We start from the raw sequence: 56,163 nt of genomic DNA, 5'->3' as shown, positions 1-56,163 counted from the left end.
CCGGTGACGGTGAGATGCGCCACCGCGGCGCGCGCCAGCCGCAGGAAGCCCAGGAAGCCGGGCCGGCCCCCATAGATCGATGCGATTCGGCGCAGCAGCCGGACGGCAGCGAAGACCACGAACGCGACATCGACGATCGCCCGCGGCGACAGCGCCGTCACCGCCGAGACCTGCTTGGCGGTGGACGCGATGGCGTTGCGCGCCTGCCGGTCGAGACCCGCCAACAGCTCGTGCTCCGCCAGCCCGATCCGATCGTCCACGTCGAGGATCGCGTCGGCGGCCGCATCGATCCGGGCGCGCCCCGGCGCCAGGGATTCCCGGTCGGCGTAGAAGGTCGAGAGCGCCTGCACCACCGCCTGTGCGCCGGTATGGTCGCGGGTGGCGAGCGCATCGATCGCGGATTGCCGCAGCCGCTCGATCTTCCGCTCGCGCCGCAGCCCGGCGAGCTCCCGCCCGACGATCGCCAGGAGCGCCAGCCCGGCGAGGCCCAGCAGCGCGAGCGCCACCCAGCCGAGCCAGGGCGCGGCCTGGAACAGGTCGGCGATCATCCGCTCGATCGACAGCCCGATCCCCAGCGAGACCAGCCCACCGGCCGCGGTCAGGAACAGCGCCCCCCAGGGCGAGCGCCGCCGCGGCGCCACCGGCACCGCGACGCCGTCGGCCGCATCGACGATCTCGAACGGCTCTTCCACGATCCGGGCCTGCTCCGGCCGGGCCGCGAGCGGTGTCGTGGTCACCCCCGCCCCCGGCAGCGGCTCTGGATTGATCCGGAAGGCGCGGGGTTTCTGGCCTGAGGACATGCTTACGGCCTCCAGAGGGGTTTCTTCGGGTCTGCCCTCACGGCGGTGGGCTGTTGGAGCCGGTCGGTGCGGCTGCGTTGGGTGCCGTCGCCGGTACGGACTCCCAGGTTGACCCGTCGCTTCGCGCCGGCCGCGACACGCCCCCTCTCCCGTGCGGGAGAGGGGACTCGCGCCCCAACCAGCGCCGTGTGCGTTGGGCGCCATGCGTGTGGACGAACGCCGGCACGCCGCAGGGCGATCGAAGCATGCGTCGACCGGTTCACGACCGCGGCGGCATCCCGGACAGCCACCCTGTCCATCACCCGAGCCTGTCGCCGATCAGGAACTGCATCGCCCGGTCGAGGCGGATCTGCGGCAGGTGGCCGGGACGGCCGAGGCCGTCGGGGCGGATCAGCGGCGGGCGGAAGCGCGGGAAGCGCAGCGAGCCCGGGGCGACGGCACCCTCCAGCACGGCCTCCGCGCGGGCCGGCAGCTCGCCCGGGAAGACCGCGGCCTCGCTGTTGCCGTCGAACACCTCGTCGCCCACCGTCTCGCCGGCCTCGGGCGTTCCGGCGACCGCACGCAGGATCTCGGGCCCGTCATGGACCGTGGTCTCACGGGTCGCGCGCACGGAGGCGAGCGCCACGGTGCCGACCCGGGCGCCGGCGGCTTCCGTCCGGCGCATGGCCCGGGAGACCAGCAGGCGCAGCAGCGCGTCGAGCCGGTCGTGGCTGGTCTGGTGGAGGTGGTCGGCCTTGGTGGCGGCGAACAGCACGCGGTCGGCCCGGGGCGCGAACAGCTTCGACAGCACCGTGTTGCGGCCGATATTGAGGCTGAGCAGCACCGCGTCGAGGGCCTCCTCCAGCTCGGCCAGGGCCGTGGCCCCGGCATCGACCGCGGCGAGCACGTCCACCAGCACGATCTGCCGGTCGACCCGCTGGAAATGGTCGCGGAAGAACGGCGTGACGATCTTGGCCTTGTAGGCCTCGAAGCGCCGCTCCATCAGCCCGGCGAGGCTGTCGGGGGCGATGCTGCCGGTGAGATTGTCGAGCGGCGCGAAGGTCAGGGCCGGCGAGCCCGCGAGGTCGCCGGGCATCAGGAAGCGCCCCGGCGGCGTCGTGGCGACGGATTCCGGGCCGGCGCGCAGGGCCGCCAGATAGGTCTTGAACGCGTCGCTGGCGCGCTCGGCCGCGACCTCGTCGAGGGGGCCGTTGGGATCGAAGCCCTTGAGCGCCTCGAGCCACGGCGCCGCCACAGTATTCCGGCCCGGCCGGCGCGTGCCGTTGATCGTGGCCCGCGACCAGGCGGTGTAGCTGGTCTCGATCAGCGCGAGGTCGAGCAGCCACTCGCCTGGATAGTCGACCACGTCGAGCATCAGGGTCGCCGGGCCGCTGCGCCAGCCGGCGGCGCGCTCGTAGGCGATCTCCAGGCGGAACTGGCTGATCCGGTCGGTGGAGCGCGGCCAGCGCCTCGCCTCGGTGAGCGTCGCGAAGTGCTCCTCGAAGGGGAAGCGCGGCACGTCGTCGTCGGGCTGCGGCACCAGCCGGGCGCGGCGCAGGCGGCCCTCCTGCGCGGGCGCGAAGGCCGGCAGGGCGTGCGCCTCCACGAGGTGGTGGATTAGCGCCGTGGTGAACACGGTCTTGCCCGAGCGCGCGAGCCCGGTGACCCCGAGCCGCAAGGTCGGCTGGATCAGCAGGTCGTGCGAGGCTTCGGCGAAGGCTTTGACGGCCGAGCCGGCGCGTGCGGCAAGGTCGGTCAGGGGCACGGGCGGGCTCGTCGTCTCGGGAAACAGGCCGGGCACAGGTGGCGCGGTTCGGGCCGAACCGCAAGGCTTGGCCGGCTCGGGGTTTCCAAAGGGCTTTGCCCTTTGGCGGGGTTCGGGGGCGGAGCCCACGAGAGACGAGGGCTCCGCCCTGGACCCGCAAAAGGTCTCGGACCTTTTGAAACCAGGACTTTAGGGTGTCGGTGTCGTGGGCTTCAGGCGGGCGATGGCCCCCGCAACGAGCTCTGGCCCGGCCCGGAGCGTTCCAAGTTCCACCGCCGACATGGCCAGCATCACCGGCGCCAGGTTGGGCCGCGGCGTACCGTCCGGCCCGAACAGGTCGAGGTCGTCGCTGGGCTTCAGCCCGACGCTGCCGCTGATCCGCGCCGCATAGGCCTGGATCCGAACCTCGTCGCCGGTGCAGAGCGGCGCCGGCAGCCGCAGGTCGAGCAGGGGCAGCCCGGCCGCGATCGCCGGCAGCTGGGCGGATTCCGCGACCATCCGGTCCGGGCTCGGCAGCTTGCGGTCGAGAAGCGCTGCGGGATCCGCGGCGCCCCGGGGCGCGGTCACCCGCCGGGACTCGGCCGAGGCCGCGATCCCGGCGGCGATGTCGGGCGCCGGCTGGAGCGTCGCCACGTGCGGCACCCGCGATGCGGCCGGACGCGCCCCGGGCCGGCCGGCCATCCGGGCGAGCGGCGACCAGGGCTGCACCCGCAGGGTCTTGGCCCGCGCCCGGGGGACGCCGCCCGGCCGGTGGGCGGCGAGGAAGCGGGCGCGCAGGGTCCGGCCGAGCCCCCGAGGCGCCAGGGTCGCCGAGACCGCCGGCGTCGTAACCCCGGTCGCAATCCCCCTGCCCGCCCGGGCCGGCGTCGCGACGCGGCATTCGGACGGCGCCCAGCGGCGCACGATGGCGAGCGCGTTGCGCCGGCCGTAATCGCGGAAGTAGCGGCGCAACAGGCTCGCCGCTGCATCGGCCCCGTCGGCCAGGGTCGCGAAGGCGGTGTGGCCCTCCGCATCGGCACCGATCTCCCCCGGCCAGCGGGCGGACTTGATGCACCAGCCGTTGTTGAGCCGGACGCAGCGGGCGACGTAGGGCGGGTCCTCGGCCAGCCGGGCCGTCAGGGCCAGGGCTCGCGGCAGAAGGCTCTCGCCCGCCTGCACGTGCCAGTTGGAGACGGAGCGTGTCGCCGGATCGAAACGCGGCGGCGCAGCCTCCGCGGGGGCGGACGCCGCCGCCGGCGCGGCCATGAGCGTGGCCGCGCGATCTCCCACGGCGGGCATCAGGCCCGTCAGAAGGACGAGCGCGTTCAGCAGCACGCCGGCAGGCTCCCGCGTGCATGCGAAGCTCGGAACCGATGGGCCGTGAGACGGTGCGCCCTCACGGATTCAGGACCTTCAGCGCCGCCTCGTGCAAGCGCGGGTCGCCGGCTGCCACGATCCGCCCGCCGTTGGCGGCCGAGCTGCCGTCCCAGGCCGTGACCCGGCCGCCGGCGCCCTCGACGATCGGGATCAGCGCGACGATGTCGTAGGGCTTCAGGCCGGCCTCGACCACGAGGTCGATCTGGCCGGCGGCCAGCATGCAATAGGCGTAGCAATCGGCGCCGTAGCGGGACAGCCGCACCTGGCCTTCAAGGGTGCGGAACCGCTCGGCCTCGTCGCCGGAGGCGAACAGGCGCGGGTCGGTGGTGGCCAGGATCGCCTGGCCCAGGTCGGGGCAGCGGCGGGTCCGCAGGGTGCGCTCGCCCGCCGGGCCGCGCAGGCGGGCGTGGCGGCCGTCGCCGGTGAAGCGCTCGCCGAGATAGGGCTGGTGCATCAGCCCACGCACCGGCACGCCGTTGCGGGTGAGGCCGATCAGCGTGCCCCAGGTCGGCAGGCCGGCGATGAAGGCGCGGGTCCCGTCGATCGGGTCAAGCACCCAGACGCATTCGGCGTCCAGCCGTTCGGCGCCGAACTCCTCGCCCAGGATGCCGTGGCCGGGAAACGTCTGGCCGATCATCGCCCGGAGCACGACCTCGGCGGCCCGGTCGGCCTCCGTGACCGGATCGAACGGCGCGCCGCCGCGGGCCTTGTCGTCGAGGCCGAACTGCGCGCGGAAGAACGGCAGGATCGCCTTGCCGGACGCGTCCGCGAGATCGTCCATGAACCGCCCGAGTTCGACGACGCTCATCGGCCCTGTCCCCTGATCTGCCCGCGACCCGTCCGGTATCCTGGCCGGTGCGCGACGAAACCGGGGCGGCACCCCGGCCGTCAAGTCCCCTCCGCTCATGCGTCCGCCGGTTCCGGCTTGCGCGCCGCCCCGGTCTCCGGAACGGCGGCGATGTCCGCCTGGACGGCGCCCAGAACCGCCTCGATGGCCTCGCGCAGGGACGCAACCTGATCGGTCGCCGCGGTCGCGCCGTCCTTGGCGCGCGCGACCTTGTCCGACTGGCCGTTCTGGGCCAGCCACAGGCCGAGCAGGACCGGCACGCCGGGCATCCGATCCTGCAGGCGCTGGACCAGTCGGCGCAGGTGGGTCGGCTCGCCGTTCAGCGCCAGCGAGACGACACAGGCCATCCGGGCGGGGCCCGGCTCGAACCGTCCGATCCGCGCCGTCGAGGCGTCCGAGAACGGCACCGTGCGGACGCCGATGCCGCGCTTCTCCAGGATCTGGGCCAGGATCATGGCTGCGGCCTCGTCGAGGAAGCCGCGCCCCGAGATGCACAAAACCGCGCCCTGGCGCGTCCAGGCCTGCGGTAGCGCGTCGGGCGCCGGGCCGATCGGCATCGGGCTGCAGGCGTTCTCGCCGTTCTCGCCCGCCGTCCCGGTGCTGGCATCGCTGCGGTCGGACAGGTCGGCGATCAGCTCGCCCAGTGCGGTGCGCATCGCCCCCTTCTGCTGGGCGGTGAGAACCCCGCGCGCCGCGTCGCGGGCGGCGAGTTCGAGAGCCTTGAGGACGACCTCGTCGTAATAGGACGAGAGCGAGCATTGCTGCAGGATCAGCTCGGCATGGCCCAGCACCTCCTCGGAGTCGCCCGCGAGGATCCGCTGGTAGAAGTTCTGCACCGGGGTGAGCGCCGGCCGATCGCCGAACAGCACGTCGAGGAATTCGAGGTGCTCGACGTGGCGCCCCAGCACCACCAGGCAGACGGTGAGCGGCGTCGACAGCAGCAGGCCGACGGGCCCCCACAGCCAGGTCCAGAACAGGGCCGAGACCAGCACCGCGAAGGGCGAGAGCCCGGTGGACTGGCCGTAGAAGATCGGCTCGAACACCTGGCCGGTGAGCGGCTCCAGGATCAGGAACAGGATCGCCACCGCGATCATCATGTTCCAGCCGGGATCGACCGCGGCGGCCAGCGTGATCGGCAGGAGGGCCGACAGGAACGCCCCGAGATAGGGCACGAACCGCATCAGCGCCGCGAAGATCGCCCACAGCACCGGGTTCGGCACGCCGATGAAGTAGAGGCCGATCCCGATCACGACCCCGAAGGCGGTGTTGAGGGCGAGCTGCACCACGAAGTAGCGGCTGAGGCGCCCGGCCGCGTCGTCGATCGCCCCGGTGGTGCGGTGCAGGTCGCTGGAACCCGCGAGCCGAATCATCCGGTCGCGCAGATCCTCACGCTGCATCAGGACGAACAGCAGGACCACGAAGACGATGCCAACGGTCGCCAGCGGCTGCAGCACCGGCGACAGCAGGGTGCCGAGCGTCTCGAGCGGCCCCGGCTGGGTCGACGACACCTCGACCAGGACGGGTTTTTGCCCCGGCCGCGCCGGGTCCAGCCCGGGCGCCGCTTCGGGCGCCTGCGGCGCGGCCTGCTGTGGCTCTTTCGCTGGCTCCTTGGCCTGGTCCTGGCCCGGCTCCTTGCCGCCGTTGTGGAGCGCCCGGCCGATATTGGCGATGTAATCGGTGACGTGGCCCACCGGCGAGGCGCGCAGGCCCTCGATCTTGCGCTCGATGGTGGTGCGGTAGCGCGGGATGTCGCCGGCGAGATCGGCCGCCTGGATGCCGATCAGGGTCGCCATTGCACCCACGATCCCGAGGGTCAGCAGGACGCTCACGCCCACCGCCATCAACCGCGGCAGGCGCAGGCGCCGCAGGCGGTTCACCAGCGGCGTCAGCACGAAGGACAGGAGCAGCGCGATCGCGATCGGGATGAAGATCTCGCGGCCGAAATACAGCACCGCCACGATGGTGGCCCCGACCAGGATCGGCGACGCCGAGGTGGTCCGCGGGGTCTCGGCCGCAGTCACGCGGGCGGGCCGCGGCGGAACCAGCGCGTGTCCAGGCTGCGCCCCGACCGGGGTTCTCGTGCCCATGCTGCGAGTCCACACCCCGAACGCCACAAGCGGGCGCCCGCCGGGGTCACGGGGCCTCGCGGCAGGGGAACGGCACGGGGCCGGAAAACGATCCCGCCTGCCTTGCAGGTCCGTTACCGACAATCCGCTGCCGTCTTACGCTCCCTGCACCCCGGCCCGCGCCACCTCGCCCACATCCGCCAGCTCGGGCAGCGACCAGCACATCTGCATCACCCGCTTGGCCTGGGCCTCCGGCAGGACCCCGGCGGCGAGGTCGGTGAACTTCGCCTCGAGCTGCGCGTCCGACATCGGGGTCTCGACGCTGCCGATCGCGTGCTCGATCCGGCGGTGGAAGCTCCGCCCGTCGGTCAGGGTCACGGTCATGTCCACCTGCGCGGCGTCGATGCCCGGGGTGATCACCGGCACCACCTTCTGGCGCAGAGCGACCACGCGCGGGTCGTTCACCGCCCGGTCGCTGAACTGCTTCTCGCCGCCCGCGCCTTCCACGAGCGCGATCGCGGCCGCGTGGTAGATGCTGAACTTGCCCTCCAGGCCGGTCTTCGGCGCCGTCTTGCCGGTGAGTTCCAGCACCAGCGGGTGGACCTTGAGGTCGACCCGGGCGATGTCCTCCGGCCGGACATGGTCCTGGTCGCGGATCTGCACCCCGGCATCGATCGTCGGGTGCATGACGATCCCGCAGGCGAACGGCTTGTAGGTGTTGAGCAGCGCCTCGTAGCGGGTTCCCAGCCCGTCCGTGATCTCGGACCAGTCCTGCTTGGTCGAGATGGTGTTAGCCCAGCCGCGCTTGGCCTCGATCATGCCGTCCGAGGAGGTGAAGCCCTTGGCCGCCAGGATCGCGGCGAACAGGCCGTTCGAGGCTGCCCGGCCCGGGTTGAAGCTCTTGTTCATCGAGCCGAACGATTCGCGCAGGCCCACCGGCTGCGAGGCGGCGAGCCCCAGCGCGTAGACCATCTGCGGCTCGGTCAGCCCCATCAGCTTGCCGACCGCCGCCGCCGCGCCGAACGGCCCGCACGTGCCGGTGATGTGCCAGCCGGCATCGTAATGGTTCGGGTAGACCGCGTTGCCGATCCGGCATTCGGTCTCGATCCCGACCACCAGCGCGTCGAGGAAGGCTTTCCCCGAGACCGGCTTCATCTGCGCATAGGCCAGGATCGCCGAGGCGACCGGGCCGGCCGGGTGGATGATCGTCTTGAGGTGGGTGTCGTCGAAGTCGAAGATGTGGCTCGCCACGCCGCTCAAGAAGGCGGCGTTCATGATGTCGAACCGCTCCGACCGGCCGAACAGGCCAGCCTGCGGCGGCCCGGAGAACGGCTGAAGCGCCGAGACCGCGACGTCCACGGTCTCGTGGTGCGAGCCGCCGATCGCCACGCCGACCCAGTTGAGGAAGCTGCGCACGCCCTCGCGCCGGACATTCTCCGGCAGGGCGTCGTAGGACGAGGCCAGGATCCACTGCGCCAGGATCTTTGTGACGGGCGGCGCCTTGGCGACCGGCTTCGCGGCGTCGGCGGCCTGCGCGCCGTCGAGGGCCGGCGCCGCCAGGGCGAGGCCCGCGGCGCCGATGAGCGAGCGGCGATTCAGGGTCATGGCGTTCTCCCATCGGGCCGACCAGAGGCGGCGGGCCCTGTTGGTCGACACCATACCTCTTGTCCGCGCCGGCCGTCAGGGGGCGGGCATCACGGATGCGAGGCCGGAACCGCCTCACACCAGGACCGGCAAGGCCTCCTGCTCGCCGACCCCGAACACCCGGCGGTAGCGCGCGATCTCGTCGGCCGGTCCCTGGGCCTTGGTCGGGTTGTCCGAGAGCTTCACCGTCGGGCGGCCGTTCGCCTCCGTGACCTTGCAGACCACCGAGACCGGATCGAGCTTGCCGTCCGGCAGGAGGCCGCGGAAATCGTTGGTCAGCAGCGTGCCCCAGCCGTAGCCGATGCGCATGCGCCCGTGGAAATGGGCGTGGATGTGCTCGATCTGGTCGATGTCGAGCCCGTCGGAGAAGATCGCCAGCTTGTCCCGGGGATCGTAGCCGCGCTCCCGCCAGAAGCGGATCGCCTCCTCGCCGCCCTCGATCGGGTCCTTCGAGTCGATGCGGATCCCGGTCCAGTCGCTGACCCAGTCCGGGGCGTTGGCCAGGAACCCGGTGGTGCCGTAGGTGTCGGGCAGGATGACCCGCAGGTTGCCCTGGTAATCCTCCTGCCAGTCGGCCAGCACCCGGTAGGGCGCGGCGGCGAGCGACGCATCGTCCTCGGCCAGCGCCGCGTAGACCATCGGCAATTCGTGGGCGTTGGTGCCCACCGGCTCGACCTCCTGCCGGGCTGCGATCAGGCAGTTCGAGGTGCCGAGGAACGCGCCGCCCAGACCCTCGGCCATCGCCTGGACGCACCAATCCTGCCAGAGGAAGCCGTGGCGCCGGCGCGTGCCGAAATCCGCCACCGACAGGTCGGGCAGCTTCTGCAGCCGCTGGATCTTCTCCCAGACCCGGGTCATCGCGCGGGCGTAGAGCACCTGCAGGTCGAGCTTGCCGAGGCCGCGCAGCACGGCGCGCGCGCGCAGCTCGTTGAGGATCGCCAGCGCCGGAACCTCCCACATGGTGGTCTCGATCCAGGGACCGTGGAAGGTCAGCTCGTACTGGCCGTCATGGACCGCGAGCTCGTATTCGGGCAGCTGGAAACCCTCGAACCACGCCACGAATTCGGGGCCGAGAATCCGCCCCTGGCCGCGAAACACGTTGCCGCGCAGCCAAGTCACCTCGCCCTTGCTGAGTCGGAGGCTGCGGACATGATCGAGCTGCTCGCGCAGCAGCCCGGCATCGACCTCGTCGGCGATGCGGATGCGCTTCGTCCGGTTGGTGATCCCGAAGGTCGTGCTGATCTGAGGATGCCGGCGCAGGATCGTCTGCGCCATCAGCAGCTTGTAGAAATCCGTGTCGAGCAGCGACCGCACGATCGGGTCGATGCGGAAGCTGTGATCGTAGACCCGCTTCGCCAGATCAATCATGCTCTTCGGACTCTTCCGCCGCGTCACCGGCGCAGAGCGCATGCCGGGCGCGGTCGCGTCAAGAAGAAGGGCGGCGCTGTCCTCCGGCGCGCCGCCCCCGATATCCTCGCCGCGCAGTCGCGCGAGATCAGGCGAGATCGACCTTCTTGGTCTCGGTCTTGGGGCTCTCGCCGGTGAGCGACGCCTTCACGTAGCCGTAGAGGTGCAGCATCGTGCTGTTGGGGCTGTCCCAGTACTCGCCCTTCTCCGGATGGACGCGGATCAGCGCGACCTCGGGGTCGTTCTTGCCGTTGGGGAACCAGGTCTTCAGGCTCTCATTCCACTTCTCGTCGATCTTGGCCTGGTCGCGCACGATCTCGGCCTTGCCGGCCACCGAGACGTAGGTCTGGCTCGACGGGTCCGAATAGGCGAGGTTCACCTGGTTGTCCTTGCTGATCTCGGAGGTCTTGGGCGAGTGCAGCTTGGTGAAGAACCACAGGTCGCCGTTCTCGTCGGCGTCGTTGTTCCACATCGGGCGGCTGTTGAGCGTCCCCTCGGCATCGACGGTGGTCATCATCGCGATCTTCACGTCTTTGATCAGCTCGAACAGCTTCTTCGCGCCCTCGTGGTCGCGGTGGTTGCCCTGATGCATGAAACCGGTCTCCTTGCTGTCGCCGACGTGGCGCTCGAGTCGCGCGGGGGGACCCCTCTGGTGAGGCCCCGCCCGCAAGTCGCCTCGACAACGGGCGAAGGCCCGCTTGGTTCAGGAGGTTTCGGGATGGGGGCGAACGGGCGGTGGACGGCCCGCTGGGGGCTGGCCGCGCTCATCGGATCGGTCTGGCTGGCGGTCACGCCGGCCCGCGCCGAGGTCCGGTTCGGGCCGGGCGTCCGGATCGGCGGCCACGATTTCTCCGGGCGCCGCGCCGGCAGCGTTCATATCGAACGGGTGAAGCGCCTGCGCGGGCCACTCGGCTGCCGCCACGTTCGCCACGGCTTCTACCGGCGCGGCGACGGTACCGTGGTGCGCGGCCCGATGGAGGAATGCAATCTGATCGCGATCCCGCCAGGACGGCGGTGACCCACCTGGGCAGTGACCCCGTGCAAAGCCCTTTGAGTCAGGGCCGCGTCACGGAGGTGCGAGGACGGGTCTGGCGTTCTCGCGGCGCTCGGTTACATGCAGCGGGTATTAGACCTGCTTGCTCCCGGTGGAGGACGATTTGGCGATTACCCGCGACGACGTGCTGCGCGCGCTCCAATCCGTCACCGTCGACGCCGCCGGCACCACCCTGCCCGGCTCCGGGCGACTGTCCCAGGTCGTGGTCGACCCGAGCAACCGGGTGATGTTCTCGATCCTAGTCGATCCGAGCGAGGCCGAGCGGTTCGAGCCGGTGCGGCGGCAGGCGGAGGGGCGCGTCCTGCAGATGCCCGGCGTCTCGGGGGTGTTCGCCAGCCTGACCTCCGAGCGCGGCCCGGGCATGCCGGCCCAGAGCGACGCCGCGCCCCGTCCGGTGACCCCGCCGCCGGTGGCACCGCCGCGGCCCGGCGCGCCCCCGAACCAGGGGCCGCAGATCGCCGGCGTGCGCCACATCGTGGCGGTCGCCTCCGGCAAGGGCGGCGTCGGCAAGTCCACCACCGCCTGCAATCTCGCGCTGGCCTTGCAGGCCCAGGGGCTGAAGGTCGGCCTGCTCGATGCCGACATCTACGGCCCCTCCGTGCCGAAGCTGTTCGGCCTGTCCGGCAAGCCCACCGTGGTCGACAACAAGGCCATGGAGCCGATGGTCGGCTACGGGCTGAAGGTCATGTCGATCGGCTTCCTGATCGAGCCCGAGACGGCGATGATCTGGCGCGGGCCGATGGTGCAATCGGCCATCACTCAGATGTTGCGCGACGTGCTCTGGGGTGAGCTCGACGTGCTCATCGTCGACATGCCGCCCGGCACCGGCGACGCCCAGCTCACCATGGCCCAGGCGACGCCGCTCTCGGGCGCCGTCATCGTCTCGACACCCCAGGATCTGGCGCTGATCGATGCCCGCCGGGGCGTGACCATGTTCAAGAAGGTCGCGGTCCCGATCCTCGGCGTGATCGAGAACATGGCGACCTTCATCTGCCCGAATTGCGGCCACGCCTCGCACATCTTCGGGCATGGTGGCGCCCGCATCGAGGCGCAGCGCCTCGGCGTGCCGTTCCTCGGCGAGGTGCCCCTCGACATGACCATCCGGGAGACCTCGGATTCCGGCCGCCCCGTGGTGGCGACCAATCCGGACGGGCCGCACGCCAAGGTCTACCGCGACATCGCCGCGTCCCTGTGGGCGAACCTCTCGGGGGCGCCGGCCGGGCGGACCGCGCCCCGGATCGTGATCGAATAGGCCCCGGGAGCCGGATCTTGGCGGCGTCGATCCTCGGCCTGATCCTGGCCGGCGGCCGCGGCCGCCGGATGGGCGGAGTCGACAAGCCGCTGCTCGAACTCGGCGGCCGGCCGCTGCTGGCGCGGGTGACGGAGCGGTTGGGACCGCAATGCCCGGCCGGCCTGGCGCTCAGCGCCAACGGCGATCCGAGCCGCTTCCCCGGGTTTCCGGGGCCCGTTCTGCCCGATCCTGTCCCCGGCCTGCCGGGGCCGCTGGCCGGCCTGCTCGCCGGCCTCGACTTCGCCGCCGAGCATCGGCCGGCGGTCACGCATGTTCTGAGCGTCCCGGGCGACGCGCCGTTCCTGCCGGAAGACCTCGCCGAGCGGCTCCGCGCCGCGCTCGGCCAAGCTCCGATCGCGCTGGCCGCCTCGGGCGGTCGCGAGCACTACACCGTGGCGCTCTGGCCGGTCGGGCTGCGGGCGGACCTGCGTCGGACTCTGGTGGAGCGGGACGAGCGGCGGGTCGGCGCGTTCATCGCGCGCCATGGCGCGGCGACAATCTCCTGGCCGACGGAGCCCCTGGACCCGTTCCTGAACCTCAACGCCCGCGGGGACATGGCGGCCGCCGAGGCGATCCTGGCCGGGCTCGGGCGCGGCTGAAGCCCGTCCGCCTCAGCGGCGGCGTGCCTGCCAGCGCGGGTAGAGGATGCCGAGGGCGAGGCCGGAGATGACCAGCCCGGCGGCGCCGAGCTTCCAGGCCGGCAGCGCCTCGCCGAGCCAGAGGGCGGATCCGGTCATCCCGAAAACCGGCACCAGCAGCGCCATCGGGACGACCTGCGCCGCGGGGTGGCGGGAGAGCAGCCATCCCCAGACGGCGTAGCCGAACAGGGTATTGCCCGCGGATTGCCAAATCACCGCCGCCCAGGTCGCTGCATCGGCATTCTGGAGCCCCGCGCGGATCGCGTCCCAGCCTTCGAGGAGGAGGGACAGCGCGAAGAGCGGCGGCGCCGAGAACAGGCTGGCCCAGACCACGTAGGGCAGCATCGCGCGGACGCCGCTGCGCTTCGCCGCGACGTTGCCGCCGGCCCAGCTCGCCGCCGCCAGGATGACGAGGCCGAGGCCGAGGGGCGTCGTGGCGGCGTCGGCATGCAGCGCGATCACGCCGATGCCAGCCGCCGCGAGCACCAGGGCGGCCCATTGGTAGCCGAGCACCCGCTCGCCGGTGAGGCGGATCGACAGGCCGATGGTGAAGAACACTTGGATCTGGATCACCAGCGCGGCGAGGCCGGGGGTGATGTGGCCGCGCATGGCGATGAACAGGAGCCCGAACTGCCCGGCCCCGATCAGCAGCCCGTAGGCCGCGAGGTTGCGCCAGGGCACGGCGGGCCGGGGCAGCAGGAACACACCAGGGCAGGCCGCCAGCAGGAAGCGCAGCGCCGCGAACAGCAGCGGCGGCAGGTGGTCGAGCCCGATCCGGATCACCACGAAGTTGGTGCCCCAGACGGCGACCACCGCGACGGCGAGGCAGAGGTCCCGAATCGGAAGCGTGGCGGTTTCCATGGCGCAGCGGCTTCGCAGGTCGCGGCCACCTTGCAAAGGGACACCGTGCCCCCGGTGCCCGGACGTGTCCGCCCGGGCGGGCGGACACGTCCGGTCGGCTTATCAGGCCGCTTCGCCGACCGTCGCCTTCACGATCTTGTCCGGCGAGCGCGGCGGCTCGCCCTTGTTGAGCGTGTCGACCACGTCCATGCCGTCCACGACCTTGCCCCAGACGGTGTACTGCTTGTCGAGGAAGCGGGCGTCGTCGAAGCAGATGAAGAACTGCGAGTTCGCCGAGTGGGGGAAGTTGGTGCGGGCCATCGAGCAGGTGCCGCGCACGTGGGGCTCGGCGTTGAACTCGGCCTTCAGGTCCGGCAGCTCGGAGCCGCCCGAGCCGGTGCCGGTCGGGTCACCGGTCTGGGCCATGAAGTTCTCGATTACCCGGTGGAACGGCACGCCGTCGTAGAAGCCCTGCGCCGCCAGCGTCTTGATCCGCTCGACATGGCCGGGGGCGAGGTCGGGGCGCAGCGCGATCACGACGCGGCCCTTGGTGGTCTCGAGGGTGAGAGTGTCGGTGTCGGCCATGGTGTTGTCCTTCCTGTTGGTGGGAATGTAGCGGCGCTCCCCCGATCCGGCGAGCGCGGCGAAACGGTCAGGCCGGCGGGCGGTAGACCAAGCGCAGGGCCACCGGCCGCCCGGCAATCGCCCGGCCGAGGCCGGGGGTGATCCGCGCCGGGGTGCAGCCAGCGAGCGCCTCGAGGGTCGCCCGCACGAGGGTGCGGCGCTGGTCCCGCGCGAACCCCGCCGCATAGGTGATGCGCGGCGTGCCGATCAGGCTGCCATCGCGCCGGAGCGACAGCCGCGCGGTGATCTCGACATCGTCGGACCCGGCCGCGGGCCGGCCGAGACCGGCGGGCGGTCGCCAGCAGGCCGCCAGCACCGGATAGAGCTCGGCCAGGGTGTCGGCGGCCCCGGCCGGGGGCCGCGCCAGGGGCACCGCGACGGTGCCCCGCAGGGTCTGCGGCAGGCTCAAGCGATAGCCGCCCCCGGCCTCGTCGGCGTAGCCGCCATAGGCATAGCCGCCATCATAGGCATGCGCCGTCGCCGGAGCGAGGGCGAGCGCGCCGAGGACGGCGAGCCGGCGCCACATCGGCGCGCGCTACTTCGCCTTCTCGGCGAGCGTCATGCGGACGATCTTGTCCGGGTCCTGCACGGCCCCGCCCGGTGCGCCGGGGGCGGCCTTCTTGATCTTGTCGAGCACGTCGAGCCCGTCGGTGACGTTGCCAACGACGGTGTACTGCTTGTTCAGGAACGGCGCGTCGCCGAGGCAGATGAAGAACTGCGAGTTGGCCGAGTTCGGATCCGACGAGCGGGCCATGCCGACGGTGCCGCGGCGGAACTCGGCGGTCTGCGAGAACTCCGCCGGGATGTTCGGCAGGCTCGAGCCGCCGGTGCCGTTGCCCTTCGGGTCGCCGGTCTGGGCCATGAAGCCGTCGATCACCCGGTGGAACTTCAGGCCGTCGTAGAAGCCCTGGGAAATCAGCGTCTTGATTTGCTTGACGTGCTTCGGGGCAAGGTCGGGCCGCAGCGCGATGGTGATGCGCCCGTCCTTGGTCTCGAGATAGACCGTGTTGGCGTCGGCGGCTCGGGCGGCCGGGATGGAGCCGAACGTGAGGGCGAGCGCGAGGAGGGCGTGGCGGCGATTCATCGGGTTCCTTCCAGAGAGGTCAGAGGATCAGGCGGTGGCGGCGAAGCGCTGCCGGAGGCGGGCCGCGACGGCGGCGGGCACGAAGGGCGAGACGTCCCCGCCCATGCCGGCGATCTGGCGCACCAGCGTCGCGGTGATCGGGCGCGCCTGCGTCGAGGCGGGCAGGAACACGGTCTGCACCTCGGGCGCCATGGCGCCGTTCATGCCGGCGAGCTGCATCTCGTAATCGAGATCCGTGCCGTCGCGCAGGCCGCGGATGAAGATCGACGCGCCGCAGCGCCGGGCCGCCGAGACCGCGAGGTCCGCGAACGTCGCGATCTCGAGCGTCGCGCCCTCGGCTTCGGCCACCGGCCCGCAGGTCTCGGTGAGCAGCGCGGCGCGCTCCTCGGCGGAGAAGAGCGGCGCCTTGCCGGGATGGACGCCGATGGCGATCACGAGGCAGTCCACCAGCCGGCAGGCCTGGCGGACCACGTCGAGATGGCCGTTCGTGACCGGATCGAACGAGCCGGCGTAGAGGGCGGTGCGGGTCATCGCGACCCGACCTAGAGCATTTTTGCGCCGGACGGAACCTCGCGGTGCGCGGGCCGGAGCCTCAAACCTCCTCGGCGCCCCCCTCCGGACCGGCCTCGGCGACGCCCTCGCCGTTCTCCTCGTCCTCGCCCTCGATGTGCTCCACCGACACGACCTTCTCGTCCTTGGCGGTGTTGAACACGGTCACGCCCTGTGAGGCGCGGCCGACGATGCGGATGTCGTCTACCGGCACCCGGATCAGCTGGCCGCGGTCGGTGACCAGCATGATCTGGTCCGTGGCCTCGACCGGGAAGGAGCCCACGAGGTTGCCGTTGCGGTCGTTGACCCGCATGGCCGTGATGCCCTTACCGCCGCGGCCCGAGGTCCGGTACTCGAAGGACGAGGAGCGCTTGCCGTAGCCCCGCTCGGACAGGGTGAGCACGTATTGCTCGGCCGCGCCCATCTCGGCGTAGCGCTCCGGCGAGATCGCGGCGGCCTCGGCGCCGTCCTCGGCCTCCACCTCGGCGCCCTCGTCCGCCTCACCGGTGACGGCGCGGCGCATCTTCAGGTAGCCCGTCCGCTCCTCGGCGCTGGCGTCGAAAGCGTTCAGGATGGTCATCGAGATCACCCGGTCGTCCGGGGCGAGCAGGATGCCGCGCACGCCGGTGGAATCGCGGCCCTTGAACACGCGCACATCCTCCACCGGGAAGCGGATGCACTGGCCCTTGGCGGTGGTGAGCAGCACGTTCTGGTCCGGCCGGCAGATCTCGACATGGACGATGTGGTCGCCCGGATCGAGCTTCATGGCGATCTTGCCGTTGCGGTTCACCTGGACGAAATCCGACAGCTTGTTGCGCCGGACGTTGCCGCTGGCGGTGGCGAACATCACGTCGAGCGTCTCCCAGGACGCCTCGTCCTCGGGCAGCGGCATGATCGTGGTGATGCGCTCGGAGGTGTCCTGCAGCTGCAGGATGTTCACCAGCGCCTTGCCGCGGGCGTTCGGGGCGGCCATCGGCAGCCGCCAGACCTTCTCCTTGTAGGCCTGGCCCTGGCTGGAGAAGAACAGCACCGGCGTGTGGGTGTTGGCCACGAACAGACGGGTGACGAAATCCTCGTCGCGGGTGGCCATGCCCGAACGGCCCTTCCCGCCCCGGCGCTGGGCCCGGTAGGTCGAGAGCGGCACGCGCTTGACGTAGCCGGCATGGGACACGGTCACGACCATGTCCTCGCGGGCGATCAGGTCCTCGTCGTCGACGCTCGAATCGTAGTCGACGATCTCGGTCCGGCGCGGGGTAGCGAATTGCTGCCGCACCTCGATCAGCTCGTCCTTGACGATCGCCTGGATGCGGGCGCGCGAGCGCAGGATGTCGAGATAGTCGGCGATCTCGTCGGCCAGCGTCTTCAGCTCGTCCCCGACCTCGTCGCGGCCGAGGGCGGTGAGGCGCTGCAGGCGCAGGTCGAGGATGGCGCGGGCTTGGGTCTCGGACAGGCGGTAGGTCCCGTCCTCGGCGACCCGATGGCGCGGGTCGTCGACCAGCGCGATCAGCGGCGCGATGTCGTGGGCCGGCCAGTCGCGGTTCATGAGGGCCTCGCGGGCCGAGTTCGGGTCCGGCGAGGTGCGGATCAGCCGGATCACCTCGTCGATATTGGCGACCGCGATCGCCAGGCCGCACAAGACGTGGGCGCGCTCGCGGGCCTTGCCGAGCAGGAACTTGGTGCGCCGGGAGACGACCTCCTCGCGGAAGTCTACGAAGGCCTGGAGCAGGTCCTTCAGGTTCATCAGCTCCGGCCGGCCGCCATTGAGGGCGACCATGTTGCAGCCAAAGGAGGATTGCAGCGGCGTGAACCGGTAGAGCTGGTTCAGCACGACCTCGGCCATCGCGTCGCGCCGGATCTCGACCACGATGCGCATGCCGCTGCGGTCGGATTCGTCGCGCAGGTCCGAGATGCCCTCGACCCGCTTCTCCTTCACGAGCTCGGCGATCTTCTCGACCAGCGTCGCCTTGTTCACCTGATACGGGATCTCGGTGAAGATCAGCGCCTCGCGCTCCTTGCGCAGCTCCTCGACATGCGACTTGGCGCGCATGATCACCGAGCCGCGGCCGGTGGCGTAGGCCTGCCGGGTGCCGGCCCGGCCGAGGATCATGCCGCCGGTGGGGAAGTCCGGCCCGGGGACGATCTCGGTGAGCTGCTCGATGGTCAGCCCCGGATCGTCGATCAGCGCCACGCAGGCGTCGATCAGCTCGCCGAGATTGTGCGGCGGGATGTTGGTCGCCATGCCGACCGCGATGCCGCCGGCGCCGTTGACCAGAAGGTTCGGGAACCGGGCCGGGAGGACGGTGGGCTCCTCCCGCGATTCGTCGTAGTTCGGCTGGAAGTCGACGGTGTTCTTGTCGATATCCGAGAGCAGCGCCGTGGCGGGCTTGGCCAGGCGCGATTCGGTGTAGCGCATGGCCGCCGGCGGATCGCCGTCGACCGAGCCGAAATTGCCCTGCCCGTCGATGAGCATCAGGCGCATGGAGAAGTCCTGCGCCATCCGCACCAGGGCGTCGTAGATCGATTGGTCGCCGTGCGGGTGGTAGAGACCGATCACGTCACCGACGATGCGCGCCGACTTGACGTATTTCCGCTCCGGCAGATGCCCGGATTCGAAGGCGGAATACAGGATGCGGCGGTGGACCGGCTTCAGGCCGTCGCGCGCGTCGGGAAGCGCGCGGCTCACGATCACGCTCATGGCGTAATCGAGGTAGGAGCGGCGCATCTCGTCGGTGATGGAGACGGGGCGAATGTCGCTGGCGGGCGGGGCGGTGCCCGTCGGATCGGTCTCGGCCAAGGAATTACCCGTAATCAGGCCCGGAGGGGCGGTGCTGGCGACCGTCCCGGTGGCGCGCGGAGCGCCCGGACGGCCTTGCGGAACAGCAGTGATATCAGGTGGTTAAATAAGCTTTTCCGCGCCCGCACACAAGGCTGCGCCCCGGACCGATCCGGCCGGGGCGCAGGCTGCATCCGTCAGTAGAAAGTCGGGTGCCGGGGGGCGAAATGCCGGCGGTAAACGACGGGCCGGCGGTGCCCATAATGACGGTGCCAATGGTGCCGCCGATGCCAGTGATGGCGCCGGTGATGCCAGTGCCGCCGCCAGTGATGGCGCCGGTGCCAGTGGCGCCGATAGTGCCAGCGCGCGAGTTGCACCGTGGGGCCGGGCGCAGCCGCCTCGGCGGCGGCCGGGACCGGCAGGGGTGCCGCTCCCGCGGGGGCGTTGGCGAAGCCCCCGATCAGCGCGGCGAGCAGGACCAGGATAGGCCAGGGTCGCATCGTCTCTCTCCCGTGTGAGCACCCGGAGGCCGTCCGCCGATCCGGGCCGGCGCGATCCGCGCCACCGGCAGGAACCGCCAAGGTCGGCAAACGGTTCGATCCGCTGCGACTGCGCAGACCGCCATGAGCGCCGGGACCTCCTGTCCCGGTTCCCTTGCGCCCGGCGCCGGAACGCCCAATTCGGGCGGCAGCACTCACGCTTCCCGCGCCGTCCAAGAGACCCCATGCCGTTCGCGCTTCCCGACGCCCTCCGGGCCTTCCTGCCGCGCCGCTTCCGCGACCGCCGCCCGCGGGTCGCCGTGGTCCGGCTCTCCGGCACGATCGGGGCGGTCTCGCCGATCCGCCCGGGGCTCTCGATCGGCGGGGTCGCGGGCAGCCTGGAACGGGCCTTCACGATGCCCGGGATCAAGGCGGTGGCGATCGTGATCAACTCGCCGGGCGGTTCGCCGGCGCAGTCGCACCTGATCCACCGGCGCATCCGGGCCTTGGCCGAGGAGAAGACACTGCCGGTCGTGGCCTTCGTGGAGGATGTCGCGGCGTCGGGCGGCTACATGATCGCCTGCGCGGCCGACGAGATCGTCGCCGACCCGACCTCGATCGTCGGCTCGATCGGGGTGGTCTCGGCCGGCTTCGGCTTCCACGGCCTGCTGGAGAAGATCGGCGTCGAGCGCCGGGTCCACACCCAGGGCGAGGCGAAGTCGATGCTCGACCCGTTCCGCCCGGAGGACCCGGCCGACGTGGAGCGCCTGAAGCGCCTTCAGGCCGACATCCAGGATCTGTTCACCGGTCTCGTGAGGGCGCGGCGCCCGACGTTGTCGACCTCCGAGAACCTGTTCACCGGCGCAGTCTGGACCGGCCGCCAGGCGCTCGCCCTCGGGCTGGTCGACGCACTCGGCGACGTCCGCGCCACCATGCGCGCCCGCTTCGGCGACACCGTCGACCTACGTCTGGTCGCCGAGGCTCGGGGCGGGATCCTGTCCCGCCTGCTGCGCCGGGGCGGGGCGCCGGGCGGAATCGCCGAGGACGCCCTGGCGGCGCTCGAGGAGCGCGCCGCCTTCGCGCGGTTCGGGCTCTGAACGCCGAGCCCGGACCGGAGCCGGGCCCGGCCTAGGCGGCGACCTGCGCGAGGAAGCGCTCGATCTCGCTCTCCAGCTCGGCCGCCACCGAATCCACGGTCTGGGCCGCGCCGGTGACGGTGGCCGCCATCCGGGCGGAGCGCCGGGCGGCGCCGGCCACCGTGGTCAGGCCGCCGGCGATCGCCTCCGTGGCCCCCGCCGTGTCGGCGACGTTGCGCGAGATCTCGGCCGTGGCCGCGCTCTGTGCCGAGACCGCGGAGGCGATGCCGCCCGTGGTCTCGGTGACCGCCCGCATCCGCTCGCTCATCCGGCCGATCGCCGCCACGGTCGCCTCGGTGGAGGATTGGACCCCGGCGATCTGGTTGCCGATCTCCTCCGTCGCCTTGGCCGTCTGCGAGGCGAGGGCCTTCACTTCGGACGCCACCACCGCGAAGCCCTTGCCAGCCTCGCCCGCGCGCGCCGCCTCGATCGTGGCGTTGAGCGCGAGCAGGTTGGTCTGCCCGGCGATCTGGCGGATCAGCCCGACCACGTCGCCGATCCGGCTCGCGGCATCCGCGAGGTCCGTGATCTCGGTGTTCATCGTCTCCGCCTCCACGGCCGCGGTGGTGACCAGCCGCTCGGCTTGGTCGAGCTGCATGCCGATCTCGCCGATCGACGCGGAGAGTTCCTCGGCCGCGCTCGCCACCGTCTGGACGCTCGCCGAAGTCTCGTGCGAGCCCCGCTCGGTCTCGGCCACGGCGATTTCCGCCTCCGCGGAGGTGGCCACCATCTCGTCGGCGCGCGCCCGCATCTCGCCGGTGCTCGCGGTGAGCGAGCCCTTCAACACCACGACCTGCCTGCGGAACGCCTCGATGACGCGGTCGAGATTCGCCCGGCGCCGGGCCTCGTCCGCCGCGCCCGCGCTCTGGAGACCTTCGAGTTCCCGGGTCCGCAGGCCGGCGCTGCGCAGCACTTCGAGGGACCGGGCCACCGCGCCGATCTCGTCGCCGCGCCCGGTATGGGGGATCGGGGTCTCCAGATCGTCTGCCGCCAGCGCCTCGATCCGCGACGAGATGGCGGCGAAGGGCCGGAACAGGCGCGCCGCCACCAGGCCGACCAGGGCGCAGGCGAGCACCGCGATGACCAGGGCGGCCACGCTGAGGCTCGTCATCGTCTGCGCGTAGGCGTCGAAATACATCTCGATCGGGAGCCCGATGAACAGGATGCCGTTGACGGTGCCGGCCGCGTCCAGGGTCGGCTGATAGACGGTGTAGAAGCGGCGCCCGAACAGCACCGCCGGGCCCTCGTAGGTCCGGCCCGCGCGCACCGCGGCCTGGGCCGGGCTGTCCGCGGCGAGCAGGGTGCCGACGGCGCGGGCTCCATCCTGGCCGCGCACGGTCGTCTGCCGCCGCACGAAGGTACCGGTGGCCGGCTCATAGCTGAACACCGTGGCGACGCCGCCGGAATAGGCCACCGCATCGTCGACCACGGACGCGTCCGCGAAGCCCGCGAGGCTCGGCGTCACCACCTTGGCGATCCGCGCCTCCGTCACGTCGGCCGTCGTTCCGGGAAGCCGCGCGGCCAGGACGAGCGCCAGCGTGCGCAGGTTGCGCTCGCCGTTGGTGCGCTGCTCCGCCTCCATCTGCGACCAGGTCTGCCGCGAGACGGTGATCCAGATTGCCCCCGCCGTGAGTGTTACCACAACCATGGCGAGCAGGATCACCTTCGTGGACAGGGTCATCGCCTGTAGCGAAGGAAGACGTCGGGTCATGCACTTGTATCCGCGCTTGAACTGCGCGCGGACACTGTGACTTAGGGTTGAATCAATCGTTAAGGTCACTATTGGAAGCAGAAGACCTGGTCGCTAGGTTCAACTCTGGCCTGCACGCCGTGCAGAGACCCGTGCCAGGGCGGCCAGATCCTTCTCGCCGTCCCCGTGGCTGATCGCCTCGATCAGCCCGTCGCGCAGGACGCTGGCGAAGGGCATCGGCACGCCCGCGCCTTCCCCGGCCTGGAGGGCGAGGCGCACGTCCTTGGCGCCGAGCTTGAGGCCGAAGCCCGGCGGCTCGTAGCGGTTCTGGGCGATCGAGGCGCCGTAGCCCTTGTAGACCGGCGAGGCGAACAGCGTGTTGGTCATCAGGTCGAGGAAGTCTGCGCCCGCGACCCCGTGGCCTTCGGTCAGTGCGCAGGCCTCGCCCATGGCCTCGATCGCCGAGATCAGCATGAAGTTGCCGGCGAGCTTGACCGCGTTGGCCCGCGACGGCTCCTCGCCGAACGGCCAGGTCTTGGCCCCCATCGCGTCGAACAGCGGCGCGGCGCGCGCGATCAGGGCCGCAGCGCCGGCGGCAACGATGTTGAGCTTGCCGGCCTCGGCCACGTCCGGCCGGCCGAAGACCGGCGCGGCGATGTAGGGAACGCCGGCCCGCTCATGGATCGCCGTGAGCTGCCTGGCGAGCGCCACCGAGATCGTGCTCATGCCGATATGCAGGCCGGGGCGCTCGGGCTGGTCGAGCAGCCCGCCCGACACGATCACCGCCTCGAGTGCCGCGTCGTCGGCCAGCATGGTGATGACCGCCTCGCCCGCGAACGCCTCGGCGGCGCTCGCCACCGGGGTCACCCCGGCGAGGCCCTGCGCGCCCTCGGGCGAGCGGTTCCAGGCCCGGACCCGATGGCCCGCCCGCGCGAGGCTGGCGGCCATGCCGCGGCCCATCCGCCCCAATCCGATGAATCCCACGTCCATGCCGTGCTCCTCGTCGCGCCTTGCCGTCCGACCAACCCGGATCGGGCGGGGATGGCGCACCGGGATTTGCCCCGATCGCCAGCCGTGGCAAGCTCGATCCATGCCGCGCAACCGCATCACCGACATTCCCGGCCTGCGGGTCGGTCACGCCAGCGACCTCACGGTCGCCAGCGGGGTCACCGCGATCCTGTTCGACGCGCCCGTGGTCGCGTCCGTCGACGTGCGCGGCGGCGGCCCGGGCACCCGCGAGACCGACCTGCTCGATCCCGAGCGCACGGTGGAGCGGATCGACGCCCTGGTGCTCTCGGGCGGCTCTGTCTTCGGGCTCGATGCGGGTGCGGGGGTGACCGCCTGGCTCGCCGAGGCCGGTCGGGGCTTTCCGGTGGGCCCGATGCGGGTGCCGATCGTGCCGGGGGCGATCCTGTTCGACCTGCTCAACGGCGGCGACAAGGCGTGGGGCCGCTACCCGCCCTATCGCGAGCTGGGCTTCCTGGCGGCGGCGGCCGCGTCGGACGACTTCGCCCTCGGCTCCGTGGGGGCCGGCACGGGGGCGCGCACCGGGCGCCTGAAGGGTGGGATCGGCTCGGCCTCGGCCCTCGTGCCGGGTACCGGCTGCTCGGTCGGCGGGCTCGCAGCGGTCAACGCCTTCGGCTGCGCCACGATCGGGGACGGGCCGCATTTCTGGGCCGCGCCGTTCGAGCAGGCGGACGAATTCGGCGGCCTCGGTTCTCCCGCGCGGGTGCCGGCCGACGCCCTCGCCTTCCCGGCCCGGACGCTGCCCGGCGCGGCGACGACGCTCGCGGTGGTCGCCACCGACGCCGCCCTGACCAAGGCGCAGTGCCGGCGCCTCGCGGTGGCCGCGCAGGACGGCCTCGCCCGCGCCCTGGTGCCGGCCCATACGCCGCTCGACGGCGACCTCGTCTTCGCGGTGGCGACCGGCGCTGTGGCGCTCACGGACCCGGTGGCCGACCTCGCCCGCCTGGGCGACGCCGCCGCGCGGGTGCTGGCCCGGAGCGTGGCGATCGGCGTGTTCTCGGCGACCAGCCTGCCGGGGCTGACGCGCACGCCATCGCTTTCGATCATGGGCCTGCCGCCGGCCTGGCGGGACCTGTTCGGCCAGGAATGAGATCGGCGCGCGGCGCGCCGATGCGCGGGTCAGATCTCCCCGCGGGCATCCGCGATCAGCTGCGCCAGCCCGGCATCGACCTCCTCGGCGAGCATCTTGCGTTCGGCATCCGTGAGGTCCTTGGCCCAGGTCGTGCCGCCGAACCCTTCCGCGCAGCGCGCCCGCTCGGAGGCGATGTAGGCTTCGGTCTCGGCGGGCCGCGTCTTCATCGCGTGGACGAGGCCGAACCAGGCCGCCCGCTCCACCACCGCCAGCCGCGCCCGCAGGCGGATCGCCGCCGCCTTGTCCGGACCGATCCCGTCATCGCTCATGGTGTGTCTCCCGTGCCATCCCCGGCGCTGTCCTTCTCGGCGAGCCGCTGGATCAGGCCCTGAAGCCGGCCCGGCACCGGCTCGGCGGCGGAGCGCGCGTAGAGCACGCGCAGCTGCCGCCCGATCTCGGCGAGGCTCATGGAGCCCTTGGCGATCACCCGGTCGGCCTGGGCGCCGAGGCTCGCCTTCTCGGCGCTGGTGATCTCCTTGGCGGTGAGCACCACCACCGGCACGTCGCCGTCCGGCCGGGCGCGCAGGGCCCGCAGGAAGCTGAACCCGTCCATCTCGGGCATCATCAGGTCGAGCAGAATCAGGCTCGGGCGCGTCTGGCTGACCCGTTCCAGGGCGATCTGGCCGTTCTCGGCCTCGTCCACGGTCCAGCCCTCGCGGCCGAGCGACCGGCGCAGACGCTCCCGGGCATCCGGGTCGTCGTCGACCACGAGGACGCGCGCCTCGCCAGGCCCCTCCGGGCGGTAGCGCTCCATCATGCCCTTCAGCCGGTCCCAATCGATCGGCTTGACGAAGTAGTCGGTGGCGCCGAGCGCCTGGCCGAGCCCCTGCTCGGCCACCACCGAGGTCATGATCACCGGCGTCCCGGCCAGATCGGGATCGCTGCGCACGGCGTGCAGCACCGCCCAGCCGTCCATGCGCGGCATCTCGACATCGAGCAGGATCGCCCGCGGGCGCAGCGCCCGGGCGAGCGTCAGCCCAGCGCGGCCGTCATTGGCGGTGCGGACGTGAAAGCCCTCGCGCTCGAGGAAGCGCTGGAGCAGCTCCCGGGCGGCCGGGTCGTCGTCCACCAGCAGGACCGTCTCGTGCTGCTCGTGCGGCTCGACCGCCGCGGCCGCGATCTCGGCCACCTCCGGCGGCTCGTCCTCGGGCTTGAGCGTCGCGGGCAGGCGGATCGTGAAGGTCGCGCCCTGCCCTTCCGTGCTGGTGACGGCGATGTCGCCGCCCATGGTCTGGCAGAAGGCCCGGGTGATGGCGAGGCCGAGGCCGGTGCCGCCGAACTGGCGGGTGGTCGAGTCGTCGGCCTGGACGAAGCGCTCGAACAGGCGCCCGATCTGCTCCTCGCTCAGCCCGATGCCGGTATCGCTCACCGCGAAGGACAGCCAGTCCGCCCCGTCCTCCTGATGGCGGCGCACCGCCAGGGTGATGGTGCCGTTCTCGGTGAACTTGGCGGCGTTGCCGATCAGGTTGACCAAGCACTGGCGGATCTTGGTCTGGTCCTGATGGATGGAGCCCAGCGCGTCGGCATCCGCATCGACCACGAAGCGGTTGCCCTTCTTCTCCACCAGGGACCCGGTGGAATCGCCGACATCCTGGATCAGGTCCGCGACCGGGAAGGTCTCGGCCGAGGCGGTCATGCGCCCGGCCTCGATCTTGGAGATGTCGAGCACGTCATTGATCAGCGACAGCAGGTGCCGGGCCGCTGCCTCGATCTTGCGCAGGTCCGGCAGGAGGGCGGCCTGGCCGATATCCTCCAGCTCCTCGCCGAGCATCTCGGAATAGCCGATCACCGCCGAGAGCGGTGTGCGCAGCTCGTGGCTCATATTGGCGATGAACTGGCTTTTCGCCCGGTTGGCGGCCTCCGCGGCCTGCCGGGCCCGCTCGACCGCCTCCTCGGCCTCCTTGCGCTCGGTGACGTCGACGCAGGTGCCGACCCATTCGCGCAAGGTGCCGTCCTCGGCGAGCACCGGCACGCCGCGCACCTCCATGGCGCGCCAGACGCCGTCATGGCGGCGCAGGCGGTACTCGATCTCGTAGGGCTTGCGCTCCTCGACGCAGGCGGCCCAGGCATCGGCCGCGTGAGCGCGGTCGTCGGGATGAACCGCGTCGACCCAGCCCCAGCCCTGATAGGCCTCCTCGTTCTGGCCGGTATAGGTGCTCCAGCGGACCTGCGGCGGCATCAGCTCGCCCACCGCGTTGGTGTTCCAGATCACCGCCGCGGAGGCATCCACCAGCGCCCGGAAGCGCTGCTCGGAATCGCGCAGGCGCTCCTCGACGGCGCGGCGGCGGGAGATGTCGGTGTTGGTGCCGTACCAGCGCAGGATGTTGCCCGCCGCGTCCCGGTGCGGCAGCGCCTTGGACAGGAACCAGCGATAGATCCCGTCCCGACCCCGCAGCGGGAACGTGTCCTCCCAGGATCGGCCGAGCATGATCGCCGCCCGGAAGCGCTCGGTCACGGCCTCGACATGGTCGGGATGGTGGATGGCGCGCCAGCCCCAGCCGCGCATCTCCTCCAGGGTGCTGCCCGTGTAGTCGTACCAGCGCTGGTTGTACCAGACGATGGTCCCGTCGGCCTCGGCGATCCAGGCGAGCTGCGGCAGCGTCTCGGCGAGATTCCTGTAATCGGCATCGGTGACGACGCCTCGGCCGCCCTCGGATTCGCTCATCGGCCCGCCGGTATCCCGTCATCGCCCCGCGGGGCGCATGGAATGCCTTATACACGCATCGGATCGGGATCCGACCGGATCTCGGGCACGGGATCGGCAGGGCGCCGGCCGCGGAGGGCGTCGACGCTGTAGAGGGCGAGCGCCACCCAGATCAGGGCGAACATCGCCGCCCGGGGCGGCTCCACGTGCTCGCCGTAGGCCAGGACGCTGAGGCACAGCAGGCAGGTCGGGGCGACGTATTGCAGCAGGCCGAGGGTCGTCAGCCGCAGGCGCACCGCCGCGGCGGCGAACCAGATCAGCGGCAGCGCCGTGGTGAGCCCGGTGAGCATCAGCAGTGCGAGGTTCTTCGGCTCGGCCGGCAGGAACGGCTCGGGCGAGAGGATCAGCCACGCGACGGCCGCCGGCAGGAGCAGCAGCGTCTCGGTCAGGAACCCGACCAGGGCATCGACCCCGACGATCTTTCGGACCAGCCCGTAGAGGGCGAAGCTCACCGCCAGGGAGAGCGACAGGATCGGTAATTCGCCGGCCCAGACCACCGCCACGGCGACGCCCGCGGCCGCGATCCCTACCGCGACCGCCTGCAGGGGCCGCAGCCGCTCGCCGAGCACGATGCGCCCGAAGGCAACGCTCACCAGCGGGTTGATGTAATAGCCGAGGCTGGCGTCGAGCAGGTGTCCGCGGTCGATCGCGTAGAGGTACAGCAGCCAGTTGATCCCGATCATCACGGCCGAGACCGCCAGCAGGGCGTGGCGCGGGCGCAGGGGCAACGGCAGATGGAGCCGCTTGCGCGCGGCGAGCGCCAGGGCCAGCGCCCCCGCGAACAGGCTCGACCAGACGATCCGCTCGGCCAGGATGTGGTTCGGGCTGAAGGCCCCGAGCATCCGGAAATGCACCGGGACCAGCAGGCCCCAGCTCAGATAGGCGGCGAGCGCGTAGACGAGGCCCACGTCAGTCTTCCCGGTCGACCCGCCATGCGACCCGAGTGGGCGGACGGCCCGGGGGCTTTACGCCCGACCGGCCGCGCGCGACAGGGGGGGACGGCGCAAGTCTGTCCTCCCCGGCCGCTGCGCGGCCCGCGTCTGGCTCAGGCGGCCCGGATCGTCGACAGGAACCGGTCGACCTCGCCGCTCAGGTGCTCGGACTGGCGCGACAGCTCCGAGGCGGCGCCCAGAACCTGGTCCGCAGCCCGGCCGGTTTCCGCCGCCGCCGAGGCTACGCCGGCGATGTTGCTGGTCACCTCGCCGGTGCCCTGCGCCGCCTGCCCGACATTGCGCACGATCTCCTGCGTGGCCGCGCCCTGCTCCTCGACCGCGGCGGCGATCGAGGTCGCCACCGACTCGATCTCCTTGATGCGCGCGGTGATGCCCGCGATCACCGCGACGGCCGCGCCGGTGGATTTCTGGATCTGGCCGATCTGGCCGGCGACCTCCTCGGTCGCCCGGGCGGTCTGGTTGGCGAGTTCCTTGACCTCGGACGCGACCACGGCGAAGCCGCGACCGGCCTCGCCGGCCCGGGCGGCCTCGATCGTGGCGTTCAGCGCCAGCAGGTTGGTCTGGGCGGCGATGTCGGTGATCAGCCGGACCACGTCGCCGACCTTGGCGGCGGCGCCGCTCAGCTCCTGGACCAGGGTCGCGGTCTGGTCGGCCTCGGCCACGGCGCCCTGGGCGAGCTTGGCCGAGCCGTCGACCTGGCGGCCGATCTCCTGGACCGACGAGCCGAGTTCCTCGGCCGCGCTTGCCACCGTGTTGACGTTGGAGGCGGCCTCCTCGGCCGCGGCCGCCACGGTGGTGGATTGGCTGGCGGTCTGGGTCGCGGTGGCGGTCATCGCCTGGGCGGTCGCCTGCAGCTCGGTGGCCGCGGACGAGACCAGGCCGATGATCCGGCCGACCGTGCCCTGGAAGCCATCGGCCAGTTCCAGCATGGCCTTGCGGCGCGCCTCCGCGGCGGCCTCGTCGGCGACGCGGCGGATCTCGGCCTGCTCGGCGGCCTTCTGGGCGACCAGCGCCTTGATGCCTTCCACGGCGCGGCCGATCAGGCCGATCTCGTCGCCGCGCCGGGCCTCGGGGATCTCGGCATCGATCTCCCCGCTCGCCATGCGCCGCAGCACGGCGGTCAAGCGGCCGATCGGGCGCGTGACGCCGTAGACCACGACCAGCATGCCGCCGATCATGCCCAAGGCGATGCCGAGGAGCGAGATGGTCAACAGCACGGTGCGCGTCCCGGCGGTCTCGGCGGTCAGCGCGTCGGACCGTTTCTGCAGCGAGACATCCATGTCGTCCACGAGCGTGCGGGCGGATTCAGTCATCTCCGCCTGGACGCCGTCCGCGATCCGGCGCGCCAGCGACAGGGCCTCGTCGGCCTTGGCCTTGTCGGCCAGGTCGCGCAGATCGCAGAGGGCCCGATTATAGGCGTCGAAATGCCCGGCGATCTGCTCGATGCGGTCCCGGAACGCGGGCGCTTCGCGGCGAGCGCCGTCGATCAATTTCGCGGCCTCGGCGGCCAGGGTGTCGAGACCGCGGCCGACGCGGCTTCCGTCTGCGGTGCCGGCTTCGGATGCGGTGCGCAGGGCGGCGTAGCCGAGCTGCGCCACGACACGGTTCAGGCGCGAGACCTTGACGACCGCCTTCGATTCCTTATCAAGCAAAAGTGAGTATGACGCGTCGATCGCGACAATCTTCTGCGACGTGTACCATGCGCATCCGAAGAAGATTGCGCTCATGAGAGTAATAACTGCGAAAAGCTTCGACGGAATACTTAACTTCGACATCAGTTGCATGACGGCCCCGCTCGGCACGATACCCTTCGAGCCAAAGTGACCTATGTTGATTTCTGCTGCCGGCGGCAAGTAATATCATCGAACGATCAAGCCGGCGGCAGGATTGCCGAAGGGCCGGTTTCAATCTTTATCGATTAAATTTCATCTCGAACATTTATTTTGCCGCCTCACATGGCGCGCAATTGAAACAGAAAAAGCATTTTAATGCTGATTGTAGGAGTCGTAATCTGGTGGGGTCCGCTCACCGTCTCCGATCAGGGCGCGATCCAGCCGCCGGTCCAGTTGCCCTGCCCCCGCGTCCAGGCCGCCCGGCGATGGCCGCGGCGGTCGAGATAGAGGAAGTCGAGGCGCGTGGCCCGCACCCTGACGGCCGCAAAATGCGGGCGCCCGAGGGACGCCGCCGCATCCTCGTCCGGCAGCGTGTAGGCGCCGCCCGCGGGCAGAGCCGTCCCGGGTGCGGGGTCGGCGCCGTAGCAGACCCGGCTCATCGCCCGGGAGCCGGCCCAGGCGGTCTCGGCGACGGCGTCGTCCGTGTGGAGCGTGGCCCGGCCCTCGATCCGGATCTGGATCTTGCTCGCCTCGTCGTAGGCGGCGAGCGCGCAGGCCGGGTTCGCCAGGATCTCGGCGGCCTTGTCGGAGCGGCGGTCGCAATGGAACCGGAGGGTGCCGGATTCGCTGTCGGCTTCGCGCAGCACCACCGTGCGCAGCCGCGGGCCGTCGGGCCCGACGGTCGCCAGCGCCGGCAGGTGGAAACCGCTGCGGCCTTGCGCGGCACCCTCCGCCAGAAGCCGCCACAGTTCGGCGAAGGTCGCGTCGAGATCGTCGTAGAAATCCGGCAGGGGGGCGCGGGTCATGCGGGATCCCGCTGGCGTCGCCGGCGCTCGCGGAAGATCAGCGCGAGGTTGCGCAGGTAGATGCCGGTGGACAGGCCCTGGCCGATGATGATCACCGGCTCCCGGCGGACGAACCCGTAGACCAGGGTCATCAGTCCACCCAGGATCGACAGGAACCAGAACGAGAGCGGCATCACGCTCCGGCCGGCGCGCTCGCTGGCGATCCATTGCAGGATGAAGCGCGAGCCGAACACCATCTGGGCGACGATGCCGAACACCACCCAGAAATCGAGCCGGGTGACGAACACGTCGTAGAAATAGTCCGGCAGGTCGTGGGCCAGCTGGATCAGCATCGGGCGTCCTGGTCTGCCGGCGCGGGGAGTTCGTGCGGCTGCGGGTCGGCCCGCTTGCGCCGGATCAGCCACCAGACCCCGGCGAGGTCGAGGAGCCCGACCCAGAGCCGGTCGAACAGGCCGTAATTCGAGACGCCGGTGAGCCGGGGCCGGTCGATCACGTCGTGGTGGACCACCAAAAACCCCTCGCGCACCACCAGGGCCGGCATGAACCGATGGAGGGCGTCGAAATAGGGCAGCCGGAGATAGACGGCGCGGCGGAACACCTTCAGGCCGCAGCCGGTGTCCCGGGTGGCGTCCTTCAGGATGCGCCCGCGCACGCCGTTTGCGATGCGCGATTGCAGCATCTTGAAGCGCCCGTCCTTGCGGCCGCGCCGCTGCCCCTGGGCTAGGCCGGCCCGTTCACCGCCCGCCTCCAGGGCGGCGAGCAGGGCCGGGATGAAGGCCGGGTCGTTCTGGCCGTCGCCGTCCAGCGTCGCGATGACCGGCGCCCGGGCCGCCAGGACGCCGCTGCGCACCGCCGCCGACTGGCCGCCGCTGCGCGCGTGCCGCACCACCCGCATCCAGGGCCGGCCGGCGCGCGCCGCCGCCAGGCTGTCCGGCGTGCCGTCGGTGGAGCCGTCATCGACGTAGATCAGCTCGAAGCCGAGCGGCGCGCAGGCCGCCTCGATCTCGGCCACCAGGGGGGCAATGTTGCCGGCCTCGTTCTTCACGGGCACGACGACGCTGAGGGTCGGCGCGCCGCTCACGGGGCCACCGCGTAGGCGGTCACGAAGACCCGCCGGCCGGTATTGAGGTTGAAGCCCTCGACCTCGGCGAGCGGCGCCGGCGCCCCCCGCGCCACCGGCCAGGCGGCGTTGAAGTCGTCGCGGTCGCGGGCCTCCACGAACAGCAGCCGGCAGCCGCCCGCCTCCAGGAACTGCTTGGCCGCGGCCCCGTCCGGCGGCAGGGCGAGATCGGTGCCGGTGAGGAAGACGAGGCTCGGCTCCCGGTAGCCGAGGCTCGCGACCTGCGGGTTCGGGCAGGTCATCCGGTCGCGCAGGGCGGCCAGCCGCGGCGAGACCTTCAGGGTCGGCAGGGACCGCTGCGCCACGCCCAGCACCGCCGGCCCGAGCAGGCAGGACGCGAAGATGCCGAGCACGAGGGCGCGCTCGGGCCTGCCGCCCGCGAAGGCCATCCAGGCCAGGACCGCCACCGCGCAGGCCGCGGCGAGCAGCGGCAGCGCCGCCCAGGGGAGCGTGTGGCTGTCGAGGCGCCAGCCCGCGAGGCACAGGCCGAGCGTCAGCCCGATGGGGATCGCCGGCACCAGCAGGGCGGTCGCCCGCGCCCCGCGCAGCCGCGGGTCGAGCGCCCCGCGCGACAGGGCCAGGACGGTGAGGATGGCAAGCCACGGCATCAGCGGCAGGACGTAATGGGGCAGCTTGGTCGGCACCGCCTCGAAGATCAGCCAGGCCGGCAGCACGGCGGCGATCAGGAACGCGACGGCGGGCTCGCGCCGGGCGCGCCAGGCGAGCGGAAGGCCCATCGCCGCGAAGGCCGCCCCCGGCCAGAAGGTCGCGAAGAAGGCGAGGGCGTAGGCCCCGGGGGGAGCCCAATGCCGCTCGGCGCCGCCGCCGACCTTGGCCAGCATGTCGTGACCCACCGCCTCCGCGTAGAAGGCGCCGCCGCTCTTCCAGGCGATGGCCGCGAACCACGGCGCCACCAGCAGCAGCGTGAGGGCGAGGCCCGCCGCGGGCCTCAGGGCGAGCAGCCAGCGGCCCGAACGCGTCACCACCGACAAGATCAGGGCTGGCAGGACGACGAACAGCGGCACCATGGGTCCCTTGATGAGGATGCCGAGCGCCATCCCGAGCCAGAAGGCCGGGAACACGGCACGGCCCACGGTTCCCCCGGCCCGGGACGCCAGCCAGACCCGCGCGAGCGCCCCGAGGCTGGCGGTGGCGCAGGCGGCCAGCAGCGCGTCGGTCTTGGCGAGATGCGCCTCGGCGGTAAGCATCAGGCTGGCGCCGTACAGGGCGGCGGCCAGCAGAGCGAGCCTGCGCGGCAGGAACGCCAGGGCCGCCCAGTAGGCGAGCAGCACCGAGGCCGTGGCGCCGATCAGCGACGGGATCCGGTACAGGGCGATCTGCCGACGCGCATCGGGGACGCCCAGCGCCTCCCCGGCCGCCACCGCGGCGGCCTGCGCCCAGTAGATCCCGACCGGCTTCTTGTGCCGGGCCTCCCCCTGGAAGCGGATGTCGACCAGGTCGCCGCTCTCCAGCATCTGCTTGGAGGCCTGGGCGAAGCGCGGCTCGTCCCGGTCCATCGGCTGCAGGGAGATCTGGCCGGGCAGGAACAGCAGCAGGCAGAGCGCCAGCAGGGCGGCCGCAACCCGGGCATGGGTGAGGCTCAGCGCGTCGAGGCCGCGGCCGATCCGATCGACAGAAGCGAGGTGCGGGACGCCGTCGGCGGAGAGGCTCGTGCTCATGCCCGGCCGGTCAATCAGGATCGGACGGTCAGGTCAAATGCTCCGTCACCCATCCGTCATCGCGCGCGGCTGCGGGCGCCGTCAGAATGCCGCCCGCAGCCGCGCGAAGCCGGCATCGAGATCGGCCTGGAGGTCGGCGATGTCCTCCAGCCCGATATGGAAGCGCAGGGCCGGGCCGCCCGGGGCCCATTGGGTGGCGGTCCGGTAGCCGGCGCAGTCGAACGGGATCACCAGGCTCTCGAAGCCGCCCCAGGAGAAGCCCATCCCGAACAGCTCCAGCCCGTCCAGCATCGCGGCCACCGCCGCCTCGGGCACCGGCTTGAGGATCACCCCGAACAGCCCCGAGGCGCCGGCGAAGTCGCGCTTCCAGATCGCGTGGCCGGGATCCTCCGGCAGGCCGGGATGCAGCACCCGCAGCACCTCCGGCCGCGCCTGGAACCACCGGGCCATCTCCAGCCCGGCGCGGCCGTGCTCGCGCAGGCGCAGCGCCATCGTGCGCATGCCCCGGAGCGCCAGGAAGATGTCCTCGGCCCCGGCGCAGGGCGCGAAATGGTCGAAGGTGCGCCGCACCGCCGGGAAATAGGCCGCGTTGGCGGAGGTGAGGCCGATCAGCAGGTCGGACCCGCCGCTCAGATACTTGGTCCCGGCCTCGACCGCGATATCGACTCCGCGTTCGTGGGGCGGGAACAGCAGGGGCGTCGCCCAGGTGTTGTCCATGATCACGCAGGCGCCCCTCGCATGGGCGACCTCGGCGATCGCCGGCACGTCCTGCATCTCGAAGCTTTGCGAGCCGGGCGCCTCGACCAGGACCGCCTTGGTGTTGGGGCGCATCAACTCGGCGATGCCGGCCCCCACGGTCGGGTCGTAATAGGTGACCGCGACCCCGAACCGGGCCAGGACGCCGTCGCAGAACTGCCGGGTCGGGCGATAGGCCGAATCCGTCACCAGCAGATGGTCGCCGGCCGAGACCGCGGCCATCAGCGCGACGGTCAGCGCCGACAGCCCCGAGGGCGTCACCACGGTGCCGGCGGCACCGGCGAGTTCCGTCCAGGCGTCGGTCAGCGAGTCCATCGTCGGCGTCGCCGAGGTGCCGTAATTGTAGCGCCCACGCCGGTTCTTGATCGCGTCGTAGGTCGGGTAGAGCACGGTCGAACCGCGATAGATCGGCGTGTTGACGAAGCCGTGCTGCGCGCCCGGATCCCGGCCGGCATGGACGAGGCGCGTCGCCGCCCCGAATGTCTGCTTCGATTCGGGCTTGGGCGTCAGGGACATTGTGGCTCGACGATCGCGTTGCGCTGCGACGCACGAAGCCCGCCGGCCCGGGCGAGGTCAAGCCTGAGGGTTGATTGAGGGGGGTTCTTGAGGGCGACGGTGGGCTGCCAAACCCGCTCGGTCATTCCGGGGCGCCACAGGCGAGCCCGGAATCCAGAGGCGCCGACAGCGCAAGGTCCTGAACTGACAGAGCTTCTGGATCCCGGGCTCCGCTGCACGGCCCCGGGATGACGTGGAGGATGACGGGAGTCGATGCGCGCCTTCCGCTACGGTTCACCGCTCACGGCGTCTCGGGCGGATCGGAGACCACGGCCTCCTCGTAAGCTTGCATCCAGGCGGCGTGCTCTTCGGAGCCCTCCGCATAGGGGCATTCGCTCACGGGCTTACCGTAGAGACGGGCGTTGCGGCCCTGGATGAACGGGCTGTCGCTCGCGGTCGCCTGGACGTTCGTCAATATCGCCTCCCGAAGACTGGCTCCCGGCCCGCAAATTTGGGGTGGGCTTCGTTAACGGGCCGGCGGGTAATCTGTTGCCGTCTCAAGTCGCGTTCCGGGTCGTCTGCGTGCCTATCCTGCGTTCTTTCTTCGGCGGCATCCTCGTCCTGGTCTCGACGGCGATCGTCGCCCTCGTCAGTGCCGACCGGCTTGCCCATCTGGCGCCGCCCGCGACGGTGCGGGCTGCCCAGGCCGAACCCTCGGCGACCGGGTCGCTTCCCGCCCCGGTGAAGGCTGCGCCGGCGCCCAAGCCGATCGTGCCCACCATCCCCAACGGCTTCGACACCGAGCGGCTCAACGCCCTGATGCGCGGCGACCCGATCCTGCCCCGGCGCTGACCGGAGCGCTTGCCGCCGCAGTGGATGCCGGTTCGGCGTAAGCGAACGCGTAGAACCAGCTCCAGGCGTCTCAGGGCTCCGCCCCGAACCCCGCCAAAGGGCTCGCCCTTTGGGAACCCGTTACCGGGCGGTGCGGAACACCTGCAGGTCGAGGTCGCGGACCTTCTTGCGCAGGGTGTTGCGGTTGACGCCGAGCAGCTCGGCGGCGCGGATCTGGTTGCCCCGCGTGGCGGCGAGCGCCGCGCCGATCAGTGGGCCTTCGATCTCGCGCAGGATCCGGTGATAGAGCCCGGGCGGCGGCAACGTGTCCCGGTAGCCCGAAAAGTAATCCGACAGGTGGCGCTCCACGGCGCTCGACAGGGTCTCGGATTCGCCGGTGGCCTTGCGGGCGCTGCCGTTGGCCGAGGCCGGGGCGGCGAGCGGCAAAGTGTCGAGCTCAGCCTCGATCACCGGCCCGGTGATCGTCTCTTGCGGATAGAGCGCGGCGAGCCGCCGGACCAGGTTCTCCAACTCGCGGACGTTGCCCGGCCAGCGGTAGCGCTTGAGCCGCTCCATGGCGTCGCCGTCCAGCGTCTTGCGGGTCAGGCCTTCGCGCTCGACCAACACGAAGAAGTGGCGGATCAGGTCCGGCACATCCTCCGACCGCTCGCGCAGGGCCGGCAGCCGCAGCGGCACCACGTTCAGCCGGAAGAACAGATCCTCGCGGAAGATGCCCTGCTGGATCGAGATCCGCAGGTCCTTGTTGGTCGCCGCGATGATCCGGACGTTGGTCTTGATCGGCACACGGCCGCCGACCGTGGTGTACTCGCCCTGCTGGAGCACGCGCAGGAGCCGGGTCTGGGCCTCCATCGGCATGTCGCCGATCTCGTCGAGGAACAGCGTGCCGCCCTCGGCCTGCTCGAACCGGCCGGCCGAGCGCTGGAGCGCGCCGGTGAAGGCGCCCTTCTCGTGGCCGAACAGCTCGGACTCGATCAGGTCGCGCGGGATCGCGGCCATGTTGACCGGCACGAACGGGCCGGTGCGGCGGCGGCCGTAATCGTGCAGCGCCCGGGCGACCAGCTCCTTGCCGGTGCCGGACTCGCCGGTAATCATCACGGTAAGGTCGGTGGGCATCAGCCGGGCGAGCGCCCGGTAGATCTCCTGCATGGCGGGCGAGCGCCCGACCAGCGGGATGTCCTCGTTCTCCGGCGGCGCGCCGGCCGGCGCGGTGCCACGCGGGCGTGACAGCGCGCGGCCGACGATGGCGATCAGCTCCTTCAGGTCGAAGGGCTTGGGCAGGTACTCGTAGGCGCCCCGCTCGGAGGCGCGGATCGCGGTCATGAAGGTGTTCTGCGCGCTCATGACGATGATCGGCAGTTCCGGCCGCACGCGCTTGATGCGCGGCAGCAGGTCGAACACGTTCTCGTCGGGCATCACCACGTCGGTGATGACCAGGTCGCCCTCGCCCTGCGCGACCCAGCGCCAGAGGGTGGCGCAATTGCCCGTCGAGCGGACTTCGTAGCCCGCCCGGGACAGTGCCTGGTTCAGCACCGTGCGGATGGCGGCGTCGTCGTCGGCGACGATGATGTGGCCGTTCGGCATGATTCTCTTACTCAGACCTCCGGCCGGGCGGCCGAAACACAAGGCGACATCACGGATCGACCGCCGATTCGCGCCCGTCGCGGGCGCTGGACATCGGCAGGAGGATGCGGAACGTCGTACGGCGGGGGGCGGGATCGCACTCGACGATGCCTCCGTGGTCGCCGACGATCTTGGCGACCAATGCAAGTCCGAGGCCGGATCCCTGCGCCTTGGTGGTCACGAATGGGTCGAACAGGTCGGGCAGCAGGTCGGCGGAGATGCCCGGCCCATTGTCACGGATCGCGACCTCGATCGGCAGGCTGACCCGCTCGCGCGAGCCCGGCACCTGCAGGCGCAGGCCGGTGCGGAAGGCGGTGGACAGGGTAATCTCGCCCTCGACCGCATCCGGGCCGATCGCCTCGGCGGCGTTCTTCACGAGGTTCAGGATCACCTGGATCAGCTGGTCGCGGCTGCCGAGCACCGGCGGCAGCGACGGATCGTAGGTCTCGACGAAGCGGATATGACGCGCGAACCCCGATTGGGCCGAGCGCTTCACCTGGTCGAGGACCCCGTGGACGTTGACGGCGCCGCGATCGGCCGGGCGCTCGTCGCCGAACAGCTCCATCCGCTCGACAATCCGCACGATCCGGTCGGATTCGTCGCAGATCAGCCGGGTGAGCATCCGGTCCTCCTCGGCGCCGGTGCTCTCCAAGAGCTGCGCGGCGCCGCGGATGCCGGCCAGCGGGTTCTTGATCTCGTGGGCCAGCATCGCGCCGAGGGCCACCATCGAGCGGGCGGCGCCGCGATGGGTGAGCTGGCGGTTCATCTTGTCCGCGATGGTGCGCTCCTGCAGCATCATCACCACGGCATCGTCGTCGTCGGCCAAGGGCGTGGCGAAGACGTCGACGCTTCGCTCCAGCCCGAGGCGGGGCTGGGTCAGCTCGACCCGGTACTCGCTGACGCTGGCCCGCCGCCGCCGGACCTCGGCCACGAGCGCGATGATCGGCGAGGCGAACGGGATGATGTCGCGCAGGCGGCGGCGCTGCATCAGGCGCGCGGAATAGTCGAAGAACGCCTCCGCGGCGTGGTTGCAGTGGAGGATGCGCTCGTCACCGCCGATGGTCAGGACCGGCAGCGGCAGGGCGTTGAGCACGGCCTCTCCGGCCGGGTCGCGCCGGCCGCCCGACGCCTCGGGACGCAGATCCTGCGGAAAGCCGTCGTCGCTCACGCGGCCTCCCGAACCAGATCGGCCTGCCCGAAAGCGCGGGCCAGCAGCGCCAGCGCCACCTCCGGATCGGTGGTGGTGAGGAGCGCGGTGCGCTCGGCCGGCTCCAGCGCGCCGCCGGCCTCGGCATAGGCGGCCAAATGCTTGCGGGCATGGCGCACGCCCATATGGCGGCCGTAGAGCGCGAGCAGCCCGTCATAATGCGCGGCCGCCATCGCGGCCTGCTCGGCCGGCGACGGCGTCTCCGCGGGACGGCCGGCGAGCGCCGCAGCCACCTGCCCGACCAGCCAGGGCCGGCCGGTGGCGGCGCGCCCGATCATCACCCCGGCGGCGCCGGAGGCGGCGAGGCACGCTCGGGCGCTGGCGAGGTCGACCACGTCGCCGTTGGCGATCACCGGAATCGAGACCGCGTCGACCACGGGGCGGATCGCGGCCCAATCGGCCACGCCCTTGTAGAATTGCTGCCGGGTCCGCCCGTGGACGGTGACGGCGTTGAGCCCGAGCCGCTCGGCCCGGGTGGCGAGATCGACGGCGTTGCGGGTGGCGTCGTCCCAGCCCAGCCGCACCTTGACGGTGACCGGCACCGACACCGCCCCGCGCACGGCCGCGAGCAGGCGCGTCGCGTGGTCGAGGTCCCGCATCAGGGCCGAGCCCGAGGCGATCCCGGTGACGATCTTGGCCGGGCAGCCCATGTTCACGTCGATCACGTCGGCGCCCCCGGCCTCGGCGAGCCGCGCGGCCTCGGCCATCGGCTCGGCCTCGCAGCCGGCGAGCTGGACCACGTGCAGGTCGACCCCGGAGCCCTCCGCCCGCAGGGTCGCCTCGCCGGCGCCGCGGGCGAATTCGCGCGCCGCCACCATCTCGGACACCACCGCGTCGGCGCCGCAGCGCCGGGCGATCCTGCGCATGTGCAGGTCGGTGACGCCGGACAGGGGCGCGAGCAGGCAGAGCGGAACGGGAGAATCGCCCCCGCCGGCCGGTCGTCCGTCGCGCAGCGCGCTTAAATAATGATCAGTCGCCATTCTGCACAACAATGAGGCAAGTGCGGTCCGCTGGCAAGCGGGGGCAGCGCGTTGATTTCGCGCCCTCCCCCGCTTAAACGACGCTCATCCTCACCGGCAGAGGTCCGGCAGCACGGCTGGCCCGCGCGCCCGCTGCCGTCCTCTTCCCGGTTTCGACGAGTTCGCCGCCCATGCCCGCCACCGGCACGCCTGCCACCGGACCCGTGGATACGGGGTCTGGCGTCGCCGCCGTGGTGGTCGCGGCCGGCCGCGGCATCCGCATCGGCGGCGGCACCCCCAAGCAGTACCGCCGGGTCGGCGGCCAGGCGGTCCTGACCCGCACGCTCGCCGCCCTCGCTGCCCAGGACGCGATCGACCGGATCCAGCCGGTGATCGCCGCCGACGCGGCCGCGTTTTTTCTCAGCTGCCTGGACGAGCTCGCGCCTGAGCACCGCGAAAAGATCGGCGCACCGGTCGAGGGCGGCGCCACCCGCCAGCTCTCGGTGCGCGCCGGCCTCGAGGCCTTGGCATCCGGCGACGCGCCGGAGATCGTGCTCGTGCACGATGCCGCCCGCCCCTATGTCGACGCCGCCCTGATCGCCCGGGCGATCGCGGCCGGGCGCGACCATGGCGCCGCGGTGCCGGGCGTGCCGGTCACCGATACAGTCAAGCGCGTCGCCGAGATCGCCCCCGGCATCGGCCGGGTGCACGAGACCCCGCCCCGGGAGCATCTGCGCGCGGTGCAGACCCCCCAGGCCTTCGCCTTCGCGCCGCTGCTCGGCGCCCATCGCGACGCGGCCGCGCAAGGCCTCGACGGCTTCACCGATGACGGGGCGCTCGCCGAATGGGCGGGCTTGCCCGTGGTGGTGTTCGTCGGCGACATCGCCAACCGCAAGATCACCCAGCCCGCCGACCTGATCGAGGCGGACCGGGCCTTCGCGTCCGATCCATCCGAAATGCCAGCGCCCGGAGCCCGCGCCATGACCGCCTACGTCACCCGCCTCGGCACCGGCTTCGACGTCCACGCCTTCACCACCGGCGACCATGTCTGGCTCGGCGGCATCAAGATTCCGGCCGACCGCGGCGTGCTCGCCCATTCCGACGGCGACGTGGCGCTGCACGCGCTCACCGACGCGCTGCTCGGCGCCATCGCGGACGGCGATATCGGCACCCACTTCCCGCCCTCCGACGAGCGCTGGCGCGGCGCCTCCTCCGACCAGTTCCTGGCCCATGCCTGCGGGCTGGTCCGGGCCCGGGGCGGCCGGATCGACCATCTCGACATCACCGTGCTGGCCGAGGCGCCGCGGATCGGCCAGCACCGGGAGGCGATCCGGGCGCGCATCGCCGAGATCGCCGGCGTGCCGCTGACCGCCGTGTCGATCAAGGCGACGACCACGGAAAAGCTCGGCTTCGTCGGTCGCGCCGAAGGCCTCGCCGCCCAGGCCGCCGCCACGATCCGCCTCCCCGAAGAGGCCGGCCCCGCCCTCGATGCGGAGGCCGAGACCGCGATGCGGCAGGGGTGAGGGGCGCGGGCGCCTTTCCTTCCCGTTCTCGGGAGGGGGGCGACGATCGCCGACCCTGCCGCGACGGCGTGATCAGAAAAGGCGATCGGTCAATTAGCTACGCCGGCTGACGCACGACATCGGGTCTATCCCACCCCTGCCCTCATCCTGAGGTGCGAGCGCAGCGAGCCCCGCAGGAGCCCTCCAGGGAGCGCGCGGCCGGCTGGAGGGCTCCTTCGAGGCCTCCGCTTCGCTACGGCACCTCAGGATGAGGGGATCGGTTGGATCGGCGCCCATCATGGCGTGAGCACCCCCGTCGGAGGTCACGAACGCACCGTTCGATGACAGCCGCTCCATCCCAAAAAAAGAATCACGCCGTCCGCAGCAGCAGCGCGATCGCCGCGATGGCGAGCACGGCCATCGTTAGCAGGATGCCGCCGCCCCGGCAGCCGAACTGGCGGGGGGAGTTGGGCGCGGCGAACATGCCGATCGGGTGCAGGATGCGGCCGACCAGCAGGGCGATCAGCAGACCCTGGACGAGGCCGTGGCTGCCGCCGCCGGCTTCCAGCAGGCCGACCAGGATCAGCGCCAGCGGGACATACTCAGAAAAATTGGCGTGCGAGCGGACCCGCTTGAGCATGGATTCGTCGCCGCCGTCGCCGAACAGGACGTTGCCGGAGACGCGGGAACCCATCACCCAGCCGGACAGGCCGAGATACACCAGGGCGAGCAGCGCGGCGTAGAAGGCCGTGGTCGCGGGGAAGATCATCGGGGTCGGGGTCTCCTGTCGGGGCGCCGGTCCTTGAGCCGCGGCCGGGCTTGGGTCACAACACGAGATAGGGCGCTCCGGCCCAGGGCGAGCCTCGCGCATGATCGACGACACGGAGCTTCTCGACCGCGCCGCGGCGCTGGTCGCCGCCTATGCCGAGGCCGGACGCACCATCGTTACGGCCGAATCCTGCACCGGCGGGCTGGTGGCGGGGCTGCTCACCGCGGTGCCGGGCTCCTCTGCGGTGGTGGAGCGCGGCTACGTCACCTACTCGAACGAAGCCAAGGCGGAGGCGATCGGGGTGCCGATGGACCTGATCCGCCGGCACGGCGCCGTCAGCGAGGAGGTCGGCCGGGCGATGGCCTGCGGGGCGCTGGCCGCCTCGCGCGCCACGGTCGCGGTGGCGATCACCGGCATCGCCGGCCCCGGCGGCGGCAGCGCCGAGAAGCCGGTCGGGCTGGTCCATTTCGGGCTCGCCCTGCGCCAGGGCGGGCGCCGTCACTTGGAGCGACGCTACGGCGACCTCGGCCGCGGCGCGATCCGTCGCGCGGCGGTCGCGGACGCGCTCGGCCTGCTCGAAGGGGCGCTCGTCGACTGATCAGGTGCGGAGGGCTCGATGGACGGCCTGAAGACCCAGCTCTGCATCGTCGGCGGCGGCCCGGCCGGGATGATGGCCGGCCTGCTCTTCGCCCGGGCCGGGATCGCCGTCACGGTGCTGGAGAAGCACGCCGATTTCCTGCGCGACTTCCGTGGAGACACGATCCACCCCTCCACCCTCGACCTGATGGACGAGCTCGGCCTCGCCGAGCGCTTCCGCGCCCTGCCCCAGCGGCGGGTCGAGACCTTCTCGGGCGTCGTGAACGACCGGAGCTACCGGGTCGCGGATTTCAGCCGCCTGCCGACCCGCAACCGCTTCCTGTCCTTCATGCCGCAATGGGACTTTTTGGATTTTTTGGCCGGTGAGGCGGGGCGTTATACGGGTTTCCGGCTGATCCGCCGGACCGAGGCCCGCGCCCTCGTCGAAGACGCGGGCCGGGTCGTGGGCGTGCGGGCCGAGGGGCCGGACGGGCCGGTGGAGATCCGGGCCGACCTCGTGCTCTGTGCCGACGGCCGCCATTCGCGGATGCGCGCGCGCGCCGGCTTCACGCCCCGGGCCTTCGGGGCGCCGATCGACGTGCTGTGGTTCCGCCTGCCGCGCCGGGACGGCGACCCGGAGGCGGCGGCCGGGCGGTTCGGGCCGGGGCGCATCCTGATCACGCTGGACCGGGGCGACGCCTGGCAATGCGCCTACGTGGTCCCGAAGGGCGGCGACGCGGCGCTCCGCGCCAAGGGGCTGCCGGCCTTCCGGGCGACGGTGGCCGAGATCGCGCCGTTCCTGGCCGACCGCACCGAATCCATCGCCGATTGGGATGCGGTGAAGCTCCTCACCGTGACCGTCGATCGGCTGGCGCGCTGGCATCGCCCCGGCCTGCTCTGCATCGGCGACGCCGCCCACGCCATGTCGCCGGTGGGCGGGGTCGGCATCAACCTGGCGATCCAGGACGCGGTGGCGGCGGCCAACATCCTGGCCGAGCCCCTGCGGGCGGGGCGCGTGACCGAGGCCGACCTCGCCCGCGTCCAGGCCCGGCGGATGTTCCCGGTCCGGGCGACCCAGATCCTGCAGCGGGTGATCCAGGCCCGGGTGATCGCCACCGCGCTCAAGGCCGACGCCCCGTTCCGGGCGCCCCTGGCCCTACGCATCCTTGATCGGCTGCCGTTCCTCCAGGCACTGCCCGCCCGGATGATCGGGATGGGCGTGCGGCCGGAGCATGTCACCGCTCCGGCCCGGGCCTGATCGCGCACCCCGCCGCGCGGCGCTACAGCAGGCGCCAGTCGGCCAGGCGGCCGTTCACGAAGACCAGCTCCAGCTTGTTGCCGGCGCCCCGGGCCTTGGCGGACGAGGCCGCGGAGGCGGCGGCGATGATCTCGGCGCCGTTGGCCGCGCCGCCGGCACGGTAGAGCGCCTCGCCCGCCGACGAACTCAGCGGGGTCAGGGACGCGATGGCGCCCAGCGTTTCGCCGACCCTACCCTTGACCGCCTCGGGCCGGATATAGGTCATGCCGCTGTGATCCCCCAACGGGGAGGCGACGTTGTCCCGGCTCGCCGGAGGGCCGTACAGCGCCAGCACCTGACCGACCGTGGTGCGCCTGACCTTGAGATGGGCGTGGATGAAGGACGGGCTGAAGCGGTCCTCGGCCAGGGCCACCGGTGCGGCGCTGGCACCGGCCGCCGGGGCCGCCCCCGAAGCCGTGCCGGTGCTGTTGCAGGCCGTCAGCGTGATTCGGGGCAGCCGTCACCAGAGGAATGGCGAGCACCGCCTTCCTGTACGTCATGATCAATTCCGGAAAGTGTCGGTAAAACAACGGAATCAATTGGATTCCGGTGCATTTTGCTGGCACGCTCCCGGACGCTGTAAGGCTGAGTGCCGCGACAGCGCTGTCCTGTGGACGACTTGCAGGCGGCCGTGGTTTTATCGCGCGATATAGAGAGCTTGAAGGCAAGGCATTCGCGGATGCTGTCCTTCCGCACCTGCGCCACAAGCTGTGCAATATCGGTGCGGCGCCGGCGGTGAGGCCGCAACGTTGTCAACTCGGTCACCCAACCGGGGCGATGAGAGGCTTATCTCGGGCGAGGCGACCGGTTGTCGGGCGGATCCCTTCGGGACTGTTCCCGTCCTTGCGAGCGCAGCGAGGCAACCCAGGGAAGCGCCACGGCCCGGGATCGCACGCGGCCCCGGGGTCACCTCGCTGCGCACGCGATGACGGACGCGTTCGACCGGAAGCTCCCCTCAGGCGGTGCCGTACATCCGGTCCGCCCGTCCCTCGAAGGCGTCGGTGAACTTGCGGAAGGCGCGGTCGAACATCGTGCCCATCAGGAGGCCGAGGGTCCGGCTCTTGAACTCGTAGGTGATGAAGAAGTCGATCGCGCAGCCGCCGTCCGGCGCCTCCTTGAACAGCCAGCGGTTCTCCAGATGGCGGAACGGGCCGTCGATATACTCGGCCACGATCTTGCGGTTGTCCGGATCCAGGCTGACCCGGGTGGTGAAGCGCTCGCGGATCGCCTTGTAGCCGACGCCCATCTCGGCGATCAGCACCTGCCCGCCCTCCGGCATGTCCTGGCGGCGGATCACCCGCAGGGATTCGCACAGCGGCAGGAACTCGGGATAGCGCTCCACATCGGCCACGAGATCGTACATCTGCTGCGGCGAATGCCGCACCGCACGGGTAACCCGGAAAGACGGCATCGGTGTCGGGACTTTCTCAGGCCGAGAGTGCGGGCGACAGCTTGGCGAGGCGGGCCGCCTGCAGCCGCGCGAAATCCTCGCCGGCATGGTGCGACGAGCGGGTCAGGGGCGTGGCCGAGACCAGCAGGAAGCCCTTGGCGTAGGCGGTGGTCTCGTAGGTCTTGAACTCGTCGGGCGGAATGAAGCGCACGACCTCGTGGTGCTTCTTCGACGGCTGCAGGTACTGGCCGATGGTCAGGAAGTCGACATCGGCCGAGCGCAGGTCATCCATCAGCTGGAGCACCTCGTTCCGCTCCTCGCCGAGCCCGACCATGATGCCGGACTTGGTGAAGATCGACGGGTCGAGCTCCTTCACCCTCTGCAGCAGGCGCACCGAGTGGAAGTAGCGGGCGCCGGGCCGCACCGTCAGGTATTTGGCCGGCACCGTCTCGAGGTTGTGGTTGAACACGTCGGGCTTGGCCGCGACCACAACCTCGAGGGCCCCGTCCTTGCGCAGGAAGTCGGGGGTGAGGATCTCCACCGTGGTACCGGGGCTCGCCGTGCGGATTGCCGCGATGGTCCGGGCGAAATGCTGCGCGCCGCCATCCTTCAGGTCGTCCCGGTCCACCGAGGTGATCACCACGTGGTGCAGGCCGAGCTTGGCCACCGAGTCGCCGATCTTTTCCGGCTCGTGCTGATCGAGGGCGTCGGGCAGGCCGGTCCGCACGTTGCAGAAGGCGCAGGCCCGCGTGCAGGTGTCGCCCATGATCATGAAGGTGGCGTGCCGCTTCTCCCAGCACTCGCCGATATTGGGGCAGCCGGCCTCCTCGCAGACCGTGACGAGGCCGTGCTCGCGGACGATCTTCTGGGTCTCGGTCCAGGCCTTGGAGCCCGGCGCCTTGACTCGGATCCAGTCCGGCTTCTTGGCCTGGACGGGCTGGTCGGGCCGGTGCGCCTTCTCGGGATGGCGCAGGCGCGCCGAGCGCGGATCGTTCTTCAGGATGTCGAGGACGACGGCCATGGGTCGGGGGCTGCCACACCGCGGGGAAGCGCCCGGAGGCGCGGTCGGTCAGGAGAGACTGACTTAAGGCGCCCGGCCCCGCGCCGCAAACCGCCGCGACGCCGGGACGCCATGCGGCGGTTGAGGGTGCGGTGTTTGCGTCAGATCCCGAGCGCCCGCACCAGCAGCCCCGCCAGCACGGCCCCGATCACCGGGCCGCCCACCGGGACGAGCGCGTAGCCCCAGTCGGACGAACCCTTGCCGGCGATCGGCAGCACCGCGTGGGCGATGCGCGGCCCGAGGTCGCGGGCGGGGTTGATCGCGTAGCCGGTGGTGCCGCCGAGCGAGAGGCCGATGCCCCAGACCAGCATGCCGACCATGTAGGGCGCGACCCCGCGCGGGATCGCCCCGGAGGCGCCGAGCGTGTTGGTTACCAGAGCCGAGATGGTCAGGATCAGGAAGAAGGTGGCGATGATCTCCGAGGTCCAGTTGGCCTTGGCGTCGCGGATCGCCGGCCCGGTGCAGAAGCAGGCGAGCTTCAGGTCCTGCTCGGGCGTCGCCGCCCAGTGCGGCAGGTAGTGCAGCCAGACGATCGCCGCGCCCGCGAAGGCGCCGAGCATCTGGGCCGGGACGTAGACCCAGAGCTTCGAGAAATCCCCGGAGCCGACGGCGCCGGCCACGGTCACGGCGGGGTTGAGATGCGCGTCCGGGCTGCCGGTGGCGGTGGCGACGAAGATCCCGGCGAGAACCCCGAAGGCCCAGCCGGCCGTGATGGCGATCCAGCCGGCGCCCTCACCCTTGGATCGCTTGAGCAGGGCGCCGGCGACGACGCCGTCTCCCAGCACGATCAGCGTCATCGTACCGAGGAATTCACCCAGGAATGGCGACGTCATGGTCTATCTCCCCCGTTTGCTGTTTATTGTAAGGCTTTACAGCTTATTCGAGCGTCTAAGTCTTTAAGGTGATTGTCGATCTCTGTCGGCCTTCCGATCTCTTCGCTCATCCTGATGTGCCGGAGCGTAGCGGAGGCCTCGAAGGAGCCCTCCTTCCAGGCTGCTGCGCGGCACCTCAGGAAGAAGTCGCGGGTGGGCGTGATCCGGCCCGAAAGCGCCCGCCTCAATCCTCGTCGAGCTTCCAGTCGAAGGAGCGCTGCACCGCCCGGCTCCAGGCGGCGGCGATCTTCTCGCGCTGGCCGGCATCCATCTTCGGGGTCCAGCGCTTGTCGACGCCCCAGTTGCGCTTGAGGTCGTCGAGGCCCTTCCAGTAGCCGACCGCGAGGCCCGCCGCGTAGGCGGCCCCGAGCGCCGTGGTCTCGGAGACCTTCGGGCGCACCACCGGCACGTCGAGCATGTCGGCCTGGAACTGCATCAGCGTGTTGTTGGCGACCATGCCGCCATCGGCGCGCAGTTCCTTGACCGGGATGCCGGAATCCTTGGCCATCGCGTCCAGCACCTCGTGGGTCTGGAAGGCGGTCGCCTCCAGCACCGAGCGGGCGATGTGGCCACGGTTGACGTAGCGGGTGAGGCCGATGATCAGCCCGCGGGCGCCCTCGTTCCAGTGCGGCGCGTAGAGGCCGGAGAAGGCCGGCACGAAGTAGACGCCGCCATTGTCCTCGACGGTCGTGGCCAGCGTCTCGACCTCGGCCGAATCCTTGATCATGTGGAGGTTGTCGCGCAGCCACTGCACCAGGGCGCCCGTGATGGCGATCGAGCCCTCCAGGGCGTAGGCCGGCTTCTCGCCGTCGAGCCGATAGGCCAGGGTCGTGACCAGGCCGGCCTTGGACGGGACCGGCTCGGTGCCGGTGTTCATCAGGGCGAAGCAGCCGGTGCCGTAGGTGTTCTTGGCCTCGCCCGGACTGAAGCAGGTCTGGCCGAACAGGGCCGCCTGCTGATCGCCCAGGATGCCGGCGATCGGCACGCCCGCGAACGGCGCCTTGGTCTCGCCGTAGACCTCGCTCGAAGAGACGATCCGGGGCAGCATCGCCTTCGGGATGCCGAAGGTCGCCAGCATGCCATCGTCCCATTCCAGGGACTTCAGCGACATCAGCTGCGTGCGGCTGGCATTGGTCACGTCGGTGACGTGCAGCCCGCCCTCGGTGCCACCGGTGAGGTTCCAGACCAGCCAGGTGTCGATGTTGCCGAACAGCACGTCGCCGGCCTCGGCCCGCTCCCGGGCGCCCTCGATATGGTCGAGCAGCCACCGAAGCTTGAGACCCGAGAAGTAGCTCGCCAGCGGCAGACCGGTGAGGTCGCGGAACCGGTCGCGGCCGCCGTCGCGGGCGAACTCGGCCACCAGCCGGTCGTTGCGGGTATCCTGCCAGACCAGGGCGTTGTGGAGCGGCTTGCCGGTGCGCCGGTCCCAGATCAGCGTGGTCTCGCGCTGGTTGGTGATGCCGACCGCGGCGAGGTCGGTGGGCTGGAGGCCAGCCTTGTCCAGGGCCTCGCGCATCACGGCCTGCGTCTTGGTCCAGATCTCGGCGGCGTCGTGCTCGACATGGCCGGGGGCTGGATAGATCTGCGCGTGCTCGGCCTGGGCCAGCGCGATGACGCTGCCCTCGCGATCGAACACCATGAAGCGGCTGCTCGTGGTGCCCTGGTCGATGGCCCCGACGTAACGGCTCATCGTTCCCTCCCTGGTTAGGCCCGACCGGTCTCGCGCCGGCTCGGGTTCGACACAATCATGCAGCCTCGGCCCTGCGGTCGAGGTAGGCGGACAGGCGCGCGGCGCTCTCGGGGCTGGTGCGCAGGCCGAGCTTCGAGCGGCGCCAGAGGATATCCTCGGCGGTGACCGCCCATTCCGCGACGCGCAGGTAATCGACCTCGGCCGCGGTCAGGCCGCCGTCGAATACCTCGCCGAGATCCGCCATCGACTGCGCGGTCCCGACGATCTCGCGGGCCTTGGTCCCGTAGGCCCGGGCGAGGCGCCGCGCGGTCTCGGCGGGCAGGAACGGCTTCTCCGCCTGGAGCTTGGCCAGGAACTGGTCGAAATCCGCGTCTGGCATCGCGCCGCCGGGCAGGACCGCATCGCCGGTCCAGGCCGGCTTGAGGCCGGGGAAGAACGGCTTGAGCTTCTCGATCGCGTGCTCGGCCAGGCGCCGGTAGGTGGTGATCTTGCCGCCGAACACCGACAGCACCGCCGCCTTGCCGCCCTGGTCCTCCACGTCGAGGACGTAGTCGCGGGTCACCGCCGAGGCGTTCTCGGCCGCATCGTCGTAGAGCGGGCGCACGCCCGAATAGCTCCAGACCACGTCCGCCGGGGTGATGCGGGTGTCGAAGGAACGGTTGATGCAGCCGCAGAGGTAATCGGTCTCCTCTGGGGAGATCGAGACCGGGCCGGGCTCGCCGTCATAGGGCACGTCGGTGGTGCCGATCAGCGTGAAGTCGCGCTCGTAGGGGATCGCGAAGATGATCCGCTTGTCGGGCTGCTGCAGGATATAGGCTTGGTCGCCCGGGAACAGGCGCTTGACCACGATGTGGCTGCCCTTGATCAGGCGGACCGCCGCGCGGCTGTTGATGCCGAGCGTGCCGCCCAGCGTCGCGCTGACCCAGGGGCCGGCGGCGTTGACCACGGCCTTGGCCCGGACCGTCCGCTCGGTCCCGGTACGCTCGTCGCGCAAGGTCGCGACCCAGCCCTCACCCTCGCGCCGTGCCGAGACGACGCCGGTGCGGGTGAGGACCGTGGCGCCGCGCTCGCGGGCATCCATGGCGTTGAGCACGACCAGGCGGCTGTCCTCGACCCAGCAGTCCGAATAGACGAAGCCCTTGGTCAGCCGCTTCTGCAGTGGCGCGCCGTAGGGCGAATTCCGCAGGTCCACCGACTTCGAGCCTGGCAGGGTCCGCAGCTGCGCGAGGTGGTCGTACAGGAACAGGCCGAGCCGCAGCATCCAGGCCGGGCGCAGGCCCTCGTCGTGGGGCAGCACGAAGCGCAGAGGCCAGATCACGTGGGGCGCCTGACGCAGCAGCCGCTCGCGCTCGGCCAGGGCCTCGCGGACCAGGCGGAACTCGTAATATTCGAGGTAGCGCAGCCCGCCGTGGATCAGCTTCGTGGAGGACGAGGAGGTGAAGCCCGCCAGATCGCCGCGCTCGGCCAGCAGGACGGACAGGCCGCGGCCCGATGCATCGCGCGCGATTCCGGTGCCGTTGATGCCGCCGCCGATGACCAGGAGATCGTAGGCGTCGGACGGCGCGCGCTGGCGCGTTGCAGCCGGCATTGTTCCTCCTCTCCCGCCTGAATGGCGGGTTCAGGACATATTGAGCCGCCTACGAGTTTTCGCAAGCGAAAAAACGCATGTTCGTTACAGGTCGTCGTCGGCCACCGCCAGGGTGACCCCCTGGCGCTCGATCATCGCGATGATCTCGGGCGGCGGCATCCGATCGGTGAAGAAGGTGTCCACCTGATCCAGTCGCCCGACCTGCACCATCGGGCGCCGGGTGAACTTGGTGTGATCGGCGACCAGAAAGGTCTTGCGGGCATGGGCCAGGATGGTCTGCGTCGCTCGCACCTCCTCGTAATCGTAGTCGAGCAGCGCGCCGTCGGCATCGATGCCGCTGATGCCGATCACCGCCACGTCCACCCGGAACTGGCTGAGCGTGTCGCAGGTGAGCTGGCCCAGCACCGCGCCGTCGCGGTTGCGCACGGTGCCGCCGGCCACGACGATGTGGAATTCCGTGGCCTCGGCCAGGGACAGCGCGACGTTGAGGTTGTTGGTGATGACGCTGAGGTCGTCGTGCCGGGTCAATTCCCGAGCGACCGCCTCGGGGGTCGTGCCGATATTCACGAAGACCGAGCAATGGGACGGGATCCGGCTGGCCGCCAACCGGCCGATCCGGGTCTTCTCCGGCAGCAGCGTCACCCGGCGGTCGGCATAGTCGATGTTCTCGACGCTCGACGGCAGCCCGCCGCCGCCCCGGTAGCGCTCGAGCCGGCCCTCGGCGCTCAGCTCGTTCAGGTCGCGTCGGATCGTCTGGACGGTGACGCCGAACTGCGCGGCCAGGGCCTCGATCGTGACGAAGCCCCGCTGGCGCACGGCCGCCACGATGGCGCTGCGGCGCGCCTCGACCCCGGTGGCCTCGACCCTGTCCTCGGATCTGCGGTCGAGCGGTCGTGACATCGAGGCTCCTGGCGTTCCCCGGCCCGTCCGGCGCGGAGATGTTCGTTTGCGAACATTCTGTGGGGTGGGCGGCTTTCGCACGAGAGTGAACCCGCCAGGGTGGCCGGGCAACCGGGTTGCGCACGCGGCGGATCGGATGCGCACAGGTGGCGGGGGTGGCGAATGCCCTCTCCACCGGGTGACCGAACCTGCCGATGCCGGTCGCGGTGCGGGTCTCCTGTCCCGCGGGGGCGCGGACATGCACCGATCGGCTTACGAAGGGCGGAACGCACGCTCCTCCCCTGGCGGGAAGGAGTTAGGTTCGGTGGTCCCGGAGAGGCGCAGCGGCACCGCCTGCGCCACCCCATCCCCGGCCCCCCGCAAGGGGGGAGGAAAAGCGCGGCGCCGCAAGCGCTTGATGCCGAAACGATGTGGTGAATCCGCTGGCCCGCGCGGCAGGAGCGCGTTGCGGCCTGCAGGACCGGCCGTGCAACCGCCGTAGGCCGCGACCGGATCCGAGCCGCGACCGAAAAACCCAACAAAAAAGCCTGCCGCGGATGCGGCAGGCCTGAACGAGCCGGTGACGCCGCTCGGCGGCGCGCCCAGGCTGCTCACATCTGGTGGTGACGCGACCGGCGATGATGCTTCATCATCCGCTTGTGCTTCATGCGCTTGCGCATGACTGGACGCTGGGCCGGGGCGGCGCCCTGCTCCATCGCAGCGGCTTCGCCGGCGCGCTCCAGGCCGCCACGGGGACCACCGGCCTGCGCGCCGGAATTGTTGTAGGGCGCGTTGCCCTGGGCGTAGGCGGAGCCCGCGAGCAGCGTCAGCGACGCGGCGGCCAACAGAAGTTTCCTCATGATCAATCCCTGGCGTAGACAGTCGCAGGCGAGGCGTCGCCCGTCGTCTGGGCTTTGCCGCTGCGTCGGAAAATAAGCGGCTGAGGGGAGACATGGTTCCCTGGCGCCGCGATCCGGTGTTGGATGCCGGAATCGGGTCATTGCCTGCCGGGGGGCGGGGGCCTATTGCGCGGCCTGTCCCGGCGGGGCCGCGATGCGTACGGGAGGGGGGCGGCTTTGGCCAGCAGCGGTTCGGCCTATCTGCTCCTCGACGTCGCCGGCACGCCCTGCGCCCTGCCGCGCGCGGCCGTCTCCGAGATCCTGCCGCTGCCGGACCTGCACAATCCCCCGGCGACCGGCGGCTGGCTCGCCGGCTTCCTGAATCTCGGCGGCGCGCCGATCCCGGTGATCGATCTGGCGCCGCTCCTCGGCCTGCGCCCGGCCGCCACCCGGCCCGGCCTCTACGCGCATCTGGTGCTCACTCGGGACGATGCGGTCGCCTATCTGGTCGACCGCGCCGCCGATCTGGTGATCGTGCCCGAGGACGCGATCCGGCCGGCCGAGGAGGCCGGGACGCTCAACGGCTGCGTGGCGGCCGAGCTCGTGATCGGCGACCGGCTCGTCCACGCCCTCTCCCCCGAGAGCCTGCTGACCGCGCAGGAGCGGGAACGGGTCGTGGCGCTGACCCGGGCGGCGGCCGAGCGCCTGGCCGCCCTGCCCCCGTCCGCGTGATCGGCGATGCCGCGCTTCGTTCCTTCCCGCCCCGATCCGGGTGGCGACCCGGCCTATGCCGCGCTGAAGGCGCGGATCATCGCGCGCACCGGCCATCATTATTACATCGATAAGGACGAGCTCCTGACCGAGCGCCTGCACCGGCGCTTCCGGGCCACCGCGATCGCCGATTGCGCCGCCTACAGCGCCCTGCTGGCCGACCCGTCCCGGGGCGAGGCGGAATGGGCTAATCTCGAGGCCGAGATCACGGTCGGCGAGACCTTCTTCTTCCGCTACGCCGAGCAGTTCCAGGCCCTACGCGAGACGATCCTGCCGGCGCTGATCGCGGCGCATCGCCACGACCGCACCCTGCGGATCTGGAGCGCCGGATGCTCGACCGGGGCCGAGCCCTATTCCCTGGCGATCCTGGTGCGCGAGGCCCTGGGCGATGCCCTGCCCGACTGGCGGGTCGTGATCCTCGGCACCGATATCAGCGTCGAGGCGCTGGCAACCGCCCGGGCGGCCGAGTACGGGCGCTGGGCGCTGCGGACCATGCCGCCGGAGGACCGCCTGCGCTACTTCACGCGCCTGCCTCCCGCCCCCGGGATCCGGCGCGAGGGCGGCTTCGCCCTGCGGCCGGAATACCGCGCGCTGGTGCGGTTCGAGCGCGGCAACCTCCTGAGCCTGGTCGAGCCCAACGTCCCGCCGGGCGAGGGCTTCGACCTGATCCTGTGCCGCAACGTGCTGATCTATTTCGAGGCCGAGACGGTGGCCGCGGTGGTGCGCGGCCTCGGTCGCCGCCTCCGGCCGGACGGCTGGATGCTGCTCGGTCATGCCGAGCCCAACCCGACCTTCTCCGGCTTCCTCGACCCGGTCAGCCTGCCCGGGACCGTCGCCTATCGGCGCCTGGCCGACGCGGTGCCGACGCTGGCGCCCCGGCCGGTCCCGCCGGCGCTCGAGCCGGCCTGGTCGGTGCCGCGCATTCACGAGGCGGACGAGGCGGACGAGCCAGACGAGCCAGACGAGCCCGTCGAGAGCGCGGTGGCGACGATCCTCGCCCCGCCCCGGCCCGCCCTCCTGCCGAGCCTCGACCTGGGCGATGGCGAGGCGCCGGCGGACGACCTCGCGCGCATCCGTGCGCTCGCCGATGCCGGGGAGACCGGCGCCGCCTGGCGGGTGCTGCGCGACGCCCTGGCGCGGGACCCGACCGATCCGGCCCTGCGCTTCTACGAGGGGCTCCTCGCCCGTACCCTCGGCCGGGACGTCGAGGCCGAGCGGGCCCTGCGGGCGGCGCTCTATCTCGACCGGGGCTTCGTGATGGCCCATTACCATCTCGGGCTGCTGCTGATCGCACTCGGCCGACCCGAGGCGGCGGCCCGCGCTCTCGACAACGCCATCGCGCTCAGCCAAGCCCTCGGGCCGAACACCCTCCTGCTCGAGGGCGACGGCGCCGCGGCGGGCGAGATCGCCGCTGGCGCGGCTGCGGCCCGCGCCGGGCTCGGCGCGGATAGCGGAACCGGGAGGCCCTGATGGACGCGCGCCAGAGCGCTTCGGAGCAGGCGACGAAGCCGAGAACCGCGCGGGACATCCGCGCCGAGCGCGCCGCGGCCCTGGCCCGGCGCAGCCAGGCCGCCGCGGGACCCGAGACCGGCATCGACCACCTCGTCTGCGCCTGCGGAACCGAGCGCTACGGGATTCCCCTCGCGGCGGTCGCACACGTGCTGCCGATGCGCCCGTTCACGCCGATGCCCGGGGCGGTGCCGGCGCTGCTGGGCCTGATCGCCCTCTCGGGCCGGATCGTCGGCGTCCTCGGCCTCGGCCGGGCACTCGGCCGGCCGGAAACGCCGCCCGAGGCCGAGGGCGAGGCCGGGCATCTCGTGGTGCTGCGCGGCAGCCAGGCCCAGCCCGTGGCGCTGGCGGTCGACCGGGTGCTGGGGATCGCCGCCGCGGCGGGACCGTCTGCCGCAGGGATGGCGGAGGCGGCCGACCCCGCCGGATTGGGCAACGCCGCTGCTTCGGGCTATGCCCCCGCTTCGGCCGGCGGCGGCCGACCGGATTTCGTCGTCGTCGACCTGCCCCGCCTCCTGCATCGCGTGCTGCCCTAACTGTTCAGGTCCGCGCCCCCGCGCCCCACCACTGGAGCCAGCCCCGACCGTGACGTTCTCGATCGGAAGACGCATCCTCCTCGGCTTCGTCGCCGTCACGGTGGTGATCGTGGCCCTGGGCTTCTACGCCCTCGAGCAGATCGGGGCGGTCCGCGACACGACCGACGCCATCGTCCGGCGCGACATGTCGGTGCTGCGCCAGCTCGACGATCTCGGCAACCAGGCCCGGGATCTCGGGCTCCTGCGCCGCAACGCCGTGATCGCGCTGCTGTCGCAGGCCCAGGGCCGCCCGGCGCGCACCGACGACAACGTGGCGGCGTGGCGCCGGACCGCGGCCCAGGTCGAGAGCGCGCTGGCCACCACGATGCAACTCGCCGGCGAGTACCGGACGCTCTCGATCTCGGCCCAGCGCAACGCCGTCTGGGACCGGATCGCCGCGGCGGCGGCCGAGGTGCAGCGCTCGTTCCGGGATGTCCGGGCCGCGAGCGAGGCGCAGTTCGCCGCCATCGCCCAGCAGGATGTGGCCGGGGTCGAGGCGCGCAACGACGAGATCAGCCGCCTGCAGGCGCCGTTCCTGGGCGGCATCACCAACCTGCGCACCCTGCTCGACGGCGGCATGGCCCTGGGGCAGCGCGCCGCCCACGAGGTCTACGAGCGCTCGCGCCTGTCGATCTACCTGACCCTCGCCGCGGCGGTCCTGTTGGCGATGCTGGTCACCTGGATGATCCGCCGCGCCGTGGTGCACCCGCTGGAGACCGTGATGGCCTTCGTCGAGCGGGTCGGCTCCGGCGACCTCTCGGGCAAGCTCGACATGCGCGGCGGCGACGAGATTGCGCGCCTGGGTCGGACGCTGAACGCGATGGTGGACGGTCTGTCCGATCTGGCCCGGACCAACCGCGCCGCCACCGCCGACCTCAACGCCGCCGCCGCCGAGATCCGCGCCTCGGCCCAGCAGCAGGCGGCCTCGGTGGAGGAGCAATTCGCCGCCGTGCAGGAGACCGCCGCCACGGTGGACGAGATCACCCATTCCGGCGCGCAGATCGGCAAGCGCGCCACGGAGGTGATCGCCACCGCCCAGGCCACCGCCCAGACCTCCCGCCAGGGTTTGCGCGCGGTCTCCGACACCGCCAAGGCCATGGACGCGATCCGCGAGCAGGCGGAAGCCGTGGCCGGCAACATCGTCAGCCTGTCGGAGAAGACGCAGACGATCGGCGACATCATCGAGACGGTCAACGACATCTCGGAGCGCACGCATCTGCTGGCGCTCAACGCCGCCATCGAGGCGGCCGCGGCTGGCGAGAGCGGGCGCAGCTTCGCGGTGGTGGCCTCGGAGATGAAGCTTCTGGCCGACCAGGCCAAGGCGGCCACGGGTCAGGTCCGGGGGATTTTGGGCGAGATCCAGCGGGGCATCAACACCTCGGTGATGCTGACCGAGGAGGCGGTGAAGCGGGCGGCGGCCGGCAAGACGCGCTCGGACACGACGCAGCGGACCATCGAGGAGATCACGGCGCGGGTTGAGGAGAACGTCCAGACCTTCCAGCAGATCGTGGCCTCGACCAACCAGCAGCAGCTCGGGATCGAGCAGGTGATGGGGGCGCTGCAGAACATCCGCCAGGCCAGCCAGCAGACGGCGGCCGGCACCCGCGAGGTCGAGGCGGCCTCGGCCAACCTCACCGAACTCGCCCAGGCCCTCATGGCCCTGGCCGAACGCTACCGGCACTG

Annotated in this window: 52 protein-coding genes (1 of these 52 only partly in view); 13 read left to right on the top strand and 39 right to left on the bottom strand. The window is 71.4% G+C overall.

Annotation, left to right across the window (positions count from 1 at the left end):
• The 8 genes from AKJ13_RS12055 to AKJ13_RS12020 form a co-directional block, all read right to left on the bottom strand.
• Positions 1 to 800, bottom strand: the 5' portion of a protein-coding gene (locus AKJ13_RS12055) for a TIGR01620 family protein (RefSeq protein WP_050733558.1). It extends 229 nt beyond the left edge of the window; only the first 800 of its 1,029 coding nucleotides appear in the window; it begins with the start codon at positions 798 to 800; the stop codon falls past the left edge of the window.
• A gap of 298 nt (positions 801 to 1,098) precedes the next feature.
• Entirely contained in the window at positions 1,099 to 2,544 is a 1,446-nt protein-coding gene (locus AKJ13_RS12050) for a YcjX family protein (protein ID WP_050733632.1), read from the bottom strand.
• A 189-nt stretch (positions 2,545 to 2,733) separates the two neighbouring features.
• Positions 2,734 to 3,858 carry a hypothetical protein gene (locus AKJ13_RS12045; protein ID WP_050733557.1) on the bottom strand — a complete coding sequence of 375 codons (1,125 nt, stop codon included), beginning with the start codon at positions 3,856 to 3,858 and terminating at the stop codon, positions 2,734 to 2,736.
• A gap of 61 nt (positions 3,859 to 3,919) precedes the next feature.
• Complete coding sequence (hisN, locus tag AKJ13_RS12040) at positions 3,920 to 4,708, bottom strand: histidinol-phosphatase (protein ID WP_050733556.1); 789 nt, start codon at positions 4,706 to 4,708, stop codon at positions 3,920 to 3,922.
• Positions 4,709 to 4,803: 95 nt separating this feature from the next.
• Complete coding sequence (locus AKJ13_RS12035) at positions 4,804 to 6,834, bottom strand: AI-2E family transporter (RefSeq protein ID WP_050733555.1); 2,031 nt, start codon at positions 6,832 to 6,834, stop codon at positions 4,804 to 4,806.
• Between the two features lie 135 nt (positions 6,835 to 6,969).
• Positions 6,970 to 8,418: an MmgE/PrpD family protein gene (locus AKJ13_RS12030; protein ID WP_050733631.1), complete on the bottom strand. Its 1,449-nt coding sequence runs from the start codon at positions 8,416 to 8,418 to the stop codon at positions 6,970 to 6,972.
• A gap of 114 nt (positions 8,419 to 8,532) precedes the next feature.
• A complete protein-coding gene (gene pncB / locus AKJ13_RS12025; RefSeq protein WP_050733630.1) occupies positions 8,533 to 9,825 on the bottom strand; it encodes a nicotinate phosphoribosyltransferase in 1,293 nt (430 codons plus the stop codon).
• 127 nt (positions 9,826 to 9,952) lie between these two features.
• A complete protein-coding gene (locus AKJ13_RS12020) occupies positions 9,953 to 10,456 on the bottom strand; it encodes a pyridoxamine 5'-phosphate oxidase family protein (protein ID WP_007562869.1) in 504 nt (167 codons plus the stop codon).
• A gap of 126 nt (positions 10,457 to 10,582) precedes the next feature.
• On the opposite strand from AKJ13_RS12020, the gene AKJ13_RS12015 reads away from it, so the two are divergent.
• From AKJ13_RS12015 to mobA, 3 genes are all read left to right on the top strand, one after another.
• Positions 10,583 to 10,882, top strand: a complete 300-nt coding sequence (locus AKJ13_RS12015; protein ID WP_050733554.1) for a hypothetical protein — start codon at positions 10,583 to 10,585, stop codon at positions 10,880 to 10,882.
• 139 nt (positions 10,883 to 11,021) lie between these two features.
• Positions 11,022 to 12,170, top strand: coding sequence for an iron-sulfur cluster carrier protein ApbC (gene apbC, locus AKJ13_RS12010; RefSeq protein WP_050733629.1), 1,149 nt, complete (start codon positions 11,022 to 11,024; stop codon positions 12,168 to 12,170).
• Between the two features lie 17 nt (positions 12,171 to 12,187).
• The gene (mobA, locus tag AKJ13_RS12005; protein WP_082316930.1) at positions 12,188 to 12,808 is read left to right on the top strand and encodes a molybdenum cofactor guanylyltransferase MobA; all 621 of its coding nucleotides are present in this window, start codon (positions 12,188 to 12,190) and stop codon (positions 12,806 to 12,808) included.
• Between the two features lie 12 nt (positions 12,809 to 12,820).
• Here the strand turns inward: mobA and AKJ13_RS12000 are convergent, their stop codons facing one another.
• The 7 genes from AKJ13_RS12000 to AKJ13_RS30370 form a co-directional block, all read right to left on the bottom strand.
• On the bottom strand, positions 12,821 to 13,708 hold the full coding sequence (locus AKJ13_RS12000; protein ID WP_050733553.1) for an EamA family transporter: 888 nt from the start codon (positions 13,706 to 13,708) through the stop codon (positions 12,821 to 12,823).
• Between the two features lie 102 nt (positions 13,709 to 13,810).
• Positions 13,811 to 14,272 (bottom strand): peptidylprolyl isomerase, encoded by a 462-nt coding sequence (locus AKJ13_RS11995; RefSeq protein WP_050733552.1) that lies wholly within the window; start codon positions 14,270 to 14,272, stop codon positions 13,811 to 13,813.
• A gap of 67 nt (positions 14,273 to 14,339) precedes the next feature.
• Positions 14,340 to 14,837 (bottom strand): hypothetical protein, encoded by a 498-nt coding sequence (locus AKJ13_RS11990; RefSeq protein WP_082316929.1) that lies wholly within the window; start codon positions 14,835 to 14,837, stop codon positions 14,340 to 14,342.
• A 9-nt stretch (positions 14,838 to 14,846) separates the two neighbouring features.
• Positions 14,847 to 15,395, bottom strand: a complete 549-nt coding sequence (locus tag AKJ13_RS11985; RefSeq protein ID WP_050733551.1) for a peptidylprolyl isomerase — start codon at positions 15,393 to 15,395, stop codon at positions 14,847 to 14,849.
• Positions 15,396 to 15,422: 27 nt separating this feature from the next.
• The gene (gene coaD / locus AKJ13_RS11980) at positions 15,423 to 15,926 is read right to left on the bottom strand and encodes a pantetheine-phosphate adenylyltransferase (RefSeq protein ID WP_050733550.1); all 504 of its coding nucleotides are present in this window, start codon (positions 15,924 to 15,926) and stop codon (positions 15,423 to 15,425) included.
• Positions 15,927 to 15,987: 61 nt separating this feature from the next.
• Positions 15,988 to 18,738, bottom strand: a complete 2,751-nt coding sequence (gene gyrA / locus AKJ13_RS11975; protein WP_050733549.1) for a DNA gyrase subunit A — start codon at positions 18,736 to 18,738, stop codon at positions 15,988 to 15,990.
• Positions 18,739 to 18,914: 176 nt separating this feature from the next.
• On the bottom strand, positions 18,915 to 19,217 hold the full coding sequence (locus tag AKJ13_RS30370) for a hypothetical protein (RefSeq protein ID WP_082316928.1): 303 nt from the start codon (positions 19,215 to 19,217) through the stop codon (positions 18,915 to 18,917).
• A 224-nt stretch (positions 19,218 to 19,441) separates the two neighbouring features.
• On the opposite strand from AKJ13_RS30370, the gene AKJ13_RS11970 reads away from it, so the two are divergent.
• A complete protein-coding gene (locus tag AKJ13_RS11970; protein ID WP_050733548.1) occupies positions 19,442 to 20,293 on the top strand; it encodes a S49 family peptidase in 852 nt (283 codons plus the stop codon).
• A 31-nt stretch (positions 20,294 to 20,324) separates the two neighbouring features.
• Here the strand turns inward: AKJ13_RS11970 and AKJ13_RS11965 are convergent, their stop codons facing one another.
• Both AKJ13_RS11965 and AKJ13_RS11960 read right to left on the bottom strand, forming a co-directional pair.
• Complete coding sequence (locus AKJ13_RS11965) at positions 20,325 to 22,043, bottom strand: methyl-accepting chemotaxis protein (protein WP_050733547.1); 1,719 nt, start codon at positions 22,041 to 22,043, stop codon at positions 20,325 to 20,327.
• 99 nt (positions 22,044 to 22,142) lie between these two features.
• The gene (locus AKJ13_RS11960; RefSeq protein ID WP_050733546.1) at positions 22,143 to 23,012 is read right to left on the bottom strand and encodes an NAD(P)-dependent oxidoreductase; all 870 of its coding nucleotides are present in this window, start codon (positions 23,010 to 23,012) and stop codon (positions 22,143 to 22,145) included.
• Between the two features lie 100 nt (positions 23,013 to 23,112).
• Between AKJ13_RS11960 and AKJ13_RS11955 the strand changes: the two genes are divergently transcribed.
• The gene (locus tag AKJ13_RS11955) at positions 23,113 to 24,138 is read left to right on the top strand and encodes a P1 family peptidase (protein WP_050733545.1); all 1,026 of its coding nucleotides are present in this window, start codon (positions 23,113 to 23,115) and stop codon (positions 24,136 to 24,138) included.
• Between the two features lie 29 nt (positions 24,139 to 24,167).
• On the opposite strand, the gene AKJ13_RS11950 is transcribed toward AKJ13_RS11955, so the two are convergent.
• From AKJ13_RS11950 to AKJ13_RS32240, 10 genes are all read right to left on the bottom strand, one after another.
• Positions 24,168 to 24,449: a hypothetical protein gene (locus AKJ13_RS11950; protein WP_050733544.1), complete on the bottom strand. Its 282-nt coding sequence runs from the start codon at positions 24,447 to 24,449 to the stop codon at positions 24,168 to 24,170.
• Positions 24,446 to 26,845 (bottom strand): response regulator, encoded by a 2,400-nt coding sequence (locus AKJ13_RS11945; protein ID WP_050733543.1) that lies wholly within the window; start codon positions 26,843 to 26,845, stop codon positions 24,446 to 24,448. The genes AKJ13_RS11950 and AKJ13_RS11945 overlap by 4 nt, the downstream gene beginning before the upstream one ends.
• Before the next feature lie 47 nt (positions 26,846 to 26,892).
• Entirely contained in the window at positions 26,893 to 27,792 is a 900-nt protein-coding gene (rarD, locus tag AKJ13_RS11940; protein ID WP_007562912.1) for an EamA family transporter RarD, read from the bottom strand.
• 137 nt (positions 27,793 to 27,929) lie between these two features.
• On the bottom strand, positions 27,930 to 29,621 hold the full coding sequence (locus AKJ13_RS11935) for a HAMP domain-containing methyl-accepting chemotaxis protein (protein ID WP_050733542.1): 1,692 nt from the start codon (positions 29,619 to 29,621) through the stop codon (positions 27,930 to 27,932).
• A gap of 254 nt (positions 29,622 to 29,875) precedes the next feature.
• Positions 29,876 to 30,475, bottom strand: a complete 600-nt coding sequence (locus tag AKJ13_RS11930) for a pyridoxamine 5'-phosphate oxidase family protein (RefSeq protein ID WP_050733541.1) — start codon at positions 30,473 to 30,475, stop codon at positions 29,876 to 29,878.
• The gene (locus AKJ13_RS11925; RefSeq protein WP_007562919.1) at positions 30,472 to 30,807 is read right to left on the bottom strand and encodes a lipid-A-disaccharide synthase N-terminal domain-containing protein; all 336 of its coding nucleotides are present in this window, start codon (positions 30,805 to 30,807) and stop codon (positions 30,472 to 30,474) included. Before AKJ13_RS11925 ends, AKJ13_RS11930 begins: the two co-directional genes overlap by 4 nt.
• The gene (locus AKJ13_RS11920; RefSeq protein WP_050733540.1) at positions 30,801 to 31,556 is read right to left on the bottom strand and encodes a glycosyltransferase family 2 protein; all 756 of its coding nucleotides are present in this window, start codon (positions 31,554 to 31,556) and stop codon (positions 30,801 to 30,803) included. The genes AKJ13_RS11925 and AKJ13_RS11920 overlap by 7 nt, the downstream gene beginning before the upstream one ends.
• On the bottom strand, positions 31,553 to 33,274 hold the full coding sequence (locus AKJ13_RS11915; protein WP_050733539.1) for a glycosyl transferase: 1,722 nt from the start codon (positions 33,272 to 33,274) through the stop codon (positions 31,553 to 31,555). Before AKJ13_RS11915 ends, AKJ13_RS11920 begins: the two co-directional genes overlap by 4 nt.
• A gap of 81 nt (positions 33,275 to 33,355) precedes the next feature.
• Positions 33,356 to 34,546, bottom strand: a complete 1,191-nt coding sequence (gene metC, locus AKJ13_RS11910) for a cystathionine beta-lyase (protein WP_050733538.1) — start codon at positions 34,544 to 34,546, stop codon at positions 33,356 to 33,358.
• Between the two features lie 280 nt (positions 34,547 to 34,826).
• Positions 34,827 to 35,000 (bottom strand): Rmf/CrpP family protein, encoded by a 174-nt coding sequence (locus tag AKJ13_RS32240; protein ID WP_007562928.1) that lies wholly within the window; start codon positions 34,998 to 35,000, stop codon positions 34,827 to 34,829.
• Between the two features lie 107 nt (positions 35,001 to 35,107).
• Between AKJ13_RS32240 and AKJ13_RS11905 the strand changes: the two genes are divergently transcribed.
• The gene (locus AKJ13_RS11905) at positions 35,108 to 35,377 is read left to right on the top strand and encodes a hypothetical protein (protein WP_050733626.1); all 270 of its coding nucleotides are present in this window, start codon (positions 35,108 to 35,110) and stop codon (positions 35,375 to 35,377) included.
• A 120-nt stretch (positions 35,378 to 35,497) separates the two neighbouring features.
• On the opposite strand, the gene ntrC is transcribed toward AKJ13_RS11905, so the two are convergent.
• Genes ntrC through dusB form a run of 3 tightly spaced genes read right to left on the bottom strand, consistent with a single transcriptional unit; the run spans position 35,498 to position 39,184 of the window.
• Entirely contained in the window at positions 35,498 to 36,958 is a 1,461-nt protein-coding gene (gene ntrC, locus AKJ13_RS11900) for a nitrogen regulation protein NR(I) (protein WP_050733537.1), read from the bottom strand.
• A 49-nt stretch (positions 36,959 to 37,007) separates the two neighbouring features.
• Entirely contained in the window at positions 37,008 to 38,138 is a 1,131-nt protein-coding gene (locus tag AKJ13_RS11895) for an ATP-binding protein (RefSeq protein ID WP_144426236.1), read from the bottom strand.
• 23 nt (positions 38,139 to 38,161) lie between these two features.
• Positions 38,162 to 39,184 carry a tRNA dihydrouridine synthase DusB gene (dusB, locus tag AKJ13_RS11890; RefSeq protein WP_050733535.1) on the bottom strand — a complete coding sequence of 341 codons (1,023 nt, stop codon included), beginning with the start codon at positions 39,182 to 39,184 and terminating at the stop codon, positions 38,162 to 38,164.
• 170 nt (positions 39,185 to 39,354) lie between these two features.
• Between dusB and AKJ13_RS11885 the strand changes: the two genes are divergently transcribed.
• A complete protein-coding gene (locus AKJ13_RS11885; RefSeq protein ID WP_050733534.1) occupies positions 39,355 to 40,686 on the top strand; it encodes a bifunctional 2-C-methyl-D-erythritol 4-phosphate cytidylyltransferase/2-C-methyl-D-erythritol 2,4-cyclodiphosphate synthase in 1,332 nt (443 codons plus the stop codon).
• 349 nt (positions 40,687 to 41,035) lie between these two features.
• Here the strand turns inward: AKJ13_RS11885 and AKJ13_RS11880 are convergent, their stop codons facing one another.
• The gene (locus AKJ13_RS11880; protein WP_050733533.1) at positions 41,036 to 41,434 is read right to left on the bottom strand and encodes an MAPEG family protein; all 399 of its coding nucleotides are present in this window, start codon (positions 41,432 to 41,434) and stop codon (positions 41,036 to 41,038) included.
• Between the two features lie 100 nt (positions 41,435 to 41,534).
• Between AKJ13_RS11880 and AKJ13_RS11875 the strand changes: the two genes are divergently transcribed.
• Together AKJ13_RS11875 and AKJ13_RS11870 are read left to right on the top strand one after the other, a co-directional pair.
• Positions 41,535 to 42,032, top strand: coding sequence for a CinA family protein (locus AKJ13_RS11875; protein ID WP_050733532.1), 498 nt, complete (start codon positions 41,535 to 41,537; stop codon positions 42,030 to 42,032).
• An 18-nt stretch (positions 42,033 to 42,050) separates the two neighbouring features.
• A complete protein-coding gene (locus AKJ13_RS11870) occupies positions 42,051 to 43,268 on the top strand; it encodes an FAD-dependent oxidoreductase (RefSeq protein ID WP_050733531.1) in 1,218 nt (405 codons plus the stop codon).
• Positions 43,269 to 43,290: 22 nt separating this feature from the next.
• Here the strand turns inward: AKJ13_RS11870 and AKJ13_RS11865 are convergent, their stop codons facing one another.
• The 8 genes from AKJ13_RS11865 to AKJ13_RS11830 form a co-directional block, all read right to left on the bottom strand.
• A complete protein-coding gene (locus tag AKJ13_RS11865) occupies positions 43,291 to 43,680 on the bottom strand; it encodes a hypothetical protein (protein WP_050733530.1) in 390 nt (129 codons plus the stop codon).
• Between the two features lie 582 nt (positions 43,681 to 44,262).
• Positions 44,263 to 44,718: a type II toxin-antitoxin system RatA family toxin gene (locus AKJ13_RS11860; RefSeq protein WP_050733529.1), complete on the bottom strand. Its 456-nt coding sequence runs from the start codon at positions 44,716 to 44,718 to the stop codon at positions 44,263 to 44,265.
• 16 nt (positions 44,719 to 44,734) lie between these two features.
• The gene (lipA, locus tag AKJ13_RS11855) at positions 44,735 to 45,718 is read right to left on the bottom strand and encodes a lipoyl synthase (RefSeq protein WP_050733528.1); all 984 of its coding nucleotides are present in this window, start codon (positions 45,716 to 45,718) and stop codon (positions 44,735 to 44,737) included.
• 140 nt (positions 45,719 to 45,858) lie between these two features.
• Complete coding sequence (locus AKJ13_RS11850) at positions 45,859 to 46,590, bottom strand: MIP/aquaporin family protein (RefSeq protein WP_050733527.1); 732 nt, start codon at positions 46,588 to 46,590, stop codon at positions 45,859 to 45,861.
• 223 nt (positions 46,591 to 46,813) lie between these two features.
• Positions 46,814 to 48,319 carry a glycerol kinase GlpK gene (gene glpK / locus AKJ13_RS11845; RefSeq protein WP_050733526.1) on the bottom strand — a complete coding sequence of 502 codons (1,506 nt, stop codon included), beginning with the start codon at positions 48,317 to 48,319 and terminating at the stop codon, positions 46,814 to 46,816.
• 55 nt (positions 48,320 to 48,374) lie between these two features.
• Positions 48,375 to 49,907: a glycerol-3-phosphate dehydrogenase gene (gene glpD, locus AKJ13_RS11840; RefSeq protein ID WP_050733525.1), complete on the bottom strand. Its 1,533-nt coding sequence runs from the start codon at positions 49,905 to 49,907 to the stop codon at positions 48,375 to 48,377.
• 84 nt (positions 49,908 to 49,991) lie between these two features.
• Positions 49,992 to 50,807, bottom strand: coding sequence for a DeoR family transcriptional regulator (locus AKJ13_RS11835; protein ID WP_050733524.1), 816 nt, complete (start codon positions 50,805 to 50,807; stop codon positions 49,992 to 49,994).
• 590 nt (positions 50,808 to 51,397) lie between these two features.
• Entirely contained in the window at positions 51,398 to 51,646 is a 249-nt protein-coding gene (locus tag AKJ13_RS11830) for a hypothetical protein (protein ID WP_007562963.1), read from the bottom strand.
• Positions 51,647 to 51,862: 216 nt separating this feature from the next.
• Between AKJ13_RS11830 and AKJ13_RS11825 the strand changes: the two genes are divergently transcribed.
• From AKJ13_RS11825 to AKJ13_RS11810, 4 genes are all read left to right on the top strand, one after another.
• Entirely contained in the window at positions 51,863 to 52,357 is a 495-nt protein-coding gene (locus tag AKJ13_RS11825; protein ID WP_050733523.1) for a chemotaxis protein CheW, read from the top strand.
• Positions 52,358 to 52,363: 6 nt separating this feature from the next.
• Entirely contained in the window at positions 52,364 to 53,866 is a 1,503-nt protein-coding gene (locus AKJ13_RS11820; protein ID WP_050733522.1) for a CheR family methyltransferase, read from the top strand.
• A complete protein-coding gene (locus AKJ13_RS11815; RefSeq protein ID WP_050733521.1) occupies positions 53,866 to 54,441 on the top strand; it encodes a chemotaxis protein CheW in 576 nt (191 codons plus the stop codon). The genes AKJ13_RS11820 and AKJ13_RS11815 overlap by 1 nt, the downstream gene beginning before the upstream one ends.
• Before the next feature lie 49 nt (positions 54,442 to 54,490).
• Positions 54,491 to 56,163 (top strand): methyl-accepting chemotaxis protein (locus AKJ13_RS11810; RefSeq protein WP_064774617.1); only part of this gene is annotated, 1,673 nt, incomplete at its 3' end.

The sequence above is a fragment of the Methylobacterium sp. ARG-1 genome (assembly GCF_001262595.1).
Lineage (GTDB): Bacteria > Pseudomonadota > Alphaproteobacteria > Rhizobiales > Beijerinckiaceae > Methylobacterium > Methylobacterium brachiatum.
This window is presented reverse-complemented; position numbering and strand designations above follow the sequence as displayed.

Bases quoted from the DNA above. Each gene is read 5' to 3' on its own strand.
- hisN (WP_050733556.1), bottom strand. From the start codon at position 4,708: ATGAGCGTCGTCGAACTCGGGCGGTTCATGGACGATCTCGCGGACGCG.
- AKJ13_RS12035 (WP_050733555.1), bottom strand. From the start codon at position 6,834: ATGGGCACGAGAACCCCGGTCGGGGCGCAGCCTGGACACGCGCTGGTT.
- AKJ13_RS12030 (WP_050733631.1), bottom strand. From the start codon at position 8,418: ATGACCCTGAATCGCCGCTCGCTCATCGGCGCCGCGGGCCTCGCCCTG.
- pncB (WP_050733630.1), bottom strand. From the start codon at position 9,825: ATGATTGATCTGGCGAAGCGGGTCTACGATCACAGCTTCCGCATCGAC.
- AKJ13_RS12020 (WP_007562869.1), bottom strand. From the start codon at position 10,456: ATGCATCAGGGCAACCACCGCGACCACGAGGGCGCGAAGAAGCTGTTC.
- AKJ13_RS12015 (WP_050733554.1), top strand. From the start codon at position 10,583: ATGGGGGCGAACGGGCGGTGGACGGCCCGCTGGGGGCTGGCCGCGCTC.
- AKJ13_RS12000 (WP_050733553.1), bottom strand. From the start codon at position 13,708: ATGGAAACCGCCACGCTTCCGATTCGGGACCTCTGCCTCGCCGTCGCG.
- AKJ13_RS11995 (WP_050733552.1), bottom strand. From the start codon at position 14,272: ATGGCCGACACCGACACTCTCACCCTCGAGACCACCAAGGGCCGCGTC.
- AKJ13_RS11990 (WP_082316929.1), bottom strand. From the start codon at position 14,837: ATGTGGCGCCGGCTCGCCGTCCTCGGCGCGCTCGCCCTCGCTCCGGCG.
- AKJ13_RS11985 (WP_050733551.1), bottom strand. From the start codon at position 15,395: ATGAATCGCCGCCACGCCCTCCTCGCGCTCGCCCTCACGTTCGGCTCC.
- coaD (WP_050733550.1), bottom strand. From the start codon at position 15,926: ATGACCCGCACCGCCCTCTACGCCGGCTCGTTCGATCCGGTCACGAAC.
- AKJ13_RS30370 (WP_082316928.1), bottom strand. From the start codon at position 19,217: ATGCGACCCTGGCCTATCCTGGTCCTGCTCGCCGCGCTGATCGGGGGC.
- AKJ13_RS11970 (WP_050733548.1), top strand. From the start codon at position 19,442: ATGCCGTTCGCGCTTCCCGACGCCCTCCGGGCCTTCCTGCCGCGCCGC.
- AKJ13_RS11965 (WP_050733547.1), bottom strand. From the start codon at position 22,043: ATGACCCGACGTCTTCCTTCGCTACAGGCGATGACCCTGTCCACGAAG.
- AKJ13_RS11960 (WP_050733546.1), bottom strand. From the start codon at position 23,012: ATGGACGTGGGATTCATCGGATTGGGGCGGATGGGCCGCGGCATGGCC.
- AKJ13_RS11955 (WP_050733545.1), top strand. From the start codon at position 23,113: ATGCCGCGCAACCGCATCACCGACATTCCCGGCCTGCGGGTCGGTCAC.
- AKJ13_RS11950 (WP_050733544.1), bottom strand. From the start codon at position 24,449: ATGAGCGATGACGGGATCGGTCCGGACAAGGCGGCGGCGATCCGCCTG.
- AKJ13_RS11945 (WP_050733543.1), bottom strand. From the start codon at position 26,845: ATGAGCGAATCCGAGGGCGGCCGAGGCGTCGTCACCGATGCCGATTAC.
- AKJ13_RS11935 (WP_050733542.1), bottom strand. From the start codon at position 29,621: ATGCAACTGATGTCGAAGTTAAGTATTCCGTCGAAGCTTTTCGCAGTT.
- AKJ13_RS11930 (WP_050733541.1), bottom strand. From the start codon at position 30,475: ATGACCCGCGCCCCCCTGCCGGATTTCTACGACGATCTCGACGCGACC.
- AKJ13_RS11925 (WP_007562919.1), bottom strand. From the start codon at position 30,807: ATGCTGATCCAGCTGGCCCACGACCTGCCGGACTATTTCTACGACGTG.
- AKJ13_RS11915 (WP_050733539.1), bottom strand. From the start codon at position 33,274: ATGAGCACGAGCCTCTCCGCCGACGGCGTCCCGCACCTCGCTTCTGTC.
- metC (WP_050733538.1), bottom strand. From the start codon at position 34,546: ATGTCCCTGACGCCCAAGCCCGAATCGAAGCAGACATTCGGGGCGGCG.
- ntrC (WP_050733537.1), bottom strand. From the start codon at position 36,958: ATGCCGAACGGCCACATCATCGTCGCCGACGACGACGCCGCCATCCGC.
- dusB (WP_050733535.1), bottom strand. From the start codon at position 39,184: ATGGCGACTGATCATTATTTAAGCGCGCTGCGCGACGGACGACCGGCC.
- AKJ13_RS11885 (WP_050733534.1), top strand. From the start codon at position 39,355: ATGCCCGCCACCGGCACGCCTGCCACCGGACCCGTGGATACGGGGTCT.
- AKJ13_RS11880 (WP_050733533.1), bottom strand. From the start codon at position 41,434: ATGATCTTCCCCGCGACCACGGCCTTCTACGCCGCGCTGCTCGCCCTG.
- AKJ13_RS11875 (WP_050733532.1), top strand. From the start codon at position 41,535: ATGATCGACGACACGGAGCTTCTCGACCGCGCCGCGGCGCTGGTCGCC.
- AKJ13_RS11870 (WP_050733531.1), top strand. From the start codon at position 42,051: ATGGACGGCCTGAAGACCCAGCTCTGCATCGTCGGCGGCGGCCCGGCC.
- AKJ13_RS11860 (WP_050733529.1), bottom strand. From the start codon at position 44,718: ATGCCGTCTTTCCGGGTTACCCGTGCGGTGCGGCATTCGCCGCAGCAG.
- lipA (WP_050733528.1), bottom strand. From the start codon at position 45,718: ATGGCCGTCGTCCTCGACATCCTGAAGAACGATCCGCGCTCGGCGCGC.
- AKJ13_RS11850 (WP_050733527.1), bottom strand. From the start codon at position 46,590: ATGACGTCGCCATTCCTGGGTGAATTCCTCGGTACGATGACGCTGATC.
- glpK (WP_050733526.1), bottom strand. From the start codon at position 48,319: ATGAGCCGTTACGTCGGGGCCATCGACCAGGGCACCACGAGCAGCCGC.
- glpD (WP_050733525.1), bottom strand. From the start codon at position 49,907: ATGCCGGCTGCAACGCGCCAGCGCGCGCCGTCCGACGCCTACGATCTC.
- AKJ13_RS11835 (WP_050733524.1), bottom strand. From the start codon at position 50,807: ATGTCACGACCGCTCGACCGCAGATCCGAGGACAGGGTCGAGGCCACC.
- AKJ13_RS11830 (WP_007562963.1), bottom strand. From the start codon at position 51,646: ATGAGGAAACTTCTGTTGGCCGCCGCGTCGCTGACGCTGCTCGCGGGC.
- AKJ13_RS11820 (WP_050733522.1), top strand. From the start codon at position 52,364: ATGCCGCGCTTCGTTCCTTCCCGCCCCGATCCGGGTGGCGACCCGGCC.
- AKJ13_RS11815 (WP_050733521.1), top strand. From the start codon at position 53,866: ATGGACGCGCGCCAGAGCGCTTCGGAGCAGGCGACGAAGCCGAGAACC.